This is a genomic window from Streptomyces sp. NPDC093094 (assembly GCF_044754345.1).
Taxonomy (GTDB): domain Bacteria; phylum Actinomycetota; class Actinomycetes; order Streptomycetales; family Streptomycetaceae; genus Streptomyces.
Genome location: NZ_JBIVOX010000001.1, coordinates 1 through 54,808, shown reverse-complemented (window position 1 = coordinate 54,808; position 54,808 = coordinate 1). Strand labels below are relative to the sequence as shown.

Here is a 54,808-nt window from a genome sequence, read left to right as displayed (position 1 = left end):
ACAGGACCGGACCGAGCGGCCGCGGCGAGAGGCGTCGTGCCGCCGGTGCGGCGTCAGGCGCCGTCGGCCTGTTCGCGGCTCACGTCGTAGACGCCCGGCACACCGCGCATCGCGCGCATCAGCACGGGCAGGCGGGCGGCGTCGGGGAGCGTGACGGTGTACGTGTGCCGCACGCGCTGCTGGCTCGGCGGCTCCACCGTCGCGGAGACGATCTCGGCACCCTCGAGCGCCATCGCCTCGGTGAGATCGGCCAGGAGATGCGGGCGGACGAACGATTCGGCGAAGAGGGTCACCCGGCACTCGGTGGTGTCGCCCCAGCGCACACCGACCTCCGCGCGCCCCGCGTCCGTCATGCGCGCCACTGCCGGGCATTCGACGCGGTGCACGGTCACCACTCCCCCGCGCACGGCGAACCCGGTGACCTCGTCGGGCGGTACGGGCGTACAGCACCGGGCGAGGCGCACGGTCGCGCCGGGCCGGTCGGCGACGGCCCCCGCGCCGCCGGGCCGTTCACCGGCGGCGGGCCCGGGAATGCCGGGGCGGGCCGGGGCGGGGACGTCCGGTGCGCCGCGCAGGTCCGCCTCGGACCGTGCCGGCGGTGCGTCGGGTTCGCCGGCTGCCGGATGGGTCGCGATCCAGCGCTGGATGGCGATCCGGGCGGCGGCCGTGTGGGCGTGGTCCAGCCACTCCCGGGACGGCTCGGAGGCGGGGTCCTGGCCCATCAGCAGTTGCACGGTGTCGCCGTCGCGCAGCGTGGTGCTCAGGGTCGCCAGCCGCCCGTTGACCCGTGCGCCGATGCAGGCGTGTGCGTCCTCGCCGTACTGCGCGTAGGCCGCGTCCACGCAGGTCGCGCCCTCGGGAAGGCCGAGGGTGCCGCCGTCGGGGCGGAAGACGGTGATCTCGCGGTCCTGGGCGAGGTCCTCGCGCAGGGTGGACCAGAAGGTGTCGGGGTCGGGCGCGGCCTCCTGCCAGTCGAGGAGGCGGGAGAGCCAGCCGGGACGGGTGGGGTCGGCACGCTCGCCCTCGGCGGGGTCGTCCGAGGCGGGCGCGTACGGATTGCCGAGCGCGACGACACCGGCCTCGGCGACCTTGTGCATCTGGTGGGTACGGATGAGGACCTCGGCGACCTGCCCGTCGGAGCGGGCCACCGCGGTGTGCAGCGACTGGTAGAGGTTGAACTTCGGTACGGCGATGAAGTCCTTGAACTCCGAGACGACGGGCGTCATACAGGTGTGCAGTTCACCCAGGACGCCGTAGCAGTCCGCGTCCTCGTTCACCAGGACCAGCAGCCGCCCGAAGTCCGCGCCCCGCAGCCGGCCGCGCTTGCGGGACACGCGGTGCACGGAGACGAAGTGCCGGGGTCTGATGAGGACGTCGGCGCTGATGTCGGCCTCGCGCAGCACGGTGCGCATCTCGTCGGCGATCTCGGCGAGGGGGTCGTCCGCGCGGGAGGTGTTCTCGACGATCAGCTCACGGGTGTGCTCGTACTCCTCGGGGTGCAGGATCGCGAAGACGAGGTCCTCCAGCTCGGTCTTGAGCGCCTGGACGCCCAGGCGTTCGGCGAGCGGGATCAGCACGTCGCGGGTGACCTTGGCGATGCGTTCCTGTTTCTCGGGGCGCATGACGCCGAGCGTGCGCATGTTGTGCAGCCGGTCGGCGAGTTTGATCGACATCACGCGTACGTCGTTGCCGGTGGCGACGAGCATCTTGCGGAAGGTCTCCGGCTCGGCGGCGGCACCGTAGTCGACCTTCTCCAGCTTGGTGACGCCGTCGACGAGGAAGCGCACGTCCGCGCCGAACTGCTCGCCGACCTGGTCGAGGGTCACATCGGTGTCCTCGACGGTGTCGTGCAGCAGGGAGGCGGTCAGGGCCGTGGTCTCGGCACCGAGCTCGGCGAGGATCAGGGTCACCGCGAGGGGGTGCGTGATGTACGGCTCGCCGCTCTTGCGCATCTGGCCGCGGTGGGAGGACTCGGCGAGGACGTAGGCCCGGCGCAGCGGCTCGATGTCGGCGTCGGGGTGATGGGCGCGGTGCGCGTCGACGACATGGCTGATCGCGTCCGGCAGCCGGTCGCGGCCGGCGGGGCCGAGCAGCGCGGCACGGCCCAGACGGCGCAGGTCGATCCGGGGACGGGCCCTCTTGCGGGGCGCCGACGGTGTCGTCGGCAGCCCTGTCAGGGCGCCGGTCACCGGGCCTGGGCTCGCGGGGTTCGTGGCCTCCGCACTCATGGGCACCTCCGGCTGCGTGGACCGGTGGACGGGGCGCCCTGTGGCGGACACGGCTCAGGGAAAGGTGACCGTCCCCCGTCCGGGCCGGTGCTTGATGCTACCGAGCCCATCACGCCCGGCTGACCGCCTCTCGCCGAGCGTGAAACGGATCACCCATTCGAGCGAAGGTTTTGAGGTTTACGGTTTGCGATGTGCGTGACCTGGGGGGACCGGGGAGTCGAACCGAGGTCCGGTCACTCCCCCGCGGCCGGGCGTGTCGCACGCGGTGCGCGCGGGGGGACTCCACAGTGGCCGGGAGGTTCTTGGAAGCGCCGCTTCCGCAGCGCGGACACCTGCGGACACCTGAGGACACCTGCGGACACCTGCGGACGCCCACGGACACCTGCGGGCGCTGCCCGTCGCCCGCAGGTCCGGGCCCGGGGACGGCCCGCTCAGGCGAGTGCGTCCGCCAGCCAGTCCGCGTCGATCTCGCCCTCGGCGAGGATCACCGCGGGGCCGGTCATCTCGACCGTGCCGTCGGGGTGCTCGGTGATCACCAGGCGGCCGCCGGGGACGTCGACGGTGTAGGTCACGGGGGTGCCGGTGACGGCCGGGTCGGCGCCGTCACGGCGGGCCGTGGCGACGGCGACCGCGCACGCGCCCGTGCCGCAGGAGCGGGTCTCGCCGGAGCCGCGCTCGTGCACGCGCATCGCCACGTGCCGCGGACCGCGGTCGACGACGAACTCGACGTTGACCCCGTCCGGGTAGGCGGAGGCCGGGCTGAACGGCGGCGCCTCGTAGAGCGTCCCCGCGTCGCCGAGGTCGTCGACGAAGGCGACCGCGTGGGGGTTGCCCATGTTCACGTTCCGCGCGGGCCAGCTGCGCTCGCCGACACTCACCGTGACGTCTCCCTCGGGGAGCAGCACCTTGCCCATGCCGACGGTCACGTCGCCGTCCTTGGCGAGGTGCACGGTCTTCACACCTCCGCGCGTGGCGACCGCGATGTCTCCCTCGGTCACATGACCGGCATGCTGGAGGTAGCGCGCGAACACGCGCACTCCGTTGCCGCACATCTCCGCGACCGAGCCGTCGCCGTTGCGGTAGTCCATGAACCACTCGGCCTCGTCGGCCATCGCCTCGGCCTCGGGGTGCGCGGCGGACCGCACCACGTGGAGCAGGCCGTCGCCGCCGATGCCCGCGCGGCGGTCGCAGAGCGCGGCCACGGCGGCCGGGGGCAGGTCGACGGCGTTCTCGGGGTCCGGGACGATCACGAAGTCGTTCTCGGTTCCGTGACCCTTGAGGAAGGCGATCCGCGTGCTCATCCCTCGATCGTACGGGGTGGGCACGACACTCCGGCACGCCGTGTCACCAGGTGGCCGCGGCCTGCCCGGGGACGGCGGAGCCGGGCCTCAGCGCAGTCGCGCGACCCGCCACACGGCCAGCACCACGACCGACAGCACCACGACGGTGTACGCGAGCACGACCCGCCAGTCCGGCCGGCGCCCCGAGCCGCGCTGCGGCAGGCCGGGCCAGGTGTATCCGACGCGGCGGGCGGCCATCATGCCCCAGCCCGCGGCGCAGGAGGACAGGAGCAGCCCCAGCATGGCGATCACCGCGCCGCTGTCGCCGAAGTCGAAGGCGAGCGGGAAGGCGAACATCAGGGAGCCGAGGGCGGCCAGGCCCACGATGGGCGCGAGCTGCCAGATCCGCAGCCGGCCCCGGGGGCGCAGCTCGACCTCGACCTCGGGGCCGCCCGCGAACATCTCCTCGGGGTCGGGGCCGTCGTCGGTCATCCCGTCGGACGTCTCGTCGGGCCCGTCGGAGTTCAGCCGCTGCTCGTCCGGCTCCGTCGCCGCGCTGTCGGCGGTGACGGATTCGGTGTCGTGTGCGGTGTCGCGAGGGCCGGCCTCCATCGCCACGCGCCCTCCCAACTCGGACTCCACTTGGTCGATCGAAGCTCGATGATGGCACGGCCCCGGAGGCCCTGATGACGGCCTGAGCGTCCCGATGCCATGACGTGATCAGGCTGTGACCGGTCGTTCGACCAACGTCAGCGCGAGGTGCGGAAGTTCTGTGAGATCCGCCGCAGCCCCACTCAGCCAGTGCACGCGAGGGTCCCGCCTGAACCATGAATCCTGACGGCGCGCGAAGCGCTTGGTGGCACGGACCGTCTCGGCGCGCGCCTCCTCCATGGTGCACACGCCGGCGAACGCGGCGAGAACCTGCTGGTAGCCGAGCGCGCGCGAGGCCGTACGCCCCTCGCGCAGCCCTTGCGCCTCCAGTTCGCGCACCTCCTCCACGAGGCCGGCGTCCCACATCCGGTCGACCCGGCGGGCGATGCGCTCGTCCAGTTCGGGCCGGGCCACGTCGACGCCGATCTGGATCGTGTCGTAGACGGAGTCGTGGCCGGGGAGATTGGCGGTGAACGGCCGGCCGGTGATCTCGATCACTTCCAGGGCGCGGACGATACGGCGTCCGTTGCTGGGCAGGATCGCGCGGGCCGCCTCGGGGTCGGCCGCGGCGAGACGGGCGTGCAGGGCCCCGGAGCCGCGCAGCACGAGCTCCTCCTCCAGCCGGGCCCTGACCTCCGGGTCGGTGCCGGGGAACTCCAGGTTGTCCACGGCACCCCGGACGTAGAGGCCGGAGCCGCCGACCAGGACCGGCCAGCGTCCCTCGGCCAGCAGGGCGTCGATGCGTTCACGCGCGAGCCGCTGGTACTCCGCGACGGATGCCGTGACGGTCACGTCCCAGATGTCGAGGAGATGGTGCGGGACACCGCCGCGTTCGTCGGGCGTCAGCTTGGCCGTACCGATGTCCATCCCTCGGTACAGCTGCATGGAGTCGGCGTTGACGACCTCGCCGCCGAGCTGCCGGGCGAGGTGGACGCCCAGATCTGACTTTCCCGCCGCGGTGGGACCGACGACGGCGATGACTCGGGGGGCGGGGGCTGCGCTGCTCACCGCACCAGTCTCGCAAACCTCGCACGGTGACCCCGAACGAGTTACGTGACAGGGGCCGTGCGGGGTCGTTGCCCGATGCGAGGTTCTCGCCGCCCGTCGGCGAAAGGCGGTGACCCGGGCGACGCGAACGGACGCTCCGGGCAACGCGGGATTTCCCCCGCACGAGTAACGTATGGAGTTGAAATGGGCGTTTTTGCGCGACTTCTCCGAAGGTCGAAGACCACAGAGGGAGCGTCGGCAGCCGAGGCCCGGGCAGCCGCACCGGCGGCAGCCGGGGTCGACGCGGACGAGGCGGAGGAAGCTTCGGGGACGGCGAAAAAGCCGGCCTCGGCGGACACCGGGACGGTGACCGGGGCCCCGGTGAAGGAGTCGGGCACGGACGCCGCCGCGGACGGAGTCGGAATCCCCCGGCAGCAGTCCGCCGAGGAGGCTGCCGACAACGAGGCCGGCGAGGGCGCCCGCAAGTGACCCGCCCCGCGACGGAAGGTGGACCATGGGTCTCCTGGACAACTTGAAGGCCAAGCTCTCCCCGGCGAAGGACAAGGTCTCGGGCCTCGCGCAGCAGCACGGGGACAAGGTCCAGCACGGGCTGGACAAGGCGGCGAAGGTCGTCGACGAGAAGACCAAGGGCAAGTACAGCAACAAGATCCACACGGGCACGGGCAAGGCCAAGGAGGCCATGGACCGACTCGCGCACAAGGACGGCACCGGAGCCCCCGACCGCTCCGCCCCGCCGCCGGACTCACCGCCACCGGCTTCCTGAACCACGCCTCGACCGGCGGACGGCCGCGGAGCAGCGCCTCCCGGCCGTCCGCCGTTTCCCGGCTTCCCCGACCAGGCTTCCGCGGCTGCTACGACCAGGCCGCGACCAGGTACCCCACGCCGTAGGGCGCGTCCTCGTACAGCAGGGTGCCCTGCAGGGCGGCTCCTTCGGCCGCGCCCGCCAGGACCTGCCAGGGGGCCCGGCCGGACACCTTCAGCTCATGGGCCAGGCCGGTGTCCAGACCCTTGAGGGCCGTAAGGTCCGCCGCTCCCAGCGCCCTCGCGGCCTCCGCGTCGAACGGCTCGGCCCGCTCGTCGAGATAGCCGGGCGCCTTGACCGTACGGCAGGCGCTGGCGTCGCCCATCACCAGCAGGGCCACCCGCTCGGCCCGGGCGGCGATCTCGTTCCCGATGTGGATACACCGCTCGGCCGCGAGCGGTTCCCCGACGCCGAGTCCTTCGATCGGGGCATCCGCCCAGCCGGCCCGCTCCAGCAGCCATCCGGCGACGGCCAGCGACGGCGGAAGCACGTCCTGGCCCGCGGTGTCCGGCTCGGGCCGCCCCAGCGTGACCTCGCGGTCGACCCCGAACCCGCGGAACGACCCGGGCGTGCCCTGCCGGTACCGCGTCGGTCCGGCCTCGTCGACCGGACCGACGACGACGAGCAGGTCCGGCCGGCTCGCGGCGAGCAGCCCCAGGGAGTCCGCGCACGCGGCACGCGCGGCGTCCAGTTCGGGGGCGGCCCCCGCGGCGACCTCGGGAACCAGCAGCGGAGGACAGGGGCAGACTGCGGCGGCGGCAAGCATGATCGGCAGCGTAACCCCCCGCAGGCGCGGGGGTGTCACTCCTCGATCGGCAGGTCAGCCGGTCACCCGGTCAGTCGCAGCCGCAGCCGCTTCCCGCGGCCACCGGCAGCGGCGCGGGGACCCCGACCCGGGGCAGGCCGAGCATGACGCCCTGCTTCTTCTCCTGCTCCTCGGCGTTGCGCCTGGCCCAGGCGTCCCCCGCACGGGTGCGGCGCACGTCGAGCACCGGGCCCTCGGCCAGGAGGTGGTGCGGGGCGGCGTAGGTGACCTCGACGGTGACCACGTCGCCGGGGCGCACCTCCTGCTCCGGCTTGGTGAAGTGGACCAGGCGGTTGTCGGCGGCGCGGCCGGACAGCCGGTGGGTGGCGCCGTCCTTGCGGCCCTCGCCCTCGGCGACCATCAGCTCCAGGGTGCGGCCGACCTGCTTCTTGTTCTCCTCCCAGGAGATCTCCTCCTGAAGGGCGACGAGCCGCTCGTAGCGGGCCTGCACGACCTCCTTGGGGATCTGGTTCTCCATGGTGGCGGCGGGCGTGCCCGGGCGCTTGGAGTACTGGAAGGTGAACGCCTGCGCGAACCGCGCCTCACGGACGGCGTGCAGGGTCTGCTCGAAGTCCTCCTCGGTCTCACCGGGGAAGCCGACGATGATGTCGGTGGTGATCGCGGCGTGCGGGATCGCGGCCCGCACCTTCTCGATGATCCCCAGGTACCGCTCCTGCCGGTAGGAGCGGCGCATCGCCTTCAGGACGGTGTCCGAGCCGGACTGCATCGGCATGTGCAGCTGCGGCATCACGTTCGGCGTCTCGGCCATGGCCGCGATGACGTCGTCGGTGAAGTCGCGCGGGTGCGGCGAGGTGAAGCGCACCCGCTCCAGGCCCTCGATCGCGCCGCAGGCCCGCAGCAGCTTGCTGAATGCCTCGCGGTCGCCGATGTCGCTGCCGTACGCGTTGACGTTCTGGCCGAGCAGGGTGATCTCGGAGACGCCCTCACCGACCAGGGCCTCGATCTCGGCGAGGATGTCTCCGGTGCGGCGGTCCTTCTCCTTGCCGCGCAGCGCCGGGACGATGCAGAAGGTGCAGGTGTTGTTGCAGCCGACGGAGATGGAGACCCACGCGGCGTACGCGCTCTCGCGGCGGGTCGGCAGCGTGGAGGGGAACGCCTCCAGCGACTCGGCGATCTCGACCTGCGCCTCCTCCTGGACGCGGGCGCGCTCCAGCAGGACCGGCAGCTTGCCGATGTTGTGCGTACCGAAGACGACGTCCACCCAGGGCGCCTTCTTCACGATGGTGTCGCGGTCCTTCTGCGCCAGGCAGCCGCCGACGGCGATCTGCATGCCCGGGCGGCTCGCCTTCCTGGGCGCGAGGCGGCCGAGGTTGCCGTAGAGCCGGTTGTCGGCGTTCTCGCGCACGGCGCACGTGTTGAAGACCACGACGTCCGCGTCGCCGTCGGACCCCTCCGGGGCGCGTACGTACCCCGCGTCCTCCAGCAGCCCGGACAACCGCTCGGAGTCGTGGACGTTCATCTGGCACCCGTAGGTGCGCACTTCGTACGTCTTGGTTCCTTGGACGTCCACTGCCGGGCTCCGGTCGCTGCTGCTGGTCATGGCTCAAGGGTAGGCGCTCGCGCGGGGGTGCCCGTCCCGCCCGGTCCCCCGCCCCCGGAGACGGGTCAGGCCGGGTCGGCCGGGGTCCAGCCCTGGCGGCGCAGGACGGCCGAGACGTCCGGGGCCTCGTAGTGCTCGCCCTTGAGGACCTTGCCGTCGGCACGGCGGGCGACCTGGCCGTCGGGGCCCAGCTTGGTCATGTTGGAGCGGTGGATCTCCGCGATCACCTCGTCGAGGTCGACGCCGTGCACGAGCGCCGTGCCGTAGGCGACGTACACCACGTCCGCGAGTTCGTGCGCGAGCCGGTCCAGGGGCCCGGACACCGACACCTCGGCGACCTCCGCCGCCTCCTCCGCGAGCAGTTCGCCGCGGTGCTCCGCGAGGTCCGGCGCGACCTCGGCGGGCGTACTGCGGGCGTCCAGGCCGAAAGCCTCGTGGAACTCGCGGACGAGAGCGGCGGGGGAAGAACTCATGCGCCGACTCTAACGGCCGCCACCGACACTCCCGGGGCCCGCTCCCGCCCCTCGTGCTCCTGCTCCGTGCTCCGCCCCTGGCCAGCACGGTGTCCCGGCTGGCAGGATCTCGCCCATGTCCACGTTCCTCTCCCGTATCGGCGGGCGCCGGGCCCTGCAGGGCGCGTGTGCCGCGTTCGTGGTGCTCGGGCTGCTGCTGTGGTGGCTGCTGCCGCTGGGCGAGGAGCCGCCGAGCGGGAGGATCACGGTCAGCACGGGCTCGCCGCACGGGGTGTACCAGAAGTACGGCAGCCTGCTGCGGAAGGCCCTCCACAAGGACATGCCGGACCTGGAGGTCGAGCTCCAGCTGAGCGAGGGCTCGCAGAAGAACGTGGCGCGGGTCGCGACCGGCACCGCCGACTTCACGATCGCCGCGGCCGACGCGGTGGAGACGTACCGCGAGGACGCCGGTCCGGGCGCCGCGCAGCTCCGCGGGGTCGCGCGTCTGTACGACGACTACGTGCACCTCGTCGTGCCGGCGGACTCGGACGTGGAGTCGGTCGAGGACCTCAGGGGCAAGCGGGTCGCCATAGGGCTGCCCGACTCCGGGGTGCGGCTGATCGCGACCCAGGTCCTGGAGACGGCCGGCATCGACCCCCGGTCGGACATCACCCCGCTCCCCGACGGCATCACCACCGGTCCGGCGGGCCTCAAGAGCGGCAGGATCGACGCCTTCTTCTGGTCCGGCGGGCTGCCCACGGACGGTCTGACGGAGCTGGCCGACGACTTCGCCCTCCGGTTCGTGCCGCTGAACGCCGACTTCGTGGCCAGGCTGCAGAGCCGGGGCGGCGCGAGCCGCTACTACCGGCCCACCACCATGCCGGAGTCCGCCTATCCGGCCGTCCAGCACGGCACGCCCGTCCCCACGATGGCCGTGTCCAACCTGCTCGTCACGCGCGCGGACACGGACCCGGAGCTGACCGAGTGGCTGACCCGCACCGTGATCAGGAGCCGCGACAAGATCGGCGCGGACGTGCACTCCGCGCAGCTCGTGGACCTGCGCACGGCGATCTACACCGACCCCGTGCAGCTGCATGACGGCGCCCGGCGCTACTACCGCTCGGTGAAGCCCTGACGCCGTGAAGCGCCGGTCGTGAAGCTCCGGCGGTGTGAGGCCGTGAAGCTCCGACGCCGTGACGCTGCGGAGCGGTGAGGCCCCGGCGAGCCGCGGCGCGTCCGCGTGCCTCGCGGCTCAGCGCGCAGGTGCCGAGCGGGGCACCGCCACCGTCACCCGCAGTCCGTGCGGTTCATGATGGTCGCAGGTGATGGAGCCGCCGCCCGCCGCCAGCAGGGCCCGGGAGATGGACAGGCCCAGTCCCGAACCCTTGATGTTCTGGTGCCGCCCGCTGCGCCAGAAACGATCGCCGACGCGGACGAGCTCCTCGTCGCTCAGCCCGGGCCCTCGGTCGGCGACGACGATGGTGGAGATGTCGCCGTTCGAGGCGACCGAGACGCGTACGCACTCGTCCGGCGGCGTGAACTTCACGGCGTTGTCGATCACCGCGTCCAGGGCGCTGGACAGCGCGATCGGGTCGGCCCAGGCCGTGACGGGCGGGCAGTCGTCCACCAGCCGTACACCCTTCGCCTCGGCCGTCGGCGACCATGCCGCGACGCGCTCGGCGGTGAGCGCGCCGATGTCGGTCAGGATCAGATCGGCCTGGGCGTGCTCGGCCAGGGCGAGGTCGAGCAGGTCGTCCAGGACCTGGGCCAGACGCCGGCCCTCCGCCTGGACCGAGGCGATCTCCTCGTTGCCCTCGGGCAGTTCGAGAGCGAGCAGTTCGATGCGCAGCAGCAGCGCGGCGAGGGGGTTGCGCAACTGGTGCGAGGCGTCCGCGACGAAGGCGCGCTGCTGCTCCAGCACGTCCTCGACGTTGTCCGCCATCTCGTTGAACGACCGGGCCAGCCGTCTGAGTTCCGGCGGCCCGCCGGCCGCGGCGACCCTGGACTTCAGCCGGCCGCTCGCGATGGCGTGCGTGGTGGCGTCCAGGATCCGTACGGGCCGCAGCACCCAGCCCGTCAGCCGCAGGGCCGCGCCGACGGCGAGCAGCATCGCGGCGAACTCGCCCGCGGCGACGGTCAGCCAGCCGTGCAGGATCCGCGACCGCATCCCGCCGGTGGGCGAGTCGGTCACGACGACGGCGACGACGTCACCGTCGCGGATGACCGGCGAGGCGACGACCAGGCTGCGCTGCTGCCAGGGCCAGATCTGCTTGGGGTCCTGGCTGCGCCGGCTGAGCAGCGCCTCTGCGAACGCCCTGCGCACCTCCCCCTCGTCGGGGAGCAGCCAGTCGCCGGGTGCCTGGGACATGGAGGTGCCGTTGCGGTAGAAGACACCGGCACGAATGCCGTAGACCTCGTAGTAGCTCGCCAGTTCGCGGCTCAGCGTCCGCTCGTCCGGGGAGACCGTGCCGGGGCCGGTCGTGGCCGGAATGACGTACTGCGCGAGGGCGGCGAACCGCGCGGTGTCGTCGATCCGGTCGACGATGACCTTCTGCTGCTGCGCCGCGGCGACACTGACGGCGAGCGGCAGTCCGAGCGCCAGCAGCACGGCCGCCATCAGGACGATGAGCAGGGGCAGGAGCCGGGTACGCACCCCGGCCCGCTAGACGGCGGGGGCGACGAGCCGGTAGCCGACGCCCCGTACGGTCTCGATCAGCGCGGGCATGCGCAGCTTGGAGCGCAGGGACGCCACATGCACCTCCAGAGTGCGCCCGGTCCCCTCCCAGCTCGTGCGCCACACCTCGCTGATGATCTGCTCCCGGCGGAAGACCACGCCGGGCCGCTGGGCCAGCAGGGCGAGCAGGTCGAACTCCTTGCGCGTGAGCTGGACGACCGCGCCGTCCACGCTGACCCGGCGGGTGGGCAGCTCGATGTGCACGGGCCCCAGGCGCAGCACCGCCTCACCGGCCTCAGCGGCACCACCGGCGTCCTCCGGCACCGTGCGCCGGCTGACCGCGTGGATGCGCGCGAGCAGTTCTCCGGTGTCGTACGGCTTGACGACGTAGTCGTCGGCGCCCAGGTTGAGGCCATGGATGCGGGAGCGGACGTCGGAACGCGCGGTGACCATGATGACCGGGGTGCTGGTGCGTTTGCGGATCTTCCCGCAGACCTGGTAGCCGTCCTGGTCGGGCAGACCCAGGTCCAGCAGGACGACCCCGAAGCCGGGGCCCCCGGGGACCAGCGCCTGCAGTGCCTCCTCGCCGCTGCGGGCGTGCGTGACGTCGAAACCGTGCCGCGCCAGCACCGCGGACAGGGCGGCGGCGACATGGTTGTCGTCCTCGACGAGGAGAAGTCTCATCCTGGCCTCCTTCGGTTCATCGCGCGTACGGACCCGTCGTCTGAAGACGCGTGCACGCGCGTGCGTGCACCCAGGCAGTCACGCCGATGGATGAGGACGGCGTCAAGAGGGTTCCGGTTGCGCGCGGCTACCGTTACCCGGCCGATACGCGCCCAGGTCGCAAGTGCTACGACACGTGTCCGATTGCTATCGGATCGTGATGCTCAGATTCCCCTCAGATGTAATGACGCTGGTCGCGTAGGGTTACTACTGTCCTCCGAAACCGAGGAGGACGGAGCCAGAGAGCGATGACCGAAGTATCGGTGGCCAAGGAAGACGTGGCCGCGAACGGCGAACTGGTCGTCCTGAAGAACGTCAACAAGCACTTCGGCGCGTTGCACGTGCTCCAGGACATCGATCTGACGATCGCGCGCGGCGAGGTCGTCGTGGTCATCGGACCCTCCGGGTCCGGCAAGTCCACCCTGTGCCGCACCATCAACCGGCTGGAGTCGACCGACTCCGGCACGATCACGATCGACGGCAAGCCGCTGCCCGCCGAGGGCAAGGCACTCGCCCGGCTCCGGGCGGACGTCGGCATGGTGTTCCAGTCCTTCAACCTTTTCGCGCACAAGACGGTGCTCGAGAACGTCATGCTCGGCCAGATCAAGGTCCGCAAGGCGGACAAGAAGAAGGCCGAGGAGAAGGCCCGCGCTCTGCTGGACCGGGTCGGCGTGGCCAGCCAGGCGGAGAAGTACCCCGCCCAGCTCTCCGGCGGCCAGCAGCAGCGTGTCGCCATTGCCCGTGCGCTGGCCATGGACCCCAAGGTCATGCTCTTCGACGAGCCGACGTCGGCTCTCGACCCGGAGATGATCAACGAGGTCCTCGAGGTCATGCAGCAGCTGGCCCGTGAGGGCATGACGATGATCGTCGTCACCCATGAGATGGGATTCGCACGATCGGCGGCAAACCGCGTGGTGTTCATGGCGGACGGCCGCATCGTCGAAGAGGCTGCGCCCGACCAGTTCTTCAGCAATCCGCGCAGCGACCGCGCCAAGGACTTCCTGTCGAAGATCCTGCACCACTGACGTTTCGTCGCTCCCGCGATGTAAAGCGTCACCAGCAACACGGCATCTCCTCATCACACGAAGGATGTTCACCATGAAGCTCCGCAAGGTCTCCGCCGCGGCCGCGGCTGCGCTCGTCCTGTCCCTGACCGCGACGGCCTGTGGGGGCGACGACGACAAGGACAGCGGTTCGGGCTCGGGCGACGGTGGCACGATCAAGGTCGGCATCAAGTACGACCAGCCCGGTCTCGGCCTGAAGGAGCCCGGCGACAAGTTCTCCGGCTTCGACGTGGACGTGGCCACGTACGTGGCCAAGGAGCTCGGCTACGAGCCCGACCAGATCGAGTTCGTCGAGACCAAGAGCGCGGACCGTGAGAACGCGCTGGCCCGTGGCGACGTCAAGTTCATCACCGCGACCTACTCGATCACCGACGAGCGCAAGGAGAAGGTCGACTTCGCCGGCCCGTACCTGCTGGCCCACCAGGACCTGCTGATCAAGGCGGACTCCGACATCAGCAAGGGCACCGACCTCAACGGCAAGAAGCTGTGCTCGGTGGTCGGCTCCACCTCGGCGCAGAACGTCCAGAAGGAGATCGCGCCGAAGGCCCAGCTCCAGGAGTACAGCTCCTACTCCGAGTGCATCGCGAACCTCCAGAGCGGTGCCGTCGACGCGGTGACCACCGACGACTCGATCCTGGCCGGCTTCGCCGCGCAGGACCAGTACAAGGGCCAGTTCAAGCTCGCCGGCCTGAAGCTGAGCAACGAGAACTACGGCGTCGGTGTGAAGAAGGGTGACACCGCCACCGTCGACAAGATCAACGCCGCCCTCGAGAAGATGGTCAAGGACGGCGCCTGGGATCAGGCCGTGAAGGACAACTTCGGTCCGGCCGGCTACCAGAACGAGAAGGCCCCGAAGATCGGCGTCATCGTGAGCTGAGGCTCCAGCCTGGAGGTGCGCCGCCTCTAGGGGCGGCGCACCCGCACACCCCCACCCCCGGAGGAGCGGGAAACTGTGTTTGATTTTCTATCCGACTACGACGACCCGAGCCTGTTGGGCGCGTTCTGGGTCACGGTGCAGCTCACCGTCTTCTCCGGCATCGGTTCACTGATCTGGGGCACCCTGCTGGCCGCGATGCGGGTCAGCCCGGTCCCGCTCATGCGCGGCTTCGGCACCGCGTACGTGAACATCGTCCGGAACATCCCCCTCACGGTCATCATCGTCTTCACATCGCTCGGTCTCGCCGGAGTCTTCCGGGTGAGCATGGGAGCGCCGGACAACTTCGAGACCCGTGACTTCCGTCTGGCGGTCCTCGGCCTCATCGCCTACACCGCGGCATTCGTCTGCGAGGCACTGCGCTCCGGCATCAACACCGTGCCTGTCGGTCAGGCCGAGGCGGCCCGCGCGATCGGGCTGAGCTTCAGCCAGGTGTTGCGCCTGATCGTCCTGCCGCAGGCATTCCGGGCGGTCATCGGCCCGCTCGCCAACGTGCTGATCGCGCTGACCAAGAACACGACGGTGGCGGCGACGATCGGCGTGGCCGAGGCGGCTTACCTGATGAAGCAAATGATCGAGAACGAGGCACAGACACTGCTGATCGGCGCCGTCTTCGCCTTCGGGTTCGTGGTTCTGACCCTGCCTACCGGCCTGTTCCTCGGCTGGCTCAGCAAGCGACTGGCGGTGAAGCGATGAGTTCCGTCCTCTATGACGCCCCGGGCCCGAAGGCCAAACGGCGCAACCTTCTGCTGTCCGTCGTCTTCTTTGCCGTGCTCGCCCTTGCCCTGTGGTGGGTGTGGCAGGTCATGGACGACAAGGGTCAGCTGGAGTGGGCGCTCTGGGAGCCGTTCACGACGTCCGAGGCGTGGACGACGTATCTGCTGCCCGGACTCGCCGACACGCTCAAGGCCGCCGCGCTCGCGATGGTCATCGCCCTCCCGCTGGGCGCGTTCTTCGGCATCGCCCGCATGTCCGACCACCGCTGGGTCCGTATCCCGGCCGGCGCCGTGGTCGAGTTCTTCCGGGCCATCCCGGTGCTGCTGCTGATGCTGTTCGCCAACGAGTTCTACGCCCGCTCCACCGACGTCTCCAGCGCGGACCGGCCGCTGTACGCGGTCGTGACGGGTCTGGTCCTCTACAACGCCTCGGTGCTCGCCGAGGTCGTGCGGGCGGGCATTCTCGCCCTGCCCAAGGGCCAGACGGAGGCCGCCCACGCGATCGGCCTGCGCAAGGGGCAGACGATGACCAGCATCCTGCTGCCGCAGGCGGTCACGGCCATGCTGCCGGCCATCGTCAGTCAGCTCGTGGTCATCGTGAAGGACACCGCACTTGGCGGTGTGATGATCGGCTTCACCGAGCTGCTCAACTCCCGCGGCACCCTGGCTGCGTTCTACGCCAACGTCATCCCGAGCTTTATCGTCGTCGCGGCCATCTACATCATCCTCAACTTCATTCTGACCAGCTTCGCAAGCTGGCTGGAGGGCAGGCTGCGGCGCAGCAAGAGGAGCTCCGGCGCGGTGCTCTCGGCCGAGGACGAGGAAGTGAACCCAGCCGGAACGGGCGCAGGCAGTTCCATCTGATCCACGGTCAATGCCGAGTGAACCGGAGGCAGCGGCGAACCACGCCGCTGCCTCCGTCGGCGTATCTGGACCACCACCGTGAAATCCTTCCGCTCACCGGGTCAGGATCCGCCGAGCGGTTCGATCGATGTACCCGCTGCCGCCGTAGCGGCTCCCACCTGGGATCCGGTGCCTCGTCGGCAAAATGGCAGCGCACGAAATTCCTGGCTCCCGCTCTGGATTCCGGACCTGGCCCGACTGCGACGCGAGTGAATCTTCCCCGTGGCCGTGCGGGTTCGGCATGACCACGGGACGGTGTCCGCGACCCCAGCACTGCCCGAGGATCTGGGCCGCGGCGCGGATCGACCGGATTCCCGCATGGCCCAGGAGTGGACCCTCGGTCCCCTTGCCGACTCACCGCTTCCACGATGCCTTCCCGCCTCGACGAGCATCAGAGCACTACAAGATGTGACTCTCTGTGATCCCTAGACGCAACGGACTCACAAACGCAGGGTCCCCCGTCGGTCGACCGACGGGGGACCCGCGAAGAATCGAGGAGGCCGAGGACCTGTGACTTTCCGGACGCTGCGCTGTTCGGCGCCCGAGAGAAGTGAGCATCCTGGACGAGGTGAAGAATGCCCCGCAGGCGCGGCCCGCGCTGTTCCGCCTCGACTCTTCCGAGCTACAGCGGCGACCTCTGACGGGATGCCGGCAGCGGGACAGTCCGGTCCGTCTGCACTCCTCGCGAAAGAACGGAATACCGAAGGGGGCGGCCCTTCGTCAGGCAGTCGTCCTCACGTGCTCTTGGTGATGATCCCGGCCGACTTGAACTTCGTCTGCGCCGGACAGAAGACCTGCGACCATCCGTTGGTGCGCCAGCGGGGAGCGTCGACGACGACAATGCCGCCCCCGTCCCACCGTTCGCAGTTCGCGCTGGCCTTGTAGTGGCCGCCGTTGCTGTTCTCGCATTTAGCCATCGCGCCATTTGCGTGGTTTTCCCTGTAGGTACAGCCTGTCGGCCAGCCCCTCGCCTCCGCGGCCGCCGCCGAGACCGACCCCTGGAAGCCGAGGGTGACGGCTGCCAGCACGCCTCCCGTGGCGATGATCGACCATTTCCTCATCGACATGAACCCTTTCACTGTTCAATCAATTTTTGACGTGCTGTGCGGGGAGGGCGGTGCCTCGTGTTCAGGACGTCTTGGTTTCGATGCCGGCGGACACAGCCTTGGTCGATCCCTGGCAATATGCCTTGGAAAAGGACCCGTTGTTCCGCCAGTCGCCCTCGAAGACCTTGATGGCGCCGGTGTCCGTGTCCCTGCAGTTCGCGACGGCGCGGTAGTGGCCACCATTCGCACGGTCGCACTCCGCCACAGTCAGCCGCGGATTGATGAGCTCGTACGAGCATCCTGTCGGGCGCCCTCGCTCGGCTGCCGACGCCGTGGCGGGCGCCGCGACATTGAGCGAGAAGGAGCCGGCCAGCAGTACTCCAAAAGCCGAGGCGATGACAGTCCGTCGAGCCCGGAAATCCTTCAGCAAAATTTTCTCCCAACCTTCTGTGCGGCAGTTCCCCTCGAGGGAGCATCCGGCGCTCTTCGTGGTCGCAGGAGCACCGGCACCTCAAGCTCGCCGCACCTCATTCGAAGCTTTGCCGAACCGCTCACCATCCAATCCGATGGACCCGGCTCATCGATATCCCCTTTTCGGGGGGCACGACCTCGCATTCAGACCCCGAATCGGTCATTCCCGGCAAACAGACAGGCTGTTGCCTGCGGAGCCGCCGCGGCACCTCAGGAGAACCTCAAATCGTGTGACATTGACAATGCGAGCCTTGACGTGGCGTCAACTCCAGGGAAAGGATTGCCGGAAAAGGCGGCCCTGACCAGGCGGCCCGGCAAATAAATGCCACACATTCAGTACATTCCGGGGGTTATGGAATGCGAATCGGAATCACCGGCGAAGAAGGCTGCTTGAGTGGACCTCTCCGCGATGCGCTGGACACCCGGCCATTTCTGACCGTCGCAACCGAAAGAGCAGAAGCGGACATCATAGTCAGCGCTCAGACGAACGGACACAGCTCGGCCGAAGCTCTGCACCTGACCGCGCAGGCGCATCCCGAACTTCCTGTCCTCGTCATCGCCGAACGAATCACGCCGATCGACATTCGCCGCATACTGACCATGGGGGCATCCGGGATTCTTCTTCAAGAAACCGCGGCCCAGCATGTTTCGTGGGCCATTCCCGCAGTCTTAAACGACTGCAGAGTTCTCTCGCCCGAGATCAGCGAATCACTGATCAGTGAATGTCTTGGGTCCTGGCCGGCAGCGCCGCAAGAACAGTCCGCACGAGAAAGGATTCACCGTCTGAGCCGGAGAGAACGGGAAGTTCTGCACCTCCTTGGCCAGGGAATGTCCAACCGAGAAATCGCACGCTGTCTCTTCATCAGCCCAGAGACGGTGAAGGACCATGTCCGGTCCCTACGCACGAAACTGGGAGCACCCACACGCGTTCACGCCGCTCGCGTGGCATGGCTCGCCCGCGGCGCGGCAAACGGGAACGCGGCATAGCCGGGGGTCGGACTGCTCGGAGGCAGCAGCCCGACCGCCACGCCTTCGTCACTTGACGCAAGCACCGGCAATGGGTTGCATACGTTCTGTGATCGTGCACCCTGCTCAAACCTCCTGTTCACACCTGTCCCCTGAGACACCGCCACGAGCAGGGAGCGCCGCGCCGTGGACCCGGTGATCATCGTCGGAGCGGGGCCCGTCGGGCTCACGCTCGCCCTGGCGCTCGCCCGCCAGGAGGTGCCGTGCGTCGTCCTGGACGAGGGCCCCGGCAAGGACGAACCGCGCCTGGCCCGTACGGTCGTGCTGCACGAGGACACCGCGGCGCTCGTGGAGCGGCTGACCGGGCTGCCGGTCGCCGAGACCGGTGTCCGCTGGTCCGGCTGGCGGTCGATGCGGCGCAGGCAGATCATGCGCGAGGTCGACTTCGACGCGCCCGGCCCCGAGGCCGGGGCCGCGCCGGGGCCCGCGCCGCTGCACATCGCCCAGCACGTCCTGACCGGCGCGCTGCGTGCCGCCCTGGCCGACGAACCGCTGGTGAAGATCGCCGTGGACAGCAGGCTCGACGGCCTGGAGCAGGAGCCGTCCGGCGTCACCGCGCACACCCGCGGGCCCCGGGGCACCTGGTGGCGCGGGAGCCACCTGGTCGGCTGCGACGGCCCCCGCTCCACCGTGCGCAAGCTCCAGGACATCCGCTTCCCCGGCCGTACGGCGGTGGAGCGGCACGCCGTCGCCGCGCTGCGCACGGAACTTCCCTGGTCCGGTCGGGCGTTGCTCCACCGGACACCGCCGTGGCGGATGTCGGGCCCCTCGGCCGGGGAGGTGACCGCACGTCCGCTGCCGGAGGGCGTCTGGCGGCTCGACTGGCTGCTGCCCCCGGGCAAGGACCTGGTGACACCCGAGCTGCTGGTGGCCCGTGTCCGGGAAACGCTGACGGGCTGGGGCGACGGCGCCACTCCGTCGTACGAACTGCTGGACACCGGTGTGCACACCGTGCACCACCGGCTGGCCCGCCGCTGGCGGGCGGGCCGTGTCTTCCTCGCCGGGGACGCGGCGCATCTGCTCGGCGCGCTCGGCACCCAGGGCCTCGACGAGGGGCTGCGGGACGCCGACAACCTCGCCTGGAAGCTGGCCCTCGCCTGGCATCACGGGCCGCACGAGGCGCTGCTCGACAGCTACCAGGCCGAGCGGCGCGCGGTCGTCGCCGCCCGGCTGCGCGCCGCCGACCAGGTGCTGCCGCTGCTGCGCGGCGGCAAGGGGCTGCGCACGTACGTGCCCGGCACCGCCCGCGGTCACGACGCGCTGCTCACCGACGGCCACCTGGGGCAGGGTCCGCTCGGTGCGCCGGGCGGCTACACCGACTCGCCGCTGGCGCCCCGGCACATCGAGGCGGAGGTCCCGGTGGACACTCCCCCGGGCTCCCCGGTCGCCGATGTCCTGGTCACGGCCGAGGACGGCACGTTCGTGCGGCTGAGGGACCGGCTCGGCCGCGGTGTCCTGCTGGTCGTGCTGATCGCTCCGGGCACCGGGGTGTGGGAGCGCAGGCACTGGATGTCGGCCGGTCTGATGCCCCGGCTGGCCGCGGCGGTGACGGCGCTGCCGCACCCGGCGGAGCTGCTGGTCGCCGAGAGCTACCCGGGCGCGGGGGCCCACACCGTCCTGCTGGTACGGCCCGACGGCCATCTCGTGACCGCTCTGGGCGGCGTCCGCCCGGCGGACCTGTACGCGGCCGCGGAGGCGACGCTCGGGGGGCCGCGGGAGGCCGAGGAGACGGCGTCGGCCCCCGCGTCGGCATCGGCCGCGTCGGGCAGCTGAGGGCCCGGGCCGGCCTCATGAGGGCGCGTCCTCACCGTCACCCTGCGTCCGCATGGTGACGGTGAGTTGACCGCTCCGGACCCGCGTGGTCTACTCCGGATCGTGACCGACACCGATGTGCGCCTGTGGCGGAGGGTCCATATGGACCTCGTCCGTTACGCGGGCTGCGTGTGTCGTCCGTCCTGCTGAACTCGCATCCCCTCTTCCGCGCACGCCGCCTTCGCGGCGCCGCGCGCTCACGCGACTTCTCACCAGGACGGTCTCCGTTGTCTGTCTCCCCCGCCCCCTCCCCCTCCCTCTCCGTTTCCGCGCCTGCCCGTGTCCCCACCCAGGCGGACCTGCTCGACTTCGTACGGCGTACCGCCGCCGACGCCGAGCTGATCGCCTCGCTGCCGCTCGACCCGGAGGGCCGCACCTGGATCCGTCTGGAGGGGCCCGGCGGCAGTGAAGCATGGCTGATCGGCTGGCCGCCCGGTACGGGCACCGGCTGGCACGACCACGCCGACTCGGTCGGTGCCTTTCTCACCGCCCGCGGGGAACTGAGGGAGAACTCGCTCGCGGCCCGGCTGCCCACCGACGGATGGCAGACCCTGGAACTGACCGAGGGCGTGGACCGCGAGCGCCTCCTGCCCGCCGGTGAGGGCCGCGCGTTCGGCCGGCACCACGTCCACGAGGTGCTCAACGAGTCCACCGGGCACCACGCGATCTCCGTCCACGCCTACTATCCGCCGCTGCCCCGCATCCGCCGCTACAGCCGCACCGGCCCGGTGCTGCGCCTGGAGCAGGTCGAGCGGCCGGAGGACTGGCAGTGAGCGGCGGCGGGGGCGGGGAAGAACGCCGGGGAGAGAACCGGACCACGAGTACGGCCGGGGAGGCCACGCGATGACTGCCGAGAGCCGACAGCCGGTCGGTGTGGACGAGTTGCTGGAGCGGGTGCGCGCGGGCTACGAGCGGATCGAGCCCCTCGACGCCCATGCCGCTGTCCGCGCGGGTGAGGCGCTGCTGGTGGACATCCGTTACGCCGCCCTGCGCGAACGCGACGGTCTGATCCCCGGGGCTCTCGTCGTCGAGCGCAACGAACTGGAGTGGCGGCTGGACCCGCACGGAAGCCACCGGCTGCCCGAGGCCACCGGGCACGATCTGCGTGTGGTGGTCGTCTGCAACGAGGGCTACGCCTCCAGTCTGGCCGCCGAGTCCCTGCACCGGCTGGGCCTGCGGCGGGCCACCGACCTGGTGGGCGGCTTCCAGGCGTGGAAGGAGGCCGGGCTCCCGGTCACGCCTCCGGCCGGCGCATGACCGGAAGTCTGTTCCGTGGGCGACCGGCCGGTCCGCCCCGCGTGTGGCCGGCCACGCGCCGGTGTCCCTGAACACGAGGGGCGCCCCCGCGCATCCACCGTGCTCAGGGCGCCTCCGCATGTTCCGGGATGCTCAGAACCCCTCGTCCCCGAGGAGGTCGGTCTCCTCGCCCTCCTCCTCCAGCGCCTGCCGGACCACCCGCAGGGCCATGCCCTCGGAGTAGCCCTTGCGCGCGAGCATGCCCGCGAGTCGGCGGAGCCGCTTGTCGCGGTCCAGTCCGCGGGTGGCGCGCAGCTTGCGGGTGACGAGCTCCCGCGCGGTGGCCTCCTCCTGCTCGGAGTCGAGCTGGGAGACGGCCGTGTCGATCAGTGCGGGGTCGACGCCCTTGGTACGCAGTTCCTGGGCGAGCGCCCGGCGGGCCAGACCGCGCCCGTGGTGCCGGGACTCCACCCAGGCGTCGGCGAAGGCCCCGTCGTCGATCAGCCCGGCCTCCTCGAACCGGGAGAGCACCGCATCGGCGACGTCCTCCGGGATCTCCCGCTTGCGCAGGGCGTCCGCGAGCTGCTTCCGGGTGCGTGGGGTCCCGGTGAGCAGGCGCAGGCAGATCGCCCGTGCCCGCTCCACCGGGTCCCCCGGCGGCTCCCCCTTCTCGGCCCTCGACGAGGCAGGGGTGCCTCCGTCCTCACCGGACGAGTCCGGTCCGGTGCGCCGACGGCGCCCACGCCCCGTGCGTGAGCCGCCCTCGCCGTGTCGCCCGCGCCCGCCGCGGCCGGGTTCGCCGTCCTCGGGGCGCGGGGTGCCGTCCTGCCGGGCGTCACCGTGGTGTCCGAAGGACGAGGTGCCGTCCGGCCAGGCGTCGCCGTCCCCGGCGAAGCCCGTGTCGCCCTGCCGCCCCGGCTCCCGAGGAGGGCCGGGGTGGGCGTACTCGGCCCAGTCGGTTCGCCGTGTCACGCCGTCAGCTCTTGGCGGCCGCGGCCTTGGGCTTGCCGGCCTTGGCCGTCGACGCGGCCGGAGCCGGCTTCGCGGAGTCGTCCGCTGCGGCGGAGACCGCGGCGTCCGTACCCGGTTCGGCGGTGGGCTCCTCGGGACGCACGCCGACGCCGAGCTTCTCCTTGATCTTCTTCTCGATCTCGTTGGCCAGGTCGGGGTTGTCCTTGAGGAAGTTGCGCGCGTTCTCCTTGCCCTGACCGAGCTGGTCGCCCTCGTACGTGTACCAGGCGCCGGCCTTGCGGACGAAGCCGTGCTCCACGCCCATGTCGATCAGACCGCCCTCACGGCTGATGCCCTGGCCGTAGAGGATGTCGAACTCGGCCTGCTTGAAGGGCGGCGCGACCTTGTTCTTGACGACCTTGCAGCGGGTGCGGTTGCCGACCGCCTCCGTGCCGTCCTTCAGGGTCTCGATGCGGCGGATGTCGATGCGCACCGAGGCGTAGAACTTCAGCGCCCGGCCACCGGTCGTGGTCTCCGGGGAGCCGAACATCACGCCGATCTTCTCGCGGAGCTGGTTGATGAAGATCGCGGTGGTCTTGGACTGGTTGAGTGCACTGGTGATCTTCCGCAGCGCCTGGCTCATCAGACGGGCCTGCAGACCCACGTGGCTGTCGCCCATCTCGCCCTCGATCTCCGCGCGCGGGACGAGCGCGGCGACGGAGTCGATGACGATGAGGTCCAGGGCACCGGAGCGGACCAGCATGTCCACGATCTCCAGGGCCTGCTCACCGTTGTCCGGCTGGGACAGGATGAGGTTGTCGATGTCGACGCCGAGCTTCTTCGCGTACTCGGGGTCGAGGGCGTGCTCGGCGTCCACGAAGGCGACCTGGCCGCCGGCCTTCTGCGCGTTGGCCACGGCGTGCAGGGTCAGCGTGGTCTTGCCGGAGGACTCCGGTCCGTAGATCTCGACGACGCGGCCGCGCGGCAGACCGCCGACGCCGAGGGCCACGTCGAGCGCGGTCGACCCGGTCGAGATGACCTCGATGGGCTCCATCGAGCGCTCGCCCATGCGCATGACCGCGCCCTTGCCGAATTGTCGTTCAATCTGTGCGAGCGCGGCATCGAGTGCCTTCTCGCGGTCGGTTCCTGCCATGGGTTCCACCCGGTTTGCTTGAGTCGATCGCTTCACGTCAAAGACGCTAACGCCTGCCACTGACAATGCGCCCCGACGCGGGTCCGGCCTGTGGATAACTCGGGCGCCCATCGGTACAAAATGCACCAGAACCACCCACCGAGAACCTCGCCGAAGCCCCCATGAGAATGGATGTTCGATTTCTGTGTCAAGCGCATCCGCCGTGTCGGGAGACTCTCACGGAGGGTCGGCGGGAAGCCCGGACCAGGCCGGCCGCGGCGTGTCCGGGGGCACCGCCGGACACGCCGGGCGGCCGTCCGCCGCGCAGCTCACTCCCCCGGGGTGCCGTCCTCCGACGACCCTTCGCCCCGCTGCCGCCGCCCCCGCAGGAAGCGGCTGAGCACACGGCCGGCGCCGCCCGTGCCGCGCGTGCGGTGCCCCTGGACGCGCGGGTCGTCCGTGACGGCGTAGCGCTTCACGTACGCGCCGAGGAATGCCTGCAGCGTGGCCACCGCGGGGATGGCGATCAGCGCGCCGACGGCGCCGAGCAGCGCGGTCCCCGCGATGACCGAGCCGAAGGCGACCGCCGGGTGGATGTCGACGGTCTTGGAGGTCAGCTTGGGCTGGAGCACGTAGTTCTCGAACTGCTGGTACACCACGACGAAGATCAGCACCCACAGCGCGTACCAGGGATCGACGGTGAAGGCGATCAGCATGGGCAGGGCGCCGGCGAGGTAGGTGCCGATGGTCGGGATGAACTGCGACACCAGACCCACCCACACCGCGAGCACGGGCGCGTACGGCACACCGAGCGCCTCCAGCAGGATGTAGTGGGCCACACCCGAGATCAGCGCCATCAGACCGCGTGAGTAGAGATAGCCGCCGGTCTTGTCCACGGCGATCTCCCACGCCCGCAGCACCTCGGCCTGCCGGGCGGGCGGCAGGACCGAGCAGATCGCGCGGCGCAGCCTCGGCCCGTCGGCGGCGAAGTAGAACGAGAACAGGGTGATCGTCAGCAGCTGGAAGAGCCCGCCGAGGACCTGCGCGGAGACGTCCAGCACACCCGTGGCGCTGTTCTGGACGTAGTTGCGCAGCCAGTCGGAGCGCAGCAGGCCCTCCTGGACGTCCACCCGTCTCAGGTCGGTGTCGAAGTGCGCGTTGATCCAGTTGATGACGGAGTCGAGGTAGTCCGGGAAGCCCTCGACCATCTTGATCAGCTGGCCCGCGAGCATGGACCCCAGCAGCGTCACGAACCCCGCGGCCAGGATGATCACCGCGAGGAAGACCAGGCCGGTGGCCAGGCCCCGGCGCATCCCGCGCGAGGCCATCCAGCTCACCGCGGGCTCGATGGCGAGCGCCAGGAAGAACGCGATGACGATGTTGATCAGCAGGCCGGTGAGCTGGTGGAAGGCCCAGCTGCCCAGCTGGAAGCAGGCGACGAGGGCGAGCGCGAGCACCATGGCGCGCGGCAGCCAGCGCGGCATACGGGCGCCCGGCGCGGCGCCGACGGCGGGAGGCCGCGTGGGCGGTGTCGTGCCGGTCGGTGATGCCTGCGGGGCTGACTGCCCGGTCTCGTCAGTGGATGCCACGGAGCAAGTCTCGCCCACGCCGCTGACAGCCGGGACCGGTCCGGCGATCTCCGCCGCCCGTCAGCGGCTCTCCCCCGGTACGTTCATCACGGCGCACACCACGCGCCACACGTCCTTGGCCTCCCAGCCGGAGTCCAGGGCCTCGTGAACGGTGCGCCCGCCGAGCTCCGACATCACATGATCGCGCGCGAACGTTTCGGCGTACCCCGCACCGAAGTGCTCCGCCATCCGCTCCCAGAAGACCGTCAACCGCATGACACCAGTATCCCGCCCCTGGGAGTGGGTCCCGGCGGGGAGGGCTCGCGGGCACCGTTTCCGGCCCTACGGTCTGACCATGGCCGAAACAGGAGCATCCCCACTCCCCGCAACGTCCCCGGCGCACTCCCCGCTGTTCCGCGCCGAGCACTTCGTCTGGCTCACCGCGCGCGTGCTGGAGCAGCGGCTCTTCGCGTACCACTTCCTCGACGGCGCGGCCGAACCCGTGGAGACCGCGCTGGACGCCTACCGCAACGAGGACGGCGGGTACGGGCATGCCCTGGAGCCCGATCTGCGCGGTCCCGTCAGCCAGCCCCTGCACACCGCGCACGCGCTGCGCGTGCTGGACTCCGTCGGGCGCTGCGGCGGACAGCGGGTGGAACGCGTGTGCCGCTACCTGACCGCGGTCTCCACGCCGGAGGGCGCTCTTCCCGCGGTGCATCCCGGCCAGCGGGGGTATCCGGCGGCGCCCTTCGTGCCGATCGTGGACGACCCGCCCGGCGAACTGCTCTCCACCGGGCCCGTGGCCGGGCTGCTGCACCGCAGCGAGGTGTGGCACGCGTGGCTGTTCCGCGCCACCGACTTCTGCTGGCAGGCGGTCGAGTCGCTCAAGACCTCCCACCCCTACGAGATCCAGGCCGCCGTCGTCTTCCTGGACTCGGCGCCCGACCGCTCCCGCGCCCAGGCGGCCGCCGACCGGCTGGGCCGGCTGGTGCGCGAGCAGCGCCTCGCGGCACTCGACCCCACAGACCTGGACGCCTGCCCGGTGGCGCCCGGGTACGGCCCGGACGAGCACCACTTCCCGCACGACTTCGCCAGGACACCGCGGTCCCTCGCGCGCGCGTGGTTCACCGACGAGGAGATGACGCGCTCCCTGGACTTCCTCGCGGCCGAGCAGGCCGAGGACGGCGGCTGGCCGGTCCGCTGGCGCCGGTGGGCACCCGGCACGGCCCTGGAGGCACGCCCCATGGTGACGATCGAGGCGCTGCGCACCCTCAGGGCGTACGGCCGCTTCATCGGCTGACGCGCGGTGCCGCTCACCCGCCCAGGGCCCGCACCCCCGCGGTCACCAGCACGGCCGCCGCCACGACGAGCAGGAAGGGTGCGCGCAGCACCAGCGCCACCGCTGCCGCGGCGAGCCCCGCCGTCCGCGCGTCCAGCACCAGCGCTCGGCCGTCGGCGAACGTCTGCTGCGCCGTGAGGGCGGCGAGCAGGGCGACGGGCACCAGCGCGGCCAGTCGTCCGACCAGGGGCCGCTCCAGTACGCCCGCGGGCACGAGGAGCCCGGCGAGCTTGACGGCGTAGCAGCCGACAGCGGTGACCGCGATCGCGATCCAGAAGTTCATCGCCCGTCCTCCTGCGGCTCGTCGCGGCCGGACCTCTCACCGGATCCGTGCGGCTCGTCGTGGCCGGACCTCTCACCGGATCCGTGCGGCTCGTCGTGGCCGGACCTCTCACCGGATCCGTGCGGCTCGTCGTGGTCCGGGCCGATCGCCCGGGCCGTCGTACAAGGACCGTCGTCCCGCGCGGATTCCTCGGACGGCCGGGCGCCGTCCCGCGCGGGCGCCCCGGTCGCTCCGCGGGCCCGGTCGTCCTCCGCCGCGGTCCTGCCGCCCCGGCGACGCCCCTGCGCCCACAGGACGGCCGGGGCGGCGAGGGCGGCCAGCAGCACCGGGACACCCGCGGGCAGGACCGGCAACAGGGCGAGTCCCATGACGACGGCGAGTCCGGCGACGGCCCGTTCGGTGGCGCTCGTCAGCATCGGCGCGAGCAGGGCCAGGAAGACGGCCGGACCGGCGGCGTCCAGGCCCCACGCGTCCGTGTCGCCGATGGCCTCGGCACCCAGTGCGCCCAGCAGGGTGGTGAGGTTCCACAGCAGATACAGGCTGAGCCCGGTCACGGTGAAGCCGATCCTCGCGGCCCGCCGCGTGGGCTGGGCGAGCGACACCACCGTGGTCTCGTCGATGACCCACTGCGCGGCGAACGGCCGCACCGCACGCGGCAGCGCGAGCAACTGCGACAGACGCAGCCCGTAGAAGGCGTTGCGCACGCCCAGGAAGAAGGCGCCGGCCGCCGCCGTGAACGGATTGCCTCCGGCCGCGAGCGCCCCCACCAGCGCGAACTGGGACGCGCCGGTGAAGACCAGCAGGCTGAGCGCACAGGTCTGCAGGACCGTGAGACCGCTGCCCGCCGACGTCACCCCGAAGGCGAAGCCGGACAGTCCTACGGCGATCCCGACCCCGAGGGCGTCCCGGACGACGGCCCCGTCGGGTTTTCCCGGACCGCCGCCGTCCTGCCTTCCCGGGCCGCCGGCCCGTGCGTCCGCTGCGAGAGCTGTCTGTTCTGCCACGCCTCGGACGGTAGGCGCACACCCCGCGGGCCGTCTTGTACGTTCTTGCGCTCCCGCTGGTACGCGCCCGGAGGCACGCCCACGATGCGGCTGAAGTGCCGGTTCAGATGGGGCTGGTCGGTGAAGCCCACGGTCACCGCGGCCTCCGAGGGTGCCGTACCGGCGTCCAGCAGCTGCCTGGCCCGCCGCACCCGGGCATCCGTCAGCCAGGTGTGGGGCGGCATCCCGTAGGCGTCCCGGAACGCCCGCAGCAGGGCGAAGGGGCTGGCTCCGAGGTCCCCGGCGAGTCTCTCCAGCGTCGGCGGCTCGGCCATCCGGTCCTCCAGCACCGCACGCGCGCGTGCGGCGATCCGCCTGCCCGCCGTCGGCACGGCGCGCTGCGGCAGGGGTCCGCCGTTCAGCCGGAGCAGCCGGGTCACGGCCACCCGCAGCAGCGTGTCGGCGGCCAGCGCGTTGCCCTCGTCGGCGGCCCGCAGCACCTGGTGGACCAGGGCCACCGTGTACGGGTCGTCGAGCACGGGGCTGACGAAACCGGGGGTGCCGCGGATCGTCGTCGTCTCGGCCGCGATGGCGCCCACGACTTCGGGCGACGGGTACACCGCTCCGTAGCGCCACCCCTCCGGCACACCGGCCCGTCCGGTGTGCGGGGTGTCCGGATTGACCAGGGCGAGCGTCCCTGCGCCCGCGTACTGGTCGCCGCTGCCGTGGTGGAAGATCTCGACCCCGTCCGCGATCGCGGCGATGACGAAGTTCTCGTGCGTGTGCCGCACGAACGTCTTGCGGATGTACCGGGCGCGCAGCAGATCGACGCCGGGCAGCTCCGTGTACTGCCAGTGCCGCGCGCGCTCCCCGGAACCTGCCATGGGCCCATTGTCGGCCAACCGGGCGACGGGCGTCCGCACGGCCGGTCCCTGCCCGGAGCGGAGACGGACGGGGCCGAGCAGGACGGGACCACCGTGGCCCCCTGCCCGGCGCGGGCCCGAAAGCCCAGCTCAGCGCTGTTGTCAGTGGCCGGGTGCAGGATGGACGCATGGTCAGTGCCGCCCATCGGGCCCTCGACGGCTTCTCCCCCGCGACCCGCGGCTGGTTCACGGGGGCCTTCTCCGCGCCCACCGCGGCCCAGGCGGGCGCGTGGCGGGCCATCCGTGAGGGTTCGGACGTGCTGGTGGTCGCGCCGACCGGCTCCGGCAAGACCCTGGCCGCCTTCCTCGCCGCGCTGGACCAGCTGACCTCCGCGCCACCGCCCGCCGACCCCAGAAAGCGCTGCCGCGTGCTGTACGTGTCACCGCTGAAGGCCCTTGCCGTGGACGTCGAGCGCAACCTCCGCAGCCCTCTGACCGGCATCCGCCAGGAGTCCGTCCGCCTGGACCTGCCCGAGCCGGAGGTGCGGGTGGGCATCCGCTCCGGCGACACCCCCGCCGCGGAGCGCCGCGCGCTGTCCGCACGGCCGCCGGACATCCTGATCACCACCCCCGAGTCGCTGTTCCTGATGCTGACGTCGGCCGCTCGCGACGCGCTGACCGGCATCGAGACGGTGATCCTCGACGAGGTGCACGCGGTCGCGGGCACCAAGCGCGGCGCGCACCTCGCCCTCTCCCTGGAGCGGCTGGACGAGCTGCTGCCGAGGCCCGCCCGCCGCATCGGCCTGTCGGCGACCGTGCGTCCCGTGGACGAGGTGGCCCGCTATCTGTCCCCGCGCCGCAAGGTGGAGATCGTCCAGCCGGAGTCGGGCAAGGAGTTCGACCTCTCCGTCGTCGTCCCGGTCGAGGATCTCGGCGAGCTGGGCGCCGCGCCCGCCGTCGACGGCGACTCCGGCGCGGAGCGTCCTTCCATCTGGCCGCACGTCGAGGAGCGGATCACCGACCTGGTGCAGTCCCACCGGTCCACGATCGTCTTCGCCAACTCGCGCCGGCTGGCCGAGCGCCTGTGCAACCGGCTGAACGAGATCGCGTACGAGCGGGCCACCGGCGAGCCGCTGGAGGAGCATCACGGCCCCGCCCAGCTGATGGGCGGCTCGGGCACGGTCCAGGGTGCACCGCCCGTCATCGCGCGTGCCCACCACGGCTCGGTCTCCAAGGAGCAGCGCGCGCTGGTCGAGGAGGACCTCAAGGCGGGCCGCCTGCCCGCGGTGGTCGCCACCTCCAGTCTCGAACTGGGCATCGACATGGGCGCGGTGGACCTCGTCGTCCAGGTGGAGTCCCCGCCGTCGGTGGCCTCCGGACTCCAGCGGGTGGGCCGCGCGGGGCACCAGGTGGGCGCGGTCTCCACCGGCGTGGTGTTCCCGAAGTACCGCGGCGACCTGGTGCAGGCCGCCGTGGTCACCGAGCGGATGCGCACCGGCGACATCGAGTCGCTGAGGGTCCCCGCCAACCCGCTGGACGTGCTGGCCCAGCAGCTGGTGGCCATGACGGCCCTGGACACCTGGCAGGTCGACGACCTGCTGGCCGCGGTCCGCCGCGCCGCGCCCTTCGCCTCGCTGCCCGAGTCCGCGTTCACGGCCGTGCTGGACATGCTCGCCGGCCGCTATCCCTCCGACGCCTTCGCGGAACTGCGCCCGCGCGTGGTGTGGGACCGGGTGGCCGGCACGGTCACGGGCCGCCCCGGCGCACAGCGTCTCGCCGTCACCTCCGGCGGCACGATCCCCGACCGCGGCCTGTTCGGGGTGTTCCTCGCGGGGTCCGACCCGAAGAAGGGCGGCGGCCGGGTCGGCGAGCTGGACGAGGAGATGGTCTACGAGTCGCGCGTGGGCGACGTGTTCACGCTCGGCACCAGCTCCTGGCGCATCGAGGACATCACCCGCGACCGTGTCCTGGTCTCCCCCGCGCCGGGCGTCCCGGGCCGGCTGCCGTTCTGGAAGGGCGACCAGCTGGGCCGCCCGCTGGAACTGGGCCGCGCGGTCGGCGCGTTCCTGCGCGAGGTCGGGTCCCTCGGCAAGGAGGACGCCCGCCTGCGTCTGCTCGCCGCGGGCCTGGACGCCTGGGCCGCGGACAATGTGCTGTCGTACCTGGACGAGCAGCGCGAGGCGTGCGGCCACGTCCCCGACGACCGCACGATCGTGGTCGAGCGTTTCCGGGACGAGCTGGGCGACTGGCGCGTGGTCGTGCACTCCCCCTTCGGCGCGCAGGTCCACGCGCCCTGGGCCCTCGCGCTCGGCGCCCGCCTGTCCGAGCGCTACGGGATGGACGCCCAGGTGATGCACGCCGACGACGGCATCGTGCTGCGCCTGCCCGACGCCGACCTCATGAGCCTCGACCTGCTCGACCAGGAGCCCCTGAAGGCGGGCACGGAGTACGACGCCGAGCAGGCGCCGGTCGGCGCGGCCGACGTCGTCTTCGACAAGGGTGAGGTCGACCGGGTCGTCACCGACCAGGTCGGCGGCTCGGCGCTGTTCGCGTCCCGTTTCCGCGAGTGCGCCGCCCGCGCGCTGCTGCTGCCGCGCCGCAGTCCCGGCAGGCGCACCCCGCTGTGGCAGCAGCGGCAGCGGGCCGCCCAGCTGCTGGAGGTGGCGAGCGAGTTCGGCTCGTTCCCGATCGTCCTGGAGGCGGTCCGCGAATGCCTCCAGGACGTGTTCGACGTCCCCGGCCTGGCCGAGCTGATGGGCGACCTGGAGTCCCGCAAGGTGCGCCTCGTGGAGGTCACCACTCCCGAGCCGTCCCCCTTCGCGCGTTCGCTCCTCTTCGGTTACGTCGCCCAGTTCCTGTACGAGGGCGACTCGCCGCTCGCCGAGCGCCGCGCGGCCGCGCTGTCGCTGGACTCGCGGCTGCTGGCGGAGCTGCTCGGCCAGGCGGAGCTGCGCGAGCTGCTCGACGCCGAGGTGCTGACCGAGCTGGAGCGGGAGCTGCAGTGGCTCACCGAGGACCGGCGGGTCAAGGACGGGGAAGGCGTCGCCGACGTGCTCAGGCTGCTCGGCCCGCTCACCGACGCGGAGCTGGCCGAGCGTGGCGCCGAACCGCAGTGGGCCCAGGAGCTGGCGTCGGCCCGCCGTGTCATCCGGGTGCGCATCGCGGGTACCGACCACTGGTCGGCGATCGAGGACGCGGGCCGCCTGCGCGACGCGCTCGGCACCGCCCTGCCGGTGGGCGTCCCGGAGGCATTCACCGAGCCGGTGAAGGATCCCCTGGGCGACCTCCTCGCGCGCCACGCCCGCACCCACGGCCCGTTCACCTCGGTCACGGCCGCGGCGCGTTTCGGCCTCGGTGTCGCGGTCACCGACGGCGCTCTGCAGCGGCTGGCGGCGTCCGGCCGGGTCGTCCAGGGCGAGTTCCACCCCGCAGGGATCGGTCAGGAGTGGTGCGACGCGGCGGTCCTGCGAAGGCTGCGCCGGCGTTCCCTGGCCGCGCTGCGGCACGAGGTGGAGCCGGTGCCGCCTGCCGCGCTCGCCCAGTTCCTGCCGCAGTGGCAGCACATCGGCAGGGGCCACGGGCTGCGGGGCATCGACGGACTGGTGCGGGCCGTCGAGCAGTTGCAGGGTGCGTCCGTGCCCGCGTCCGCCCTGGAGAAGCTGGTCCTGCCCTCCCGGGTCGGCGACTTCAGCCCGGCGATGCTCGACGAACTGACCTCCGCGGGCGAGGTCGTGTGGGCCGGCGCGGGCTCGCTGCCCGGCAAGGACGGCTGGGTCTCGCTGTACATGGCCGACGCAGCGCCGCTGCTCCTGCCCCCGCCGCACCCGCTGGAGCTGACGGCACTGCACCAGTCGGTCCTGGACGCCCTGTCCGGCGGCTATGGCCTGTTCTTCCGTCAGATCGCCGACCAGGTCCGGGCCACCACGCACCCCGAGGCCACCGACCCCCAGCTGGCCGACGCGATCTGGGACCTGTCCTGGTCCGGCCGGCTCACCAACGACACGCTGGCACCGATGCGGGCCCTGCTGGGCTCCGGCCGGACGGCGGGATCCACCGCCCACCGTGCCAGGCGCACCGTTCCGCGCGGCCGCTACGGATCCCTGACGGCCGCCGCCCGCCCCTCCTCCCGCACCGGGCCCCCGACGGTCGCCGGCCGCTGGTCGCTGCTCCCCCGGCGCGACCCGGACACCACCGTGCGCGCCCATGCGCTGGCCCGGGTCCTCCTCGACCGGCACGGCGTGGTGACCCGGGGAGCGGTCGCCTCCGAGGGCGTGGAAGGCGGCTTCTCGGCCACGTACCGGGTGCTGTCCGTCTTCGAGGAGAGCGGCCAGGCCCGGCGCGGCTACGTGGTCGAGGGCCTGGGCGCGGCCCAGTTCGCGATGGACGGCGCGGTGGACCGTCTGCGCGCGGTCGCCAACGCCCGCGACGGCCTGTCCGCCCCGGACCCCGCCCACGGCCGGGGCACCGCGGCAGCGGCCTACGGCGCCACGGCCCCCTTCGCCGACGACAGCTTCGTCCGCCCGCACGACCCCGCCTCGCCCGGCGCCCCGGCCCCACCCGGCACCACGGAGTTCCCTGGCTTCCCCGCCTTCCCCGACGACGACACCTCTCCCGGCCCGTTCCCGTCCGCCGGAGCACCCTCCGCCCCCGGCGGCCACGCCTCCCCGCGCGACCGGATGCCCTCGTCCGGCCCGTACGGCGTGTCCAGCCCGTACGGCGCGAGCAGCCCGTACGGCACGGCCGGCGCCGGCGGCCGAGGCGGCGGGCCCCCGGGCTTCCGGGGCTCCGGCAGACGTCCGGCCCCCGCCTCCCGCGCCGTGGTCCTGGCCGCCGCCGACCCGGCCAACGCCTACGGTGCCGCCCTGCCCTGGCCCGAGCCGCCGACCGGCGCCGGTCACAAGGCGGGCCGCAAGGCGGGCTCGCTCGTGGTCCTGGTCGAGGGCGAGCTGACGCTCTACATGGAGCGCGGCGGCAAGACCCTGCTGGCCTGGCTCGCGGACCCGGACGCCGGCGGCGGCCCGGTCCCCGACGACCCCCGGCTGCACGAGGCCGCCGAGGCACTCGCGGCAGCCGCCCGGGCAGGCTCCCTCGGCACGGTCACGGTGGAACGCATCAACGGTGCCTCCGCCCTGACCTCCCCCCTGGGCGCCCTCCTGGAAGGGGCGGGCTTCATCGCCACCCCTCGCGGCCTGCGCCTGCGCGCGTGAGGAGGCGCACACCACCGGACGGCCGACGAGCAGGGACCGTCCTCCCCGCCCCGCCCGTGCCACCCTTGACCCATGCCCGAAGGTGACACCGTCTGGCAGGCCGCGAAGAGACTGCACACCGCCCTCGCGGGCCAGGTGCTGATCCGCTCCGACCTCAGGGTCCCGAGGTACGCCACGGCCGATCTGACCGGCCGTACCGTCCTGGACGTCACTCCGCGCGGCAAGCATCTGCTGGCCCGGATCGAAGGCGGCCTGACGCTGCACTCGCATCTGCGGATGGACGGCTCCTGGAAGGTGTTCCGGCCCGGACAGCGCTGGAGCGGCGGGCCCGCGCACCAGATCCGCGCCGTCCTGGGCACCGCCGACCGCACCGCCGTCGGCTACCGCCTCCCCGTCCTCGAACTGCTGCGCACCGAGGAGGAGGACCGTGTCGTCGGCCATCTCGGCCCCGATCTGCTGGGCCCGGACTGGGACCCGGACAAGGCCCTGGCCAATCTCCTCGCGGACCCCGCCCGTCCCCTCGGCGAGGCCCTGCTCGACCAGCGCAACCTCGCCGGCATCGGCAATGTGTACAAGAGCGAGCTGTGCTTCCTCCTCGGCGTCACGCCCTGGCTCCCCGTCGGCGGCGTCCCCGCCGACCGCGCGGCCGCGCTTCCGGGACTCGCCGAGCGGCTGCTGGAGGCCAACCGAGAACGCCCGGTCCGTGCGACGACCGGCCGACGTGGGCAGGACCTGTTCGTGTACGGCCGCGCGGGACGGCCCTGCCTGCGCTGCGGCACCCCGGTCCGCCTGGCCGACCAGGGCGACGGCTCACGGGAGCGCCCCACGTACTGGTGCCCGGTCTGCCAGCCGGGCCCGGCCCCCGTGCCGGGCGGCACCCCGTCGGCCGGGGCCCTCCGCCGAGGCGGCAGCCCCCACAACCGCACGGAGACCACCGCACCACAGGCCGGGGAAGACTCGTGACCCTGGAAGGCCCACAGCCGGGGAAGAACCGGCGGCACGGCGGCGCCCAGCGCTCCCGGACAGGCCCAGGACGAGCTCCGGACAAGCCCCGCAGCAATAGTTGACGATCCGTCAGATACGCTCGTACGGTCCCTCCATGGCCGTCGACGCGTACGACCTCACCGGACGCACCGCATTCGTCACCGGCGCCGCGAGCGGCATCGGCCGGGCCGGCGCGGTCCTGCTCGCGCGCGCGGGCGCGACCGTGCACTGCGCGGATCTCGACGCGCCGGGCCTCGACGAGACGGCCGCCCTCATCGGGGCCGGGGGCGGCACGGCCGTCACCCACCACCTCGACGTCACCGACCGCGCGCGGCTGGGGCAGGCCGTCATGTCCTGCGAGCAGCTGCACATCATGGCGGCGGTGGCGGGGATCATGCACAGCAGCCCGGTGCTGGAGACCCGGGACGAGGACCTGGACCGGGTCCTGGACGTCAACTTCAAGGGCGTGCTGTACGCCTGCCAGGAGGCCGCGCGCCTGATGGTCGCGCAGGGCACCCGGGGCAGCATCGTCACCATGGCCTCGGGCGCGGTCGACACCGGGGGGCCCGGTCTGCTCTGCTACGGCGTCGCGAAGGCGGCCGTGGTCCAGTTGACCAGGACCCTCGCGACCGAGGTCGGCCCGCACGGCATCCGTGTCAACGCGGTCGCCCCGGGATGGATCCGCACGGCCATGACCGGCCGTCACGAGGCCGGGCAGGCCCGCACCGAGGCTCTGATGGCCCGCAGATCGCCTCTGGGGCGCGTGGGCGAGCCCGAGGACGTGGCCCACACGATCCTGTATCTCGCCTCGGACGCCTCGGCCTTCGTCACGGGCCAGATCCTCCGCCCGAACGGCGGCGTCGCCATGCCGTGGTGAACTTCCCCGGCCCGAAAGGGGCCCGCAACGGGCTCCAGGACGCGGCCCCGGAACGCGAAAGCCCGGAACGCGAAAGCCCGGAACGCGAGAACCCGGAACGCGAGAACCCGGAACGCGAGAACCCCGGGAGAAACACCTCCTACCCGGCGTCGCCCTCCCGCCCGGCCGCTCCCGTCCGCCAGGCCCGGACCCACCGCCCCTTCGCCACGGCCCCCGCGGCCCGCCCCTTCGGCATGCAGTGCACCGGCAGCAGGCTCAGCCCCCAGCCCCCAGCCGCCACGGCCCCTTCCAGCACCCCCGCGTCCGGCGCGACCGCCAGCCGGGCCACGGCCCACCACCACAGCACCCCCAGCCCGAGACCGACCGTCCAGCGTGTCATCCGCCCCACCATGACCCCACCTCCAGCCCGGCACCGCCCCCGACGCCAGGAACACCTCCGGCGCCGCGGCAGGGCGCACCCCGGTACACGGATGCCGTGCGGCGGCCGCCGAAGAGGCCGCCGCCTCCACCGTCACCCGTTCTCGGCCTGAAACATCCAGTGGTGCTTCTCGAGGTCCGCCGTGATCCCGATGAAGATGTCCTGCGACACCGGGTCCGCCTCCCCGGTCGCCGTCACGCGTTCCCGCATCCGTCCGATCACGGCTCCGAGGGCGTCCACGAGCACACCCACCGCGTCACCGTCCTTCACCCAGCCGCCCGGCACCGCACCGACGCCGCTGCCGCCGGCCACCGTCGCGGCACGGCCGTCGGGTGACACACCGAGCGCCGAGGCCCGTTCCGCGACCGTGTCGGAGTGCGTCCGGGCGACGGCGACGACCTCGTCGAGCTGGAGATGCACCGACCGGAAGCGCGGCCCGACGACGTTCCAGTGGATCTGCTTGGCCACCAGGGACAGGTCCACGAGATCGACGAGGGCACCCTGGAGCGCCTCGGACACGATCTTCAGATCGGCGTCGGACAGCGGGCTCTTGACGACGTACATGCAACATCTCCGTGGATCGCGACGGACACGTCCCTCCACGATGACCGTCCGGCCCGAACCCGGCAAATGGAGCAAAACAGCCCGTCCCGGCTCAGGCCAGAGGCTCCACGGACACCCTCGGACACGCGAAAGGCCCCGGTCGGGACTTCTCCGGTTCATCCGGAGGGGCCCCGACCGGGGCCTCACAGCATCAGATCGCTTCGGCCCGCGCACTCACGCGGCGACGACGTCCACCGCCTCGGCGGGCGCCTTGATGGTCACCCGTTCCGGTGGCACACCGGTCACCGACACGGCGCCCAGCATCGGTCGTACCGGCGTGGGCACGGACTCGCTGGGGGTGGCCGCAGCGGACTGGGCCAGCTCGGCGAGGGCGAGCTCGTCGCTCACTTCCCGCATGAGCTCGGACATCCGTACGTCCAGCGCGTCGCAGATGGCGGAGAGCAGTTCGGAGGAAGCCTCCTTCTGCCCCCGCTCCACCTCGGAGAGATAGCCGAGCGAGACTCGGGCGGACGAGGAGACTTCGCGCAGAGTACGGCCCTGGCGCTGGCGCTGCCGACGCAGCACGTCACCCAGCAGGCGACGGAGCAGAATCATCGGTGGCTCCCTCCTCGGACCGCGAAACCGCATCCTTCACGCCCCACCGTACCGCCTCGCGCCGCGGCCGTGCGGGGAGCGATGTCGTGTTCACTCAGGGCTGCAAACATCAAAACCCCCCGTTCTGTTCCGTATCCTGTGCCCGCTCATTCCCGGTCTGTTCGCCCGTAAGCTCCCTCAGAAGCAGGGCGAGTACGCTCCGTACACTCTCCATACGGATTTCCGCACGGTCGCCGTTCAACCGCAGCGCCTCCACTTTTCCGCCACCGGCGGAAACGGGGCTCACGCCGCGGGGACCGTCGACGGCGACGAAAACGGTGCCGACGGGCTTGCCGTCCTGCGGCTCGGGGCCGGCGACACCGGTCGTCGCGAGGCCCCAGTCGGCGCCCAGCGCCTTGCGCACTCCGGCCGCCATCTGTGCCGCGACCTGCGGGTCCACCGCCCCGCGCTCCTCCAGGAGAGTGGCGTCGACGCCCAGCAGTTCATGCTTGAGGGGAGTCGCGTACGCCGTCACCGAGCCACGGAAGGCCAAGGACGCCCCGGCGACCGCGGTCAGTTCGGAAGCGACCAGTCCGCCGGTCAGCGACTCGGCGACGGCGACCGTCTCGCCCCTCACCGTCAGTAGTCGCACGACGTCGGCGGCCGTGGGATTCACGCTTCGGTCTCCTCCGAGGCTCCGGCGCGCTCGGCCATTCCGCGCCTGCGCAGCACAATGGCCTGTCTCACATAGTCCAGCCCGGTGAGGACGGTCAGGACGACCGCGGCGGCCATCACCCACCAGCGCAGCGTGGCCAGCCACCCCGTCAGGGCCAGGATGTACATCCCCACGGCCACGCCCTGGGTGAGCGTCTTCAGCTTGCCGCCGCGGCTCGCCGGGATGACGCCGTACCGGATGACGAGGAAACGCATCAGCGTGATCCCGAGTTCCCGGCCGAGGATCACCGCGGTCACCCACCACGGCAGATCGCCGAGGTAGGACAGACAGATCAGCGCCGCCCCCATGATGGCCTTGTCGGCGATGGGGTCTGCGATCTTCCCGAAGTCGGTGACCAGGTTGTACGTGCGCGCCAGATGTCCGTCGAACAGGTCGGTGATCATGGCGATGGCGAAGGCCGCCCAGGCGAACGAGCGCCAGGCGGGGTCGTAGCCGCCGTCGGCCAGCATCAGGGCGACGAAGGCGGGCACCAGCAGCAGCCGGAGCATGGTCAGCAGGTTGGCGATGTTCCAGACGCTCGCCTGGTTGACGGCCGCGGCCGCCAGCTTGCCGCCCCGCCCGGGCCTGGCGCCGCTCTCGCTCTCGGCGCCGCCCGCCATGGACATGCCCTTCGCACCGCCCGCCGTGGACACGTTCTCCGTACCGCCGCCCGCCGCGGTCGCGCCGGCCCCGGGTGCCGTGGTCGCGCCGGCCTTGGCCGGTCCGGTCCGGGAGGGGCCCGCCTTGGAGGAGCCGCCCGCGGCGGATGCCGGGACTCCGGTCATCTGCCCGCCTCCTCACTACACGCGTGCGAGCCCGGCAGAGGCTCGGCCACCAGGTCGACACCCTCGGTGCCGACCACCTTCGCCTCGACGATACGGCCGATGCCCAGGCCCTCGCCGCTCGTGAGAAGCACCTGGCCGTCCGTCTCGGGCGCCTGGTGGGCCGCGCGGCCGTGGACGCCCTCCTCCTCGTCGACCGACTCCACGAGCACCCGGACGGTCTCGCCGACGCGCTCCTCGGCGCGCTGCGAGACGAGTTCCTCCGCGAGCCGGGAGATGTGCGCGAGACGGTCGGCGACGACGTCCTCGTCGAGCTTGTTGCCGTACGTGGCCGCCTCGGTGCCCTCCTCGTCGGAGTAGCCGAAGACACCGATGGCGTCCAGCCGCGCGCCGTTCAGGAAGCGTTCCAGCTCGGCCAGGTCGGCCTCGGTCTCGCCGGGGAAGCCCACGATGAAGTTGGACCGCACACCCGCCTCGGGCGCCTTGCTCCGGATGGTGTCGAGCAGCTCCAGGAAGCGGTCGGTGTCGCCGAAGCGGCGCATCGCGCGCAGCACGTCGGGCGCGGAGTGCTGGAAGGACAGGTCGAAGTACGGGGCGATCTTCGGTGTGCCGGTCAGCACGTCGATCAGGCCGGGGCGCATCTCGGCCGGCTGGAGGTAGCTCACCCGCACCCGCTCGATGCCGTCGACCTCGGCCAGCTCGGGCAGCAGGGACTCCAGCAGGCGGATGTCGCCCAGGTCCTTGCCGTAGGAGGTGTTGTTCTCGGAGACCAGCATGATCTCCTTGACGCCCTGCTCGGCCAGCCACCGCGTCTCGTTCAGGACGTCCGAGGGCCGGCGCGAGATGAAGGAGCCGCGGAAGGACGGGATGGCGCAGAAGGTGCAGCGCCGGTCGCAGCCGGAGGCCAGCTTCACCGAGGCGACCGGGGCGCCGTCCAGGCGGCGGCGCAGGGGCGCACGGGGGCCGGAAGCGGGCGCGAGGCCGTCCGGGAGGTCGGTGGGGCCGTGTCCGGGCAGGGCGACCTCGGTGGCCGACTCCTGCCGCTCGGCCGGGCTGATCGGCAGCAGCTTGCGGCGGTCGCGGGGGGTGTGAGCGGCGTGGATGCCGCCGGACAGGATGGTCTGCAGGCGGTCGGAGATGTCGGAGTAGTCGTCGAAGCCGAGCACGCCGTCGGCCTCGGGGAGGGCTTCGGCGAGTTCCTTGCCGTACCGCTCGGCCATGCAGCCGACCGCGACGACGGCCTGGGTGCGGCCGTGGTTCTTGAGGTCGTTGGCCTCCAGCAGGGCGTCGACGGAGTCCTTCTTGGCGGCGTCGACGAATCCGCAGGTGTTGACGACGGCGACGTCCGCGTGTGCGGCGTCCTCCACGAGCTGCCAGCCGTCCGCCTCCAGACGGCCCGCGAGCTCCTCGGAGTCCACCTCGTTACGGGCGCAGCCAAGTGTGACGAGTGCGACGGTACGGCGTTCAGGCATGGGCTCAAGACTACTTCGTCCCGGCGACACCCCACGTCGACGGGGTTGGCCGATCTTGGCCAACCCCGTCCCGATCCGGCCCGAAGGCCCCCGCTCAGCCGATCTGCGGGTCGCCCTTGGTGTAGGTCAGACGCTCCACCGCGCCGGGCTGGAAGTTGTCGTCGATCTTCTTGCCGTTGACGTAGAGCTGGACCGCGCCGGCGTCGCCGAGCACCAGGTTGATCTTGGAGCTGTCCTGGAAGGTCTTGGACTCGCCCTGCTTGAGCAGTCCGTCGAACAGCAGCCGGCCGTTGTGGTCCTTGGCCGCGACCCAGCTGCGTCCGTCGGCGGCGCTGACCCGGACGGTGACCTTGTCCTGGGGCGCCGCGGCGATGGCGCTCTCGGTCGGGTCGGGCTTGGGGGCGGCCGGCTTCTTGCTGCCGGCCGAGGGCGAGGCGGTCCTGCCCGCGGTGGGCGTGGTGCCCTCGGCGACCTCGTCGGTGCCGGAGCCGGAACCGCCGCCCTTGACGACGGTGAAGCCGACGAAACCGATCACGGCGACGATCGCGGCGACCATCGCCGCGGTCCAGTTGGGTCCGCGCCGCTCGGGGCGGATGCGTTCGGCTTCGAACAGCGGCGCGGCCGGCGTGGGCGCCGGGCGGCCGCCGTGGTCGGCGTCGTACTGCGCGAGCAGGGGCGCCGGATCGAGACGGACGGCCCGGGCCAGGGTCTTGATGTGGCCACGGGCGTAGACGTCGCCGCCGCAGGGCGTGAAGTCGTCCTGCTCGATCGCGTGCACGATCGCGATGCGGACCCGGGTGGCGGTGCTGACGTCGTCGACGGTCATCTTGGCCGCGATCCGCGCTTCACGCAGCGCACGGCCGACGGAGGGGCGGGCTTCCTCGGAAACGTCTTCGAACGGACGCTCGTCTTCAGGGGAGTTGCCGATGGACACGGGGGCGCCTTTCGAGCGTGAGCCGCCTGTGCTGGAGGTTCAGTCTAGGGGGGTGCAAAAGGGTTGGGGCAACCGGGCGGTAAGACTTTGTACGCCATCGGAATGGCCGGTCACGCCGATGGTCGGGTACCTCTTGGTCACTTCGCTCAACTTGACGTGCGAGGCAGGGAAACGGTTGCTCAATGATCCCTTACGGGTGAGTCACGATCCGACATCCGGCCTGTCTCGGACCGGTGTCCTCCGGCCGGGACCCACCCGCGCGAGCAGCCGTTCGCCTACCCGTCAGACTCTCCACGGATCACCGCCAGCACGCCGTCCAGCTCGTCGGGCTTCACAAGAACGTCACGTGCCTTGGACCCTTCGCTCGGTCCGACGATGCTCCGTGACTCCATCAGGTCCATCAGCCGGCCGGCCTTCGCGAAGCCCACGCGCAGCTTGCGCTGGAGCATGGACGTCGACCCGAACTGGGTGGAGACCACCAGCTCGGCGGCCTGGCACAGCAGGTCGAGGTCGTCGCCGATGTCCTCGTCGATCTCCTTCTTCTGCTTGGTCCCCACGGTGACGTCGTCCCGGAAGACCGGCGCCATCTGGTCCTTGCAGTGCTGCACGACCGCCGCCACCTCGGCCTCGGTGACGAACGCGCCCTGCATACGGGTGGGCTTGTTCGCGCCCATCGGCAGGAACAGCCCGTCGCCCTTGCCGATCAGCTTCTCCGCGCCCGGCTGGTCCAGGATGACCCGGCTGTCGGCGAGCGAGGAGGTGGCGAAGGCGAGCCGGGAGGGCACGTTCGCCTTGATCAGACCGGTGACGACGTCCACGGACGGCCGCTGGGTGGCCAGCACCAGATGGATGCCCGCCGCACGGGCGAGCTGGGTGATGCGCACGATCGCGTCCTCGACGTCCCTGGGCGCCACCATCATCAGGTCGGCCAGCTCGTCGACGATCACCAGCAGATACGGATACGGCTGGAGCTCCCGCTCGCTGCCCGCGGGCGGCTTCACGGTGCCCTCGCGCACGGCCCTGTTGAAGTCGTCGATGTGCCGGTACCCGTAGGCCGCGAGGTCGTCGTACCTGAGGTCCATCTCGCGCACGACCCACTGGAGCGCCTCGGCGGCCCGCTTGGGATTGGTGATGATCGGCGTGATCAGGTGCGGGATGCCCTCGTAGGCGGTCAGCTCGACCCGCTTGGGGTCGACCAGGATCATGCGGACGTCCTCCGGGGTCGCCCGCATCATGACCGAGGTGATCAGGCAGTTGATGCAGGAGGACTTGCCGGAGCCGGTGGCGCCGGCGACCAGCATGTGCGGCATCTTCGCCAGCGAGTGCATGACATAGCCGCCCTCGACGTCCTTGCCGAAGGCGACCAGCATCGGGTCGTCGTCCTCGGCGGACTCCGCGAGCCGCAGCACGTCGCCGAGGTTGACCATCTCCCGGTCGGTGTTCGGGATCTCGATGCCGACCGCCGACTTCCCGGGGATCGGGCTGATGATCCGCACGTCCGGGCTGGCGACGGCGTACGCGATGTTCTTGGCGAGCGCCGTGATCCGCTCGACCTTCACCGCCGGGCCCAGCTCCACCTCGTAGCGCGTGACCGTCGGACCGCGGGTGAAACCGGTGACGGCCGCGTCGACCTTGAACTCGGTGAAGACGTTGGTCAGCGAGGCCACGACGGCGTCGTTGGCGGCGCTGCGCGCCTTGCCCGGCCCGCCCCGGGTGAGACGGTCCAGCGAAGGCAGCGAGTAGGTGACGTCGCCGGACAGCTGGAGCTGCTCCGCACGCGGCGGCAGGTCCCGGTGCTCCTCGGGCGGCGCCTTGGTGAGGTCGGGGACGGCTCCCGATCCGGTCCGCCCCTGCCGCCGTCCGGCCGGGGCCGGCACGGGCGTCGGGGCGGTGCCCTCGCGGTCGCCGGCGGTGACGCCCTGGGTGAGGTCCGCGACGACCGGCGAGGGCGGCATGCCGTGCAGCACGGCCCCGTCGAGGTCCGCGGCGGCGGCCGCCGCGACGTCCACGGGGTCCATCCGCCGGTCCGTCGCCGGCTGCGGCACGGAGGGGCTCCGGGGCCGGCCGCGGCGCCGGGAGAGCGCCTCCTCCTCCGCGGCCCCGGGGTCGTACGCCTCGGGGGCGGATCCGCGCCTGCGGGGGCGCGCGGGCAGCGACTCGCGCCACTGCTCGTCGTAGCGCTCCTCGTCGTCGGAGTACTCCTGCGGGGCGGGGTCGTGCACCACGCCCAGCCTCACCCCGAGCAGCCGCAGCCGCTGCGGGACGGCGTTGACCGGAGTGGCCGTCACCACCAACAGGCCGAAGACCGTCAGCAGCACCAGCAGCGGTACGGCGAGCACCTCGGTCATGGTGAACGTCAGCGGGGTGGCCGCGGCCCAGCCGATCAGTCCGCCGGCGTCCCTTATCTCCTGCATGCCGGCCTCGCGGGCGGGCGAGCCGCAGGCGATGTGCACCTGTCCGAGCACGCCGATCACCAGGGCGGACAGCCCGATCACGATCCGGCCGTTGGCCTCCGGCTTCTCCGGGTGCCGGATGAACCGCACGGCGATCACCGCGAGCAGGATCGGCACCAGCAGGTCCAGCCGCCCGAAGGCGCCGGTCACCAGCATCTCGACCAGGTCGCCGACGGGTCCGCGCAGATTCGACCAGGTGCCCGCGGCGACGATCAGGGCGAGACCGAGCAGCAGCAGGGCGACGCCGTCCTTGCGGTGGGCCGGGTCGAGGTTCCTGGCACCCTGCCCTATGCCGCGGAACACGGCGCCGACCGCGTGCGCGAGGCCGAGCCAGAGGGCGCGCACCAGCCGGTAGACACCCCCGGTCGGACTCGGCGCCGGCTTGGGCGCCGGCTTCTTGGCCGCCGCCTTGCGGGCCGGGGCCTTCTTCGCGGCGGCCTTCTTCGCCGGAGCCTTCGCGGGAGCGGCCGCCTTACCGGCGGGCTGCTTCTTGGCTGCGGAGGGACGTGAGGCCATGGGTGTGAGGTTACCTGTGGAGGCGACTGCGGACACGTGTGCCCAGTGCTTCACCCGTTCGTGTCGCCCTTGCGGGCGCACAGAACTGACGCCGGGCCAAGAAGCCCCTCAAAACGGTCAGTTCTTCGCGCCCGACGGGCGTCAGTTCTGCGACGGCAGCGCGGGCGGGCCGCCCGTGCCCGGCTCCAGCGCGTCCAGCGCCCGCCGCAACCCGGTGAGTTTGCGTTCCAGATGGGCGGCCGTGGCCACCGCCGCGGCGTCCGCGGAATCGCCCTCGAGCTGCTTGGACAGCGCCTCGGCCTGCTCCTCGACGGCCGCGAGCCGCGCCGACAGCTCGGCCAGCAGACCCGCCGACTCCTTGCCGGGGCCGACCGCGCCGGCCTTGCCGCCACCGCCCTCCAACTGGAGGCGCAGCAGGGCCGCCTGCTCACGCAGCTGGCAGTTCTTCATGTACAGCTCGACGAACACCGACACCTTCGCCCGTAGCACCCACGGGTCGAACGGCTTGGAGATGTAGTCCACCGCGCCCGCCGCGTAGCCGCGGAAGGTGTGGTGCGGCCCGTGGTTGATCGCCGTGAGGAAGATGATCGGGATGTCCCGGGTGCGCTCGCGGCGCTTGATGTGCGCGGCCGTCTCGAAGCCGTCCATGCCCGGCATCTGGACATCCAGCAGGATGACCGCGAAGTCGTCCGTGAGCAGTGCTTTGAGCGCTTCCTCCCCGGACGATGCCCGAACCAGCGTCTGATCGAGCGCCGAGAGGATCGCCTCCAGCGCCAGCAGATTCTCCGGCCGGTCATCGACCAGGAGGATCTTGGCCTTCTGCACCATGGCCCGCCCTCCTCGCCCCGGCGTGGGGCCTCCCCTGTCCTCAGGACTCGGGGTGGCACCCTCGGATGCCGCCCCAGGGGACGACTCCCTTTCGCCGCCCGTCCTCGTGCCGGTCATCGTAGCCGCACCCCGCCCGTCGCCACACCCTGTCACCGCGATGTCACTGTGCACATACCAGAAACGCAGCGTGAGACCAGAAGGTTCCCCGGATCCCGTACTTCTACACGGCGTCAGGCATATCCGGTCGGCAACTCCGTGTGAACACACAGAGTTCCCGCCGGCCGTCCCCACCTGCGGTCCTTCACTCGCCGCGCATCCACTGCTCCATCACCGACAGCAGATGATCGGGGTCCACGGGCTTGGTCACGTAGTCGGAGGCACCCGACTCGATCGCCTTCTCCCGGTCGCCCTTCATCGCCTTCGCGGTCAGCGCCACGATCGGCAGCCCGGCGAACTGCGGCATCCTGCGGATCGCCGTCGTCGTGGCATACCCGTCCATCTCCGGCATCATGATGTCCATCAGCACGACCGCCACGTCGTCGTGCTGCTCCAGCACCTCGATGCCCTCACGGCCGTTCTCGGCGTACAGCACCGACAGACCGTGCTGCTCCAGCACGCTCGTCAGCGCGAAGACATTGCGGATGTCGTCGTCGACGATCAGGACCTTCTCCCCGGCGAACCGGATACCGCCGCGCGGCTGCGGCGCCGGCTCCTGCTCGGCCGCCACCCACCGGTCGCCCAGGTCGCCGCCGTGCGCGGACACGGCCCGGCGGCGCCGCCGGAACAGCGCCGCGGCACCGTTCTGCGTCTCGTGGTACGACTTCACCTCCGCCGGCGTCTCGATCGCCGGCTCGGGCAGCAGCTCCGGCGTGCCCGCGGAAGCCTGCCCGGAGGGCAGAGCGGGCTGCTGGTAGCCGTGCGGCGGCAGCTCGCCCGGGTGCAGCGGCAGGTACAGGGTGAACGTCGAGCCGCGGCCCGGCTCGCTCTGCGCGTGGATCTCGCCGCCGAGCAGCTGGGCGATCTCCCGCGAGATCGACAGCCCGAGGCCGGTGCCGCCGTACTTGCGGCTCGTCGTGCCGTCCGCCTGCTTGAACGCCTCGAAGATCACCCGCATCTTGCTCGCCGCGATCCCGATGCCCGTGTCCGTCACCGAGAACGCGATCAGCCGGGCGTCCGGATCGCTCAGCGACCCCGTCTCCAGCAGCTGCTCCCTGATCCCCACCGGGACATCCGTGACCGCGGGCCGGATCACCAGCTCCACCGACCCCGAATCGGTGAACTTCACCGCGTTCGACAGCAGGTTGCGCAGCACCTGGAGCAGCCGCTGCTCGTCGGTGTGCAGCGTCGCCGGCAGCTCGGGCGAGACCCGCACCGACAGATCCAGGCCCTTCTCCGCGGTCAGCGGCCGGAAAGTGGCCTCCACGTAGTCGACCAGCTGCACCAGCGCGATACGCGTCGGGGAGACGTCCATCTTGCCCGCCTCGACCTTCGACAGATCGAGGATGTCGTTGATCAGCTGGAGCAGGTCGGAACCCGCCCCGTGGATCGTCTCGGCGAACTCCACCTGCTTCGGGGTGAGGTTGCCCTCCGCGTTGTCGGCGAGCAGCTTGGCGAGGATCAGCAGCGAGTTCAGCGGGGTGCGCAGCTCGTGCGACATGTTGGCGAGGAACTCGCTCTTGTAGCGCATGGAGACGGCCAGCTGCTCGGCCCGCTCCTCCAGGACCTGCCGCGCCTCCTCGATCTCGGTGTTCTTCACCTCGATGTCGCGGTTCTGCCGGGCGAGCAGCTCGGCCTTCTCCTCCAGTTCGGCGTTGGACGCCTGAAGCGCCTTCTGCCGGTTCTCCAGCTCGGCGGAACGTTCGCGCAGTTGCTCCGTCAGCTCCTGCGACTGCTTCAGCAGCACCTCGGTCTTGGTGTTCACCGAGATGGTGTTGACGCTGGTGGCGATCATCTCCGCGATCTGGTTCAGGAAGTCCCGCTGGATCTGCGTGAACGGGGTGAACGACGCCAGCTCGATCACCCCCAGCACCTTGCCCTCGAACAGCACCGGCAGCACGATCACCTGCGCGGGCGGCGCCTCACCGAGCCCGGAGGAGATCTTCAGGTAGCCGCTCGGCGCGTTCTCCACCAGGATCGTGCGCTTCTCCATGGCCGCCGTGCCGACCAGCGCCTCACCGGGCCGGAACGACGTCGGCATGGAGCCCATCGAGTAGCCGTACGACCCCAGCATCCGCAGCTCGTACTGGTCCTCGCTGTCGGCGGCCAGGTCCTGCTCGTCCATCAGCGGCAGCGCAAGGAAGAACGCCCCGTGCTGCGCGGAGACCACCGGCGTCAGCTCGCTCATGATCAGCGAGGCGACGTCGTCCAGGTCGCGGCGGCCCTGCATCAGCGCGGAGATCCGGGCGAGGTTGCCCTTCAGCCAGTCCTGCTCCTTGTTGGCGATCGTGGTGTCGCGCAGGTTGGCGATCATCTTGTTGATGTAGTCCTGGAGTTCCTGGATCTCGCCGGACGCGTCCACGTCGATCTTCAGGTTCAGGTCGCCGCGGGTCACCGCCGTCGCCACCCGCGCGATGGCGCGCACCTGCCGGGTCAGGTTCCCGGCCATCTCGTTCACGGACTCCGTCAGGTCACGCCAGGTGCCGTCCACGTCACGCACACGTGCCTGACCGCCGAGCTGTCCCTCCGTACCCACCTCGCGGGCGACACGGGTGACCTCCTCGGCGAAGCTGGACAGCTGGTCGACCATCGTGTTGATCGTCGTCTTCAGCTCCAGGATCTCGCCACGGGCGTCGATGTCGATCTTCTTGGTCAGATCGCCCTTCGCGATGGCCGTCGTGACCATCGCGATGTTGCGGACCTGGCCGGTCAGGTTCGACGCCATCTGGTTCACCGACTCGGTGAGGTCCTTCCAGGTGCCCGCCACGCCCGGCACATGCGCCTGACCGCCCAGGATCCCGTCGGTGCCCACCTCACGGGCCACCTTGGTGACCTGCTCCGCGAACGAACTCAGCGTCTTCACCATCGTGTTGAAGGTGTCCGCGAGCTGCGCGACCTCGCCGTCCGCCTCGATCGTCACCGTACGCGTCAGATCGCCGTTGGCGACCGCCGCGGCGACCTGGGAGATGTTGCGCACCTGCATGGTCAGGTTCTTGGCCATCAGGTTGACGTTGTCGCTCAGGTCCTTCCAGATGCCCGTGACACCCGGCACGTGCGCCTGGCCGCCCAGGATGCCCTCGGTGCCCACCTCACGGGCCACCCTGGTCACCTGTTCGGCGAAGCTGGACAGCTGGTCCACCATCGTGTTGACGGTCGTGACCAGTTCGAGGATCTCGCCCTTGGCGTCGACGGTGATCTTCTTCGACAGATCGCCCTTGGCGACCGCGGTGGTGACGTCGGCGATGCTGCGCACCTGCACGGTGAGGTTGTTCGCCATGAAGTTCACCGACTGGGTCAGGTCCTTCCAGGTGCCGGAGACCCCCTGCACCTCGGCCTGACCGCCCAGCTTGCCCTCGGTGCCCACCTCGCGGGCCACCCTGGTGACCTCCTCCGCGAAGGAGGACAGCTGGTCGACCATCGTGTTCAGGGTGTTCTTCAGCTCCAGGATCTCGCCGCGCGCGTCCACGGTGATCTTCTGCGACAGATCACCGCGCGCCACCGCGGTGGCGACCTGGGCGATCTGCCGTACCTGAGCCGTCAGGTTCCCGGCCATGCCGTTCACCGAGTCGGTCAGATCACGCCACACGCCCGCGACGCCGGGCACCTGCGCCTGACCGCCCAGCCGGCCCTCCGTACCCACCTCGCGGGCCACCCGGGTCACCTGGTCGGCGAAGGCGGAGAGCTGGTCGACCATCGTGTTGATGGTGTTCTTCAGCTCCAGGATCTCGCCGCGCGCGTCCACGGTGATCTTCTGCGACAGATCACCGCGCGCCACCGCCGTCGTCACCTGGGCGATCTGGCGCACCTGCGACGTCAGATTGCCGGTGATGGAGTTGACGGAGTCGGTCAGCTCCTTCCAGCGGCCGGACACCCCGTCCACCCGTGCCTGACCGCCCAGCCGGCCCTCCGTTCCGACCTCCCGGGCCATCCGCGTGACCTGGTCGGCGAACGACGACAGCTGGTCCACCATCGTGTTCACGGTGTTCTTCAGCTGGAGCATCTCGCCGGACACGTCCACGGTGACCTTCTGCGACAGATCGCCGTTGGCCACCGCCGTCGTCACCTGGGCGATGTTCCTCACCTGTCCGGTGAGGTTGCGGAACGCCGTGTTGACGGAGTCGGTGAGGTCCTTCCACGTCCCCGCCGCTCCCGTCACCTGCGCCTGGCCGCCCAGCTCTCCCTCGACACCGATCTCCCGCGCGACCCGCGTCACCTCGGAGCCGAACGCCGACAGCTGGTCCACCATGCCGTTGACGGTGTTCTTCAGCTCCAGCATCTCGCCGGCCACGTCCACGGTGACCTTCTGCGACAGATCACCGCTCGCCACCGCCGTCGTGACGGCAGCGATGTCCCTCACCTGAATGGTCAGATTCCGGAACACCGTGTTGACGGAGTCGGTGAGGTCCTTCCAGGTGCCCGCGGCACCCGGCACGTTCGCCTGGCCGCCCAGCCGCCCCTCGGAACCGACCTCGTTGGCCACGCGCGTGACCTCGTCCGCGAAGATCCGCAGCGTCTCGGTCATCTGGTTGATCGTCTCGGCGAGCTGCGCGACCTCGCCCCGCGCCGGAACGGTCACCTTCCGCGACAGATCACCGTTGGCCACCGCCGTGGTGACCTCGGCGATCCCGCGCACCTGGGCCGTCAGATTGCCGGCCATGGTGTTCACCGAGTCGGTGAGTTCCTTCCACACCCCGTCCACCCCGGGCACCTGCGCCTGGCCGCCCAGGATCCCGTCGGTGCCGACCTCCCGGGCCACCCGCGTCACCTCGGACGAGAACGCCGAGAGCCGGTCGACCATCGTGTTGACGGTCTCCTTCAGCTCCAGCATCTCGCCGGCGACATGGACGGTCACCTTCCGTGACAGATCGCCCTTGGCGACCGCCGTCGTCACCAGCGCGATGTCCCGCACCTGCGCGGTCAGCCGGTCGGCCATGGTGTTGACCGACTCCGTCAGGTCCTTCCAGGAACCCGACATCCCGCGCACCTGCGCCTGACCGCCCAGCTTGCCCTCGGTGCCCACCTCGCTGGCCACGCGCGTGACCTCGTCGGTGAACGTCGACAGCTGGTCGACCAGATTGTTGACGGTCCGCCCGACCTTCAGGAACTCCCCCCGCAGCGGATGCCCGCTCCCGTCCGGGCCCTGGGTCCGCAGCTCCATCCGCGGCGACAGATCACCCTCGGCCACCGCCGACAGCACCCGTCCCACCTCGGAGACCGGCCACACGAGATCGTCGACCAGCGCGTTCGACGCGTCGATCGCGGCCGCCCAGGACCCCTCGCAGGCCCCGGTCTCCAGGCGCTCGGTGAGCTTGCCCTCACGCCCCACCATCCGCCGCACCCGCGACAGCTCGCCGGTCAGATGCATATTGCGGTCGGCCACCTCGTTGAAGACCGCCGCGATCTCCGACATCACGCCGTCGCCGGACACCGTGAGCCGCTTGCGGAAGTTCCCGTCCCGCATCGACACCAGCGCCGCCAGCAGCCGGTTCAGGGCAGCCGTGTCCACAGAGGTGGTCCCGCCTCGCGCCTTGCGCCGATCACGCGACGTCGTGCCCCGCCCTGTTTCCCGCGTCGCTGCGCCAGACTCCACTGTGTCCCTCCCGCAGGGGTCGACCGTTGCTGCCGGGCTCGGGTGCAGTTCGAAAGCCGTACGTCACCGACGGTCACCGGCCGGCGCACGAGCCCATCAGGGATGACTGCCCACCGATCGGGGAGGCCACTCGGGCTGCCCGCACTTCCACCACAAGCCCGCCCAGTGTTTCACCCCGGCCGAACCAGGCCATAACAGTTCGGCAGCTTCGCACATCGTCCGCACACCCTCCGGACGTAAAACACCGGCGACCGGCATCCGCTCGGGCGGGGAAGGTAAGTAACCTTGCATGCGGCTGTCCAGCCACGCCGGTCCGTCCGGTCTGGGCGGTGGCACGGAAACGAGGGGCATCGGAGGGGCGGCCGCACACATGACCACCGGACTGATCCCGGGAGCCCAGCCCCCGGAACCCCGGCCGGACAGCACGCTGCCCGCGCAGACGCGCCAGGAACCGGCGGACGGGGCAGCCCAGCACACCGACAACCGGCCGAGGAGTTCCGTGATCACCGCGCGCGCGGCTGCCAGCTTCGAGCCCGTCGGACGTTCGGTCGCCTCCGCCCGTTCCTTCGTCCGCGACACCCTCCAGGGCTGGGGCTTCGCCGACATCGTCGACGACGCCGTCGTCCTGACCAGCGAACTCGTGACCAACGCCGTCGTCCACGCCGGCACCTCCGCCGACGTGCTGTGCCTGCGCTCCGAGGACGGCGTACGCATCGAGGTCGCCGACCACTACCCCGAACGCGAGATCCCCCTCCAGAACGCCGCCGTCACCATGGGCAGCCCCGACCGCGAGGGCGGCCGCGGCCTCCAGCTCTGCGCGGCCCTCGCCGGCCGCTGGGGCGTGGAGTACACCCCGACGCACAAGCAGGTCTGGTTCCAGCTCGAACTGCCGCAGCGTCCCGTGGGCACCCGCGCCGCCGGTCCCTCCCTGCCCGCCGATCTGCTGCCGCTCGCCGACGGCCGCGTCCGGGTCGCCGTCGTCCAGATCGACCGTGTCGGCGCCATCACCGCCTGGAACGAGGACGCGGAGGAACTGTTCGGCTACACCACCGACCAGGTCACCGGCAAACCTCTCGCCGACCTCGCCGCCTGGCCGCACACCCCGGGCACCAGCACCGGCGTCGCCGAGGCGCTCCAGCTCTCCCGCTGGGAAGGCAGCTACGGCATCCGCGCCGCCACCGGCAGAGTCGTCCCCGTCTACGCCTCCCACCTCCGCGTCCGCGACACCGGCGGCGAGCCCTCCACGGTCTGTCTCCTGGTCCGCGACCATGAACGCGCCGTGCTCCAGACCCCGTTGCGCGCCACCACCGGCGACGCCGGCCATTCCGGCGACGGCAAGAGCACCGACCCGTTCGAGGTCTTCATCGGCTCCCCCGCCCCCGACGACCTCGACGGGCTCCTGCAGCGCACGGTGGAACGCGCCCGCGACATGCTCGACGCCGACTCCGCGTTCCTCCTGCTCGCCACCGACGACGAGACCGAGCTGGAGGTCCGCGCCTCCACCGGCCTGCCCTCCGCGCGCCAGCGCTTCGCCCGCGTCCCCGTCGAGGCCGGGCCCGGCCGCTACGGCTCCGCCCGCATGCCCGCCGTCCACGACGACCTCACCGCCGTCCCCGGCGCCGTGCCCCTGCTGGACGGCACCGGCATGCGCTCGGTCGTCACCGTGCCGCTCAAGGTGGAGGGCCGTCTCACCGGCTCCCTCGGCGTCGCCGCCGAAGCTCCCGGCCGCTACTCCAACGAAGAGGCACTGCGCCTGCAGTTCGCCGCCGACCGCATCGCGCTCGCCGTCGAGTCGGCCCGCCTCGGCGAGCTGGAGCGGCTGCGCCGCGGCTCGCTCAGCTTCCTCGTCGAGGCGTCCGACCTCCTCGCCGGCACCCTGGACCGCGACCAGACCCTGGCCCTGATGGCCCAGATGACCGTGCCGACCCTGGCCACCTGGTGCGCCGTCTACACGATCGCCGACCAGGCGTCCGAGCCGTATCTGTCGTACGTCCTGCACGAGGACGAGGAACTCATCGACGGCATCAAGTCGTTGCTGTCGAAGATCTCCCCGCCCGACCCGGTCCCGACGCCCGGTGCCCGCGTCTGGACGGCCCCCGCGGAAGTCGCCCACCAGGCGGCCCTGCGCACCTCCATGCGCAGCCTCGGCCTCGGCAGGCCGGCCACCGTCAGCTCCGGCATCGGCACCACCCTCGCCACGGCCGGCGCGGTCGGCGGCGAGACGGTCGTCCTGCCGCTGGTCGCCCGCAACCGCGTCATCGGCATGCTGACCCTCGGCAAGCCCACCGACGAACACTTCCGGCAGGAAATCCTGGAACTGGCCGAGGACTTGAGCCGCCGGGCCGCCCTCGCCCTCGACAACGCCCGTCTCTATTCCGAGCGCACGGCCATCAGCCAGTCCCTCCAGCGCAGCCTCCTGCCGCCCGAACTCCCCCAGATCGACGGTGTCGAGGTCGAGGTCATCTACCGCGCGGCCGGCGAGGGCAACGAGGTCGGCGGCGACTTCTACGACGTCTTCCCCATCAGCGACGGCGCCTACGGCTTCGCCATCGGAGACGTCTGCGGTACGGGGCCCAACGCGGCGGCGGTCACGGGCCTCGCCCGGCACGCCCTGCGTCTGCTGGCCCGGGAGGGCCTCAGCGGCCCCGCGGTCCTGGAGCGCCTCAACTCCGCGATCCTGGACGAGGGAGCCCGAAGCCGTTTCCTCACCCTCCTGTACGGCGAGCTGCGTCCTCAGCCCGACGGCAGCGCCGAACTGAAGGTGGTCTGCGCGGGCCACCCGCTTCCTCTGCGGCTGCGCCAGGACGGCACGGTCGAGGCCGCGGCCGAACCCCAGCCGCTGCTGGGCGTCCTGGAGGACCTGGAGCTCTACGAGCAGACCGTCACGCTCGACCCGGGCGACGTCCTCCTCTGTGTCACGGACGGCGTGACGGAACGGCGCGAAGGAACCCGCATGCTGGGCGACGACGGACTCGCCGACGTCCTGACGACATGTACGGGCCTCACGGCCGGCGCGGTCGCCGCCCGCATCATGCGTGCCGTGGAACGCTTCGCCGCCGACGCCCCGTCCGACGACATGGCCATCCTCGCCATGCGCGTCCCGGGTCTGCACAACGTCTGAGCCGATTTCCCGGCCCCGGCCGGGAAATCCGGTTCACTTGTCATCACACGCAAAAGACCCCCGCCCGGTAGGGCGGGGGTCTTTTCTTCCGAGCCCCCAAACGGAATCGAACCGTTGACCTTCTCCTTACCATGGAGACGCTCTACCGACTGAGCTATAGGGGCCGGTCGCTTTTCGGGGTTTCCCCCGCAGCAACTGAGTAGATCGTACCCCGAACGGACCGGTATTCCCAAACTCGTTCAGACGGCAGAACGAAGCAGTCCGCCGAGGGCATTGCAGGCGGCCACGATCCGCTGCATGTCCCGTTTCGTCAACGCCGCGTCGACCGGCAGGGCGAGTGTCTCGTCGGCTGCCCGCTCGGTCTCCGGAAGAGCCACACAGCGGCGGAATTCCGGCAGCCGGTGCACAGGCGTCTTCACCGGCACCCGGCAGTCGACTCCCCTGGCCCGCACGGCTCGTGCGAACGCGTCCCGGTCCGGCCGGCCGTTCCCCGGCACCCGCACGACGTACTGCTGGTAGGCGTGCCCCACACTCGTCGCGGGCGGGACGACTCCCTTCAACCGCTCGTCGAGGTACGCCGCCCGCTGCCGCCGCTGCGCCGTCTCGTCGTACGGCGGTTCGGACTCGCCTTCCTGAAGCACCAGCAGCCCGTGCCGCTGTCCCACTTCGATCAGCCGTGGCATGTCGGCGGGCCGCCCGAACCGGTGGACGGCCACGACGGCCGCGGTCCGCGAAGTCACCACGGCCTCCACGGATATGGGGTCCAGGCAGTACGTCACCGGATCTATGTCGGCGAAGACCGGAAGGCCACCGGCCAGTGTCACGGCTTCGGCGACCTCGACGTTCCCGAAGGCCGGCACGATCACCTCGTCGCCGAGACCCACGCCGGCGGCCCTGAGCATCGCAGCAGTACTCATAAGGGGATGCTGCGCGCGCAACGTGAACTTCAAGTGACGCCCAACAAAAAAGGGTTGGACCCGGAACACAAGTTCCGGGTCCAACCCTCATCAAAAATTGTTCGGCGGCGTCCTACTCTCCCACAGGGTCCCCCCTGCAGTACCATCGGCGCTGTAAGGCTTAGCTTCCGGGTTCGGAATGTAACCGGGC

At 71.3% G+C, this 54,808-nt stretch carries 45 protein-coding genes, 1 tRNA gene, 1 rRNA gene and 1 pseudogene; 17 read left to right on the top strand and 31 right to left on the bottom strand.

What is annotated here, in order from left to right:
• Positions 1 to 53 precede the first annotated feature (53 nt).
• From ACIQGV_RS00240 to miaA, 4 genes are all read right to left on the bottom strand, one after another.
• A complete protein-coding gene (locus tag ACIQGV_RS00240) occupies positions 54 to 2,228 on the bottom strand; it encodes a RelA/SpoT family protein (protein WP_402488238.1) in 2,175 nt (724 codons plus the stop codon).
• Positions 2,229 to 2,659: 431 nt separating this feature from the next.
• Positions 2,660 to 3,529, bottom strand: a complete 870-nt coding sequence (gene dapF / locus ACIQGV_RS00235) for a diaminopimelate epimerase (RefSeq protein ID WP_402488235.1) — start codon at positions 3,527 to 3,529, stop codon at positions 2,660 to 2,662.
• A gap of 87 nt (positions 3,530 to 3,616) precedes the next feature.
• Positions 3,617 to 4,120: a hypothetical protein gene (locus ACIQGV_RS00230; protein WP_402489436.1), complete on the bottom strand. Its 504-nt coding sequence runs from the start codon at positions 4,118 to 4,120 to the stop codon at positions 3,617 to 3,619.
• A gap of 108 nt (positions 4,121 to 4,228) precedes the next feature.
• Positions 4,229 to 5,167, bottom strand: a complete 939-nt coding sequence (gene miaA, locus ACIQGV_RS00225; protein ID WP_402488233.1) for a tRNA (adenosine(37)-N6)-dimethylallyltransferase MiaA — start codon at positions 5,165 to 5,167, stop codon at positions 4,229 to 4,231.
• A gap of 183 nt (positions 5,168 to 5,350) precedes the next feature.
• Here miaA and ACIQGV_RS00220 point away from each other — a divergent pair, with 183 nt between their 5' ends.
• Together ACIQGV_RS00220 and ACIQGV_RS00215 are read left to right on the top strand one after the other, a co-directional pair.
• The gene (locus ACIQGV_RS00220) at positions 5,351 to 5,635 is read left to right on the top strand and encodes a hypothetical protein (RefSeq protein WP_402488230.1); all 285 of its coding nucleotides are present in this window, start codon (positions 5,351 to 5,353) and stop codon (positions 5,633 to 5,635) included.
• Positions 5,636 to 5,660: 25 nt separating this feature from the next.
• On the top strand, positions 5,661 to 5,930 hold the full coding sequence (locus ACIQGV_RS00215; RefSeq protein WP_402488227.1) for an antitoxin: 270 nt from the start codon (positions 5,661 to 5,663) through the stop codon (positions 5,928 to 5,930).
• An 88-nt stretch (positions 5,931 to 6,018) separates the two neighbouring features.
• Here ACIQGV_RS00215 and ACIQGV_RS00210 read toward each other — a convergent pair whose 3' ends face one another.
• The 3 genes from ACIQGV_RS00210 to ACIQGV_RS00200 all read right to left on the bottom strand — a co-directional run bounded on the left by ACIQGV_RS00210 (position 6,019) and on the right by ACIQGV_RS00200 (position 8,808).
• Positions 6,019 to 6,735: a class III extradiol dioxygenase subunit B-like domain-containing protein gene (locus ACIQGV_RS00210; protein WP_402488224.1), complete on the bottom strand. Its 717-nt coding sequence runs from the start codon at positions 6,733 to 6,735 to the stop codon at positions 6,019 to 6,021.
• Positions 6,736 to 6,805: 70 nt separating this feature from the next.
• A complete protein-coding gene (gene miaB / locus ACIQGV_RS00205; RefSeq protein WP_402488221.1) occupies positions 6,806 to 8,335 on the bottom strand; it encodes a tRNA (N6-isopentenyl adenosine(37)-C2)-methylthiotransferase MiaB in 1,530 nt (509 codons plus the stop codon).
• A 65-nt stretch (positions 8,336 to 8,400) separates the two neighbouring features.
• Positions 8,401 to 8,808: a MazG nucleotide pyrophosphohydrolase domain-containing protein gene (locus ACIQGV_RS00200; protein WP_402488218.1), complete on the bottom strand. Its 408-nt coding sequence runs from the start codon at positions 8,806 to 8,808 to the stop codon at positions 8,401 to 8,403.
• Positions 8,809 to 8,923: 115 nt separating this feature from the next.
• Between ACIQGV_RS00200 and ACIQGV_RS00195 the strand changes: the two genes are divergently transcribed.
• The gene (locus ACIQGV_RS00195) at positions 8,924 to 9,922 is read left to right on the top strand and encodes a TAXI family TRAP transporter solute-binding subunit (protein WP_402488216.1); all 999 of its coding nucleotides are present in this window, start codon (positions 8,924 to 8,926) and stop codon (positions 9,920 to 9,922) included.
• Positions 9,923 to 10,039: 117 nt separating this feature from the next.
• Here ACIQGV_RS00195 and ACIQGV_RS00190 read toward each other — a convergent pair whose 3' ends face one another.
• Positions 10,040 to 11,440 carry an ATP-binding protein gene (locus ACIQGV_RS00190; RefSeq protein WP_402488214.1) on the bottom strand — a complete coding sequence of 467 codons (1,401 nt, stop codon included), beginning with the start codon at positions 11,438 to 11,440 and terminating at the stop codon, positions 10,040 to 10,042.
• Positions 11,441 to 11,449: 9 nt separating this feature from the next.
• On the bottom strand, positions 11,450 to 12,145 hold the full coding sequence (locus tag ACIQGV_RS00185) for a response regulator transcription factor (protein WP_402488211.1): 696 nt from the start codon (positions 12,143 to 12,145) through the stop codon (positions 11,450 to 11,452).
• Positions 12,146 to 12,432: 287 nt separating this feature from the next.
• Between ACIQGV_RS00185 and ACIQGV_RS00180 the strand changes: the two genes are divergently transcribed.
• The 4 genes from ACIQGV_RS00180 (at position 12,433) to ACIQGV_RS00165 (ending at position 15,762) form a co-directional block, all read left to right on the top strand.
• Entirely contained in the window at positions 12,433 to 13,209 is a 777-nt protein-coding gene (locus ACIQGV_RS00180) for an amino acid ABC transporter ATP-binding protein (protein WP_402488208.1), read from the top strand.
• Positions 13,210 to 13,282: 73 nt separating this feature from the next.
• Complete coding sequence (locus ACIQGV_RS00175; protein ID WP_402488205.1) at positions 13,283 to 14,125, top strand: glutamate ABC transporter substrate-binding protein; 843 nt, start codon at positions 13,283 to 13,285, stop codon at positions 14,123 to 14,125.
• 75 nt (positions 14,126 to 14,200) lie between these two features.
• The gene (locus tag ACIQGV_RS00170) at positions 14,201 to 14,878 is read left to right on the top strand and encodes an amino acid ABC transporter permease (protein WP_402488203.1); all 678 of its coding nucleotides are present in this window, start codon (positions 14,201 to 14,203) and stop codon (positions 14,876 to 14,878) included.
• Positions 14,875 to 15,762: an amino acid ABC transporter permease gene (locus tag ACIQGV_RS00165; protein ID WP_402488200.1), complete on the top strand. Its 888-nt coding sequence runs from the start codon at positions 14,875 to 14,877 to the stop codon at positions 15,760 to 15,762. The genes ACIQGV_RS00170 and ACIQGV_RS00165 overlap by 4 nt, the downstream gene beginning before the upstream one ends.
• 773 nt (positions 15,763 to 16,535) lie before the next feature.
• Here ACIQGV_RS00165 and ACIQGV_RS00160 read toward each other — a convergent pair.
• Together ACIQGV_RS00160 and ACIQGV_RS00155 are read right to left on the bottom strand one after the other, a co-directional pair.
• Positions 16,536 to 16,718, bottom strand: coding sequence for a hypothetical protein (locus tag ACIQGV_RS00160; RefSeq protein WP_402488198.1), 183 nt, complete (start codon positions 16,716 to 16,718; stop codon positions 16,536 to 16,538).
• 211 nt (positions 16,719 to 16,929) lie between these two features.
• Positions 16,930 to 17,277: a hypothetical protein gene (locus tag ACIQGV_RS00155; protein ID WP_402488195.1), complete on the bottom strand. Its 348-nt coding sequence runs from the start codon at positions 17,275 to 17,277 to the stop codon at positions 16,930 to 16,932.
• Positions 17,278 to 17,675: 398 nt separating this feature from the next.
• On the opposite strand from ACIQGV_RS00155, the gene ACIQGV_RS00150 reads away from it, so the two are divergent.
• The 5 genes from ACIQGV_RS00150 (at position 17,676) to ACIQGV_RS00130 (ending at position 21,413) form a co-directional block, all read left to right on the top strand.
• Positions 17,676 to 18,305, top strand: coding sequence for a DNA-binding response regulator (locus ACIQGV_RS00150; protein WP_402488192.1), 630 nt, complete (start codon positions 17,676 to 17,678; stop codon positions 18,303 to 18,305).
• A 165-nt stretch (positions 18,306 to 18,470) separates the two neighbouring features.
• Complete coding sequence (locus ACIQGV_RS00145) at positions 18,471 to 20,117, top strand: FAD-dependent monooxygenase (RefSeq protein WP_402488189.1); 1,647 nt, start codon at positions 18,471 to 18,473, stop codon at positions 20,115 to 20,117.
• A 141-nt stretch (positions 20,118 to 20,258) separates the two neighbouring features.
• Positions 20,259 to 20,306, top strand: a complete 48-nt coding sequence (locus ACIQGV_RS00140; protein ID WP_309506048.1) for a hypothetical protein — start codon at positions 20,259 to 20,261, stop codon at positions 20,304 to 20,306.
• Between the two features lie 77 nt (positions 20,307 to 20,383).
• Positions 20,384 to 20,929, top strand: coding sequence for a cysteine dioxygenase (locus ACIQGV_RS00135; RefSeq protein ID WP_402488186.1), 546 nt, complete (start codon positions 20,384 to 20,386; stop codon positions 20,927 to 20,929).
• Between the two features lie 70 nt (positions 20,930 to 20,999).
• Complete coding sequence (locus ACIQGV_RS00130; protein ID WP_402488183.1) at positions 21,000 to 21,413, top strand: rhodanese-like domain-containing protein; 414 nt, start codon at positions 21,000 to 21,002, stop codon at positions 21,411 to 21,413.
• Positions 21,414 to 21,545: 132 nt separating this feature from the next.
• Here ACIQGV_RS00130 and recX read toward each other — a convergent pair whose 3' ends face one another.
• The 4 genes from recX to ACIQGV_RS00110 form a co-directional block, all read right to left on the bottom strand.
• Positions 21,546 to 22,364: a recombination regulator RecX gene (gene recX, locus ACIQGV_RS00125; protein ID WP_402488181.1), complete on the bottom strand. Its 819-nt coding sequence runs from the start codon at positions 22,362 to 22,364 to the stop codon at positions 21,546 to 21,548.
• 4 nt (positions 22,365 to 22,368) lie between these two features.
• On the bottom strand, positions 22,369 to 23,496 hold the full coding sequence (gene recA / locus ACIQGV_RS00120) for a recombinase RecA (RefSeq protein WP_402488178.1): 1,128 nt from the start codon (positions 23,494 to 23,496) through the stop codon (positions 22,369 to 22,371).
• Between the two features lie 308 nt (positions 23,497 to 23,804).
• The gene (locus ACIQGV_RS00115; RefSeq protein WP_402488175.1) at positions 23,805 to 25,064 is read right to left on the bottom strand and encodes an AI-2E family transporter; all 1,260 of its coding nucleotides are present in this window, start codon (positions 25,062 to 25,064) and stop codon (positions 23,805 to 23,807) included.
• A gap of 60 nt (positions 25,065 to 25,124) precedes the next feature.
• Positions 25,125 to 25,319 (bottom strand): DUF3046 domain-containing protein, encoded by a 195-nt coding sequence (locus tag ACIQGV_RS00110; protein ID WP_402488173.1) that lies wholly within the window; start codon positions 25,317 to 25,319, stop codon positions 25,125 to 25,127.
• Positions 25,320 to 25,398: 79 nt separating this feature from the next.
• On the opposite strand from ACIQGV_RS00110, the gene ACIQGV_RS00105 reads away from it, so the two are divergent.
• A complete protein-coding gene (locus ACIQGV_RS00105) occupies positions 25,399 to 26,343 on the top strand; it encodes a hypothetical protein (RefSeq protein WP_402488170.1) in 945 nt (314 codons plus the stop codon).
• Between the two features lie 13 nt (positions 26,344 to 26,356).
• Here ACIQGV_RS00105 and ACIQGV_RS00100 read toward each other — a convergent pair whose 3' ends face one another.
• The 3 genes and pseudogenes from ACIQGV_RS00100 to ACIQGV_RS00090 form a co-directional block, all read right to left on the bottom strand.
• On the bottom strand, positions 26,357 to 26,665 hold the full coding sequence (locus ACIQGV_RS00100) for an AzlD domain-containing protein (RefSeq protein ID WP_402488167.1): 309 nt from the start codon (positions 26,663 to 26,665) through the stop codon (positions 26,357 to 26,359).
• 230 nt (positions 26,666 to 26,895) lie between these two features.
• Positions 26,896 to 27,552: pseudogene (locus tag ACIQGV_RS00095) on the bottom strand (AzlC family ABC transporter permease); the annotation flags it as partial.
• Positions 27,543 to 28,532, bottom strand: a complete 990-nt coding sequence (locus ACIQGV_RS00090; RefSeq protein WP_402488164.1) for an AraC family transcriptional regulator — start codon at positions 28,530 to 28,532, stop codon at positions 27,543 to 27,545. The gene ACIQGV_RS00090 and the pseudogene ACIQGV_RS00095, both read right to left, overlap by 10 nt.
• Positions 28,533 to 28,699: 167 nt before the next feature.
• On the opposite strand from ACIQGV_RS00090, the gene ACIQGV_RS00085 reads away from it, so the two are divergent.
• From ACIQGV_RS00085 to ACIQGV_RS00075, 3 genes are all read left to right on the top strand, one after another.
• Positions 28,700 to 33,718 carry an ATP-dependent helicase gene (locus ACIQGV_RS00085; RefSeq protein WP_402488161.1) on the top strand — a complete coding sequence of 1,673 codons (5,019 nt, stop codon included), beginning with the start codon at positions 28,700 to 28,702 and terminating at the stop codon, positions 33,716 to 33,718.
• A 72-nt stretch (positions 33,719 to 33,790) separates the two neighbouring features.
• Entirely contained in the window at positions 33,791 to 34,681 is an 891-nt protein-coding gene (locus tag ACIQGV_RS00080; protein WP_402488158.1) for an Fpg/Nei family DNA glycosylase, read from the top strand.
• 136 nt (positions 34,682 to 34,817) lie between these two features.
• The gene (locus tag ACIQGV_RS00075; RefSeq protein ID WP_402488156.1) at positions 34,818 to 35,579 is read left to right on the top strand and encodes an SDR family NAD(P)-dependent oxidoreductase; all 762 of its coding nucleotides are present in this window, start codon (positions 34,818 to 34,820) and stop codon (positions 35,577 to 35,579) included.
• 139 nt (positions 35,580 to 35,718) lie between these two features.
• On the opposite strand, the gene ACIQGV_RS00070 is transcribed toward ACIQGV_RS00075, so the two are convergent.
• From ACIQGV_RS00070 to ACIQGV_RS00025, 10 genes are all read right to left on the bottom strand, one after another.
• Entirely contained in the window at positions 35,719 to 35,958 is a 240-nt protein-coding gene (locus ACIQGV_RS00070) for a hypothetical protein (RefSeq protein ID WP_402488153.1), read from the bottom strand.
• Between the two features lie 132 nt (positions 35,959 to 36,090).
• A complete protein-coding gene (locus ACIQGV_RS00065; RefSeq protein WP_402488151.1) occupies positions 36,091 to 36,561 on the bottom strand; it encodes a Dps family protein in 471 nt (156 codons plus the stop codon).
• A gap of 213 nt (positions 36,562 to 36,774) precedes the next feature.
• Positions 36,775 to 37,155, bottom strand: a complete 381-nt coding sequence (locus ACIQGV_RS00060) for a helix-turn-helix domain-containing protein (RefSeq protein WP_402488149.1) — start codon at positions 37,153 to 37,155, stop codon at positions 36,775 to 36,777.
• 109 nt (positions 37,156 to 37,264) lie between these two features.
• A complete protein-coding gene (locus ACIQGV_RS00055; protein ID WP_402488146.1) occupies positions 37,265 to 37,810 on the bottom strand; it encodes a CinA family protein in 546 nt (181 codons plus the stop codon).
• On the bottom strand, positions 37,807 to 38,634 hold the full coding sequence (pgsA, locus tag ACIQGV_RS00050; RefSeq protein ID WP_402488143.1) for a CDP-diacylglycerol--glycerol-3-phosphate 3-phosphatidyltransferase: 828 nt from the start codon (positions 38,632 to 38,634) through the stop codon (positions 37,807 to 37,809). Before pgsA ends, ACIQGV_RS00055 begins: the two co-directional genes overlap by 4 nt.
• Positions 38,631 to 40,103, bottom strand: coding sequence for a 30S ribosomal protein S12 methylthiotransferase RimO (rimO, locus tag ACIQGV_RS00045; protein WP_402488140.1), 1,473 nt, complete (start codon positions 40,101 to 40,103; stop codon positions 38,631 to 38,633). Before rimO ends, pgsA begins: the two co-directional genes overlap by 4 nt.
• A 94-nt stretch (positions 40,104 to 40,197) precedes the next feature.
• Positions 40,198 to 41,037 (bottom strand): helix-turn-helix domain-containing protein, encoded by an 840-nt coding sequence (locus ACIQGV_RS00040; protein ID WP_402488137.1) that lies wholly within the window; start codon positions 41,035 to 41,037, stop codon positions 40,198 to 40,200.
• A 275-nt stretch (positions 41,038 to 41,312) separates the two neighbouring features.
• The gene (locus tag ACIQGV_RS00035; RefSeq protein WP_402488136.1) at positions 41,313 to 44,006 is read right to left on the bottom strand and encodes a DNA translocase FtsK; all 2,694 of its coding nucleotides are present in this window, start codon (positions 44,004 to 44,006) and stop codon (positions 41,313 to 41,315) included.
• Between the two features lie 141 nt (positions 44,007 to 44,147).
• Positions 44,148 to 44,834, bottom strand: coding sequence for a two-component system response regulator (locus ACIQGV_RS00030; protein ID WP_402488133.1), 687 nt, complete (start codon positions 44,832 to 44,834; stop codon positions 44,148 to 44,150).
• Between the two features lie 301 nt (positions 44,835 to 45,135).
• Complete coding sequence (locus tag ACIQGV_RS00025; protein ID WP_402488131.1) at positions 45,136 to 50,580, bottom strand: HAMP domain-containing protein; 5,445 nt, start codon at positions 50,578 to 50,580, stop codon at positions 45,136 to 45,138.
• Between the two features lie 370 nt (positions 50,581 to 50,950).
• Here ACIQGV_RS00025 and ACIQGV_RS00020 point away from each other — a divergent pair, with 370 nt between their 5' ends.
• Complete coding sequence (locus ACIQGV_RS00020; protein WP_402488129.1) at positions 50,951 to 53,701, top strand: SpoIIE family protein phosphatase; 2,751 nt, start codon at positions 50,951 to 50,953, stop codon at positions 53,699 to 53,701.
• Positions 53,702 to 53,792: 91 nt separating this feature from the next.
• Here the strand turns inward: ACIQGV_RS00020 and ACIQGV_RS00015 are convergent.
• The 3 genes from ACIQGV_RS00015 to rrf form a co-directional block, all read right to left on the bottom strand.
• Positions 53,793 to 53,865, bottom strand: a tRNA-Thr gene (locus ACIQGV_RS00015).
• Positions 53,866 to 53,940: 75 nt separating this feature from the next.
• Positions 53,941 to 54,603 (bottom strand): DegT/DnrJ/EryC1/StrS family aminotransferase, encoded by a 663-nt coding sequence (locus ACIQGV_RS00010; protein ID WP_402489433.1) that lies wholly within the window; start codon positions 54,601 to 54,603, stop codon positions 53,941 to 53,943.
• Between the two features lie 114 nt (positions 54,604 to 54,717).
• Positions 54,718 to 54,808 (bottom strand): 5S ribosomal RNA (gene rrf, locus ACIQGV_RS00005); the annotation flags it as partial.

What these genes read in the sequence shown, in the direction of transcription:
- ACIQGV_RS00230 (WP_402489436.1), bottom strand. Translation starts at nt 4,120, where the DNA reads ATGGAGGCCGGCCCTCGCGACACCGCACACGACACCGAATCCGTCACC.
- rimO (WP_402488140.1), bottom strand. Translation starts at nt 40,103, where the DNA reads ATGCCTGAACGCCGTACCGTCGCACTCGTCACACTTGGCTGCGCCCGT.
- ACIQGV_RS00240 (WP_402488238.1), bottom strand. Translation starts at nt 2,228, where the DNA reads ATGAGTGCGGAGGCCACGAACCCCGCGAGCCCAGGCCCGGTGACCGGC.
- ACIQGV_RS00080 (WP_402488158.1), top strand. Translation starts at nt 33,791, where the DNA reads ATGCCCGAAGGTGACACCGTCTGGCAGGCCGCGAAGAGACTGCACACC.
- ACIQGV_RS00110 (WP_402488173.1), bottom strand. Translation starts at nt 25,319, where the DNA reads ATGCGGTTGACGGTCTTCTGGGAGCGGATGGCGGAGCACTTCGGTGCG.
- ACIQGV_RS00060 (WP_402488149.1), bottom strand. Translation starts at nt 37,155, where the DNA reads ATGATTCTGCTCCGTCGCCTGCTGGGTGACGTGCTGCGTCGGCAGCGC.
- ACIQGV_RS00200 (WP_402488218.1), bottom strand. Translation starts at nt 8,808, where the DNA reads ATGAGTTCTTCCCCCGCCGCTCTCGTCCGCGAGTTCCACGAGGCTTTC.
- ACIQGV_RS00195 (WP_402488216.1), top strand. Translation starts at nt 8,924, where the DNA reads ATGTCCACGTTCCTCTCCCGTATCGGCGGGCGCCGGGCCCTGCAGGGC.
- ACIQGV_RS00165 (WP_402488200.1), top strand. Translation starts at nt 14,875, where the DNA reads ATGAGTTCCGTCCTCTATGACGCCCCGGGCCCGAAGGCCAAACGGCGC.
- ACIQGV_RS00105 (WP_402488170.1), top strand. Translation starts at nt 25,399, where the DNA reads ATGGCCGAAACAGGAGCATCCCCACTCCCCGCAACGTCCCCGGCGCAC.
- ACIQGV_RS00180 (WP_402488208.1), top strand. Translation starts at nt 12,433, where the DNA reads ATGACCGAAGTATCGGTGGCCAAGGAAGACGTGGCCGCGAACGGCGAA.
- miaB (WP_402488221.1), bottom strand. Translation starts at nt 8,335, where the DNA reads ATGACCAGCAGCAGCGACCGGAGCCCGGCAGTGGACGTCCAAGGAACC.
- ACIQGV_RS00010 (WP_402489433.1), bottom strand. Translation starts at nt 54,603, where the DNA reads ATGCTCAGGGCCGCCGGCGTGGGTCTCGGCGACGAGGTGATCGTGCCG.
- ACIQGV_RS00100 (WP_402488167.1), bottom strand. Translation starts at nt 26,665, where the DNA reads ATGAACTTCTGGATCGCGATCGCGGTCACCGCTGTCGGCTGCTACGCC.
- ACIQGV_RS00065 (WP_402488151.1), bottom strand. Translation starts at nt 36,561, where the DNA reads ATGTACGTCGTCAAGAGCCCGCTGTCCGACGCCGATCTGAAGATCGTG.
- ACIQGV_RS00020 (WP_402488129.1), top strand. Translation starts at nt 50,951, where the DNA reads ATGACCACCGGACTGATCCCGGGAGCCCAGCCCCCGGAACCCCGGCCG.
- dapF (WP_402488235.1), bottom strand. Translation starts at nt 3,529, where the DNA reads ATGAGCACGCGGATCGCCTTCCTCAAGGGTCACGGAACCGAGAACGAC.
- pgsA (WP_402488143.1), bottom strand. Translation starts at nt 38,634, where the DNA reads ATGACCGGAGTCCCGGCATCCGCCGCGGGCGGCTCCTCCAAGGCGGGC.
- ACIQGV_RS00150 (WP_402488192.1), top strand. Translation starts at nt 17,676, where the DNA reads ATGCGAATCGGAATCACCGGCGAAGAAGGCTGCTTGAGTGGACCTCTC.
- ACIQGV_RS00085 (WP_402488161.1), top strand. Translation starts at nt 28,700, where the DNA reads ATGGTCAGTGCCGCCCATCGGGCCCTCGACGGCTTCTCCCCCGCGACC.
- ACIQGV_RS00090 (WP_402488164.1), bottom strand. Translation starts at nt 28,532, where the DNA reads ATGGCAGGTTCCGGGGAGCGCGCGCGGCACTGGCAGTACACGGAGCTG.
- ACIQGV_RS00030 (WP_402488133.1), bottom strand. Translation starts at nt 44,834, where the DNA reads ATGGTGCAGAAGGCCAAGATCCTCCTGGTCGATGACCGGCCGGAGAAT.
- ACIQGV_RS00185 (WP_402488211.1), bottom strand. Translation starts at nt 12,145, where the DNA reads ATGAGACTTCTCCTCGTCGAGGACGACAACCATGTCGCCGCCGCCCTG.
- recA (WP_402488178.1), bottom strand. Translation starts at nt 23,496, where the DNA reads ATGGCAGGAACCGACCGCGAGAAGGCACTCGATGCCGCGCTCGCACAG.
- ACIQGV_RS00035 (WP_402488136.1), bottom strand. Translation starts at nt 44,006, where the DNA reads ATGGCCTCACGTCCCTCCGCAGCCAAGAAGCAGCCCGCCGGTAAGGCG.
- ACIQGV_RS00160 (WP_402488198.1), bottom strand. Translation starts at nt 16,718, where the DNA reads ATGGCTAAATGCGAGAACAGCAACGGCGGCCACTACAAGGCCAGCGCG.
- ACIQGV_RS00075 (WP_402488156.1), top strand. Translation starts at nt 34,818, where the DNA reads ATGGCCGTCGACGCGTACGACCTCACCGGACGCACCGCATTCGTCACC.
- ACIQGV_RS00130 (WP_402488183.1), top strand. Translation starts at nt 21,000, where the DNA reads ATGACTGCCGAGAGCCGACAGCCGGTCGGTGTGGACGAGTTGCTGGAG.
- ACIQGV_RS00210 (WP_402488224.1), bottom strand. Translation starts at nt 6,735, where the DNA reads ATGCTTGCCGCCGCCGCAGTCTGCCCCTGTCCTCCGCTGCTGGTTCCC.
- ACIQGV_RS00070 (WP_402488153.1), bottom strand. Translation starts at nt 35,958, where the DNA reads ATGACACGCTGGACGGTCGGTCTCGGGCTGGGGGTGCTGTGGTGGTGG.
- ACIQGV_RS00220 (WP_402488230.1), top strand. Translation starts at nt 5,351, where the DNA reads ATGGGCGTTTTTGCGCGACTTCTCCGAAGGTCGAAGACCACAGAGGGA.
- ACIQGV_RS00215 (WP_402488227.1), top strand. Translation starts at nt 5,661, where the DNA reads ATGGGTCTCCTGGACAACTTGAAGGCCAAGCTCTCCCCGGCGAAGGAC.
- ACIQGV_RS00175 (WP_402488205.1), top strand. Translation starts at nt 13,283, where the DNA reads ATGAAGCTCCGCAAGGTCTCCGCCGCGGCCGCGGCTGCGCTCGTCCTG.